The organism is Intrasporangium sp. (genome assembly GCF_035688975.1).
In the GTDB taxonomy this organism is placed as follows: Bacteria; Actinomycetota; Actinomycetes; order Actinomycetales; family Dermatophilaceae; genus CALMNV01.
The window spans coordinates 1-52815 of sequence record NZ_DASSMH010000154.1 but is presented as its reverse complement, the minus strand read 5'-3'; the positions used below and the strand labels follow the sequence as shown (position 1 = coordinate 52815).

The window sequence follows — 52815 nt, the reverse complement described above, 5'->3', positions numbered from 1 at the left end:
GTCCACCCCGAGGACACCCCGGACGCCCCGCCGGTCCAGGTCGTCGTCGCACCGGTCCGCTCCGTCCTCCAGCCCCAGGTCAAGGGGCTCGGCGACCTCGTCCCGGTCGTGCTGGAACCCGGCTCCACCGCCGAGCTCGACACTGTGGTCGAGGCGTTGTCGGCGGCGGCGTACTCCCGCGTCGACCTCGTCGAGAAGCGCGGAGAGTTCGCGGTCCGCGGAGGCATCCTCGACGTCTTCCCGCCGACCGAGGAGCACCCTGTCCGGATCGAGTTCTGGGGGGACGCGGTCGAGGAGGTGCGCTGGTTCAAGGTGGCCGACCAGCGCAGCCTCGAGGTCGCCGAGCACGGCCTGTGGGCGCCGCCCTGCCGCGAGGTGCTGCTCACGGAGTCGGTGCGCGAGCGGGCCGCCGCCCTCGCCCAGCAGCTGCCCGGCGTCGCGGACATGCTGACCAAGGTCTCCGAGGGCATCGCCGTCGAGGGCATGGAGTCGCTCGCCCCGGCCCTCGTCGACGGCATGGAGTCCGTGCTGGACGTCCTGCCGCGGTCCTCCCTCATCGTCCTCGCCGACCCGGAGCGGATCCGGACCCGCGCCCACGACCTCGTCGCGACGAGCGCGGAGTTCCTCGAGGCGAGCTGGGCGAACGCCGCGGCGGGCAACCAGGTGCCCGTGGACCTCGAGTCGATCCTCGGCACCGCGTCCTACTGGACCCTGGGTGAGGTCCGCGCGCACGCGCTCGCCTCCGGGCGGCCGTGGTGGACGCTGACGCCCTTCGCCGCCGACGCCGACCTCGTCATCGAGGAGGACGACGTCGACGAGCGGGTTGCGCTGGGTACGGTCGACCCCGAGGCCTTCCGGGGAGACACCGAGCGGGCGGTCGAGCACCTGCGGGCCCGTGCGCAGGACGGCTGGCGTGTGGCGGTCGTCACCGAGGGTGCGGGGCTGGCCAAGCGCGTCGTCGAGGTGCTGCGCGACGAGGAGGTGGCGGTCGGCATGCTGGAGGCCACCTCCCTTCCCGCTGGCCGGGTGAGCGTCACCACCGGCTCGCTTGGCCGCGGGTTCGTCTGTGACAGTGAGCGATTCGAGGTGCTCACGGAGACCGACCTGACCGGACAGCCGGGCACCGGGCCGTCGACGAAGGACATGCGCCGTATGCCGTCGCGTCGGCGGGCGCAGGTCGACCCGCTCCAGCTGCGGCCGGGCGACCACGTCGTGCACGAGCAGCACGGCGTCGGCCGCTTCGTCGAGATGATGCAGCGCACCGTGGGCGGCGCCACGCGCGAGTACCTCGTCATCGAGTACGCGCCGTCCAAGCGCGGGCACCCGGGGGACCGGCTCTACGTGCCGACCGACCAGCTCGACCAGGTCACGAAGTACGTCGGCGGCGAGGAGCCCTCCCTCAACAAGATGGGCGGCTCCGACTGGACGAAGACGAAGTCGCGGGCCAAGCGCTACGTCAGGCAGATCGCGAACGACCTCATCCGCCTCTACAGCGCTCGGCAGGCCACGAAGGGCCACGCCTTCGCGCCCGACACGCCGTGGCAGCGCGAGCTCGAGGACGCCTTCGCCTACGTCGAGACGCCCGACCAGCTGTCGAGCATCGAGGAGGTCAAGGCGGACATGGAGAAGCAGGTCCCGATGGACCGGCTCATCTGCGGCGACGTGGGCTACGGCAAGACCGAGATCGCGGTCCGGGCCGCCTTCAAGGCGATCCAGGACGGCAAGCAGGTGGCCGTGCTCGTGCCGACCACCCTGCTCGTCAGCCAGCACCAGCAGACGTTCTCGGAGCGCTACGCACAGTTCCCGGTCAAGGTGCGGGCGCTGTCCCGCTTCCAGTCCGACAAGGAGAGCAAGGAGGTGCTCGACGGGCTCGCCGACGGCACCATCGACCTCGTCATCGGCACCCACCGCCTGCTGTCCAACGAGGTCCGCTTCAAGGACCTCGGCCTCGTCGTGATCGACGAGGAGCAGCGCTTCGGCGTGGAGCACAAGGAGCTGCTCAAGACGATGCGCACGGCCGTGGACGTGCTGTCGATGTCGGCCACCCCGATCCCGCGCACGCTGGAGATGGCCGTGACCGGCATACGCGAGATGTCCACTCTGGCAACGCCGCCCGAGGAGCGGCACCCGGTGCTGACCTTCGTCGGGGCCTACGACGAGAAGCAGATCACCGCCGCCATCCGGCGCGAGCTGCTGCGCGAGGGGCAGGTCTTCTTCGTCCACAACAAGGTGTCGAGCATCGAGAAGGCCGCGAGCAGGCTGCGCGAGCTCGTCCCGGAGGCGCGCATCGCGACGGCGCACGGCCAGATGGGCGAGCACCGGCTCGAGGAGGTCGTCGGCGACTTCTGGGAGAAGCGGTACGACGTGCTCGTCTGCACGACCATCGTGGAGACCGGTCTCGACATCTCCAACGCCAACACGCTCATCGTCGAGCGCTCCGACGTCCTCGGCCTCTCCCAGCTCCACCAGCTGCGTGGCCGCGTCGGTCGCGGCCGGGAGCGGGCCTACGCCTACTTCCTCTACCCGCCGGAGAAGCCCATGACGGAGACGGCGCACGACCGGCTGCGCACCATTGCCAGCCACACCGACCTGGGCTCGGGCATGCAGGTGGCGATGAAGGACCTCGAGATCCGTGGCGCCGGCAACCTTCTCGGCGGGGAGCAGTCGGGCCACATCGCCGGCGTGGGCTTCGACCTCTACGTGCGGCTCATCGGGGAGGCGGTCGCGGACTTCCGCGGCGAGGTCAGGGACGCGCCGGTGGAGATCAAGATCGAGCTGCCCGTCGACGGGCACCTGCCGCACGACTACGTGCCGGGGGAGCGGCTGCGCCTCGAGGCCTACAAGAAGCTCGCCACCGTCGAGACGTTCGAGGCCGTGGACGAGATCGAGGCCGAGCTGCGGGACCGCTACGGCGCACCGCCGGAGCCGGTCCGCAACCTGCTCGAGGTCGCGCGGCTGCGGGTCGTGGCCCGCAAGGCGAAGATCGGCGACATCGGCGCGCAGGGCAAGTTCGTCCGGTTCGGACCCGTGCCCCAGCTCCGGGAGAGCCAGCAGCTGCGCCTGCTGCGCCTCTACCCGGGGACCATCGTCAAGGAGGCCCCGGGCACGATCCTCGTCCCGATGCCGACGACCGCCCGGGTGGGCGGCAAGCCGCTGCGCGACGTCGAGGTGCTCACGTGGGCCCGGCAGCTGCTGACCGCCGTGCTGCTCGACGACATCGCGGCGGCCTGAGCGCTCCGCCCGTTGCCGCGAGTGCGGTATGCCGTGCCGGGGCCCGGACGGGCGCGCACGGGCCCGGGGACGTCCAGCGAGGCGGCGGAGCCGGGTGCGCGGCGTGCCCGTAGGATTGCACCCGCATCCGCTCGAGGAGGACATCAGTGAACGCTTGGCTAGCCCTGCCCGGGAAGCGACTCGCCGCCACCGCCGTCGCCGGCCTGAGCGCCGTCGCGCTCCTCGGCGGATGCGGCATGGAGACGCGGCAGCAGGCCGCCGCGATCGTCAACGGCTCCATCATCCGCGAGTCGGACGTCCGCCAGACCGCCGAGCAGCTGTCCGGGGCCAACCTCAAGTTCTCCGAGAACATCGTCGTCACCGCGCTCATCGCGGCGCCCCTGCTCAAGGCCCAGGTCGACAAGTCCGGCAGCTGGAAGCCGGACGAGACGTATGCCTCGGTCGTCGCCGCGATCCCCAACGCGACCGAGACCACGAAGGAGTTCGTCTCCGCGGTGGCCCTGCTCGACTCCGCCCGGATGACGCCGGCTGACGTGGCCGGCTACCGCCAGAGCCTGCAGAAGGCGAAGATCACCGTCAACCCCAAGTACGGCGCGGTCCACCCGTCCGACGAGGGCCCGGTCTACTTCTCGCTCGGTGAGGACCAGCCCAACTGGATCAAACCCGCCGCGGCCGGCGCCGGACAGTGAGACGTCCCCGACGGTGACCGCCCCGCGGCTGACGCTGCTGCTCACCTCGCCACGGGTGGCGCCCGGGCTGCTCACCCGCGACGCCTGGCGGGCCCTCGAGGAGGCTGCCGAGATCTGGGCCGTGCGGGGCGAGCCGCAGGCCGCCGCGGTCGAGCAGGCCGGCCTGCGCGTGACCTGGCGCCCTCAGGAGGAGCCGGGAGCACTCGCCCGGGCCCTCCTGGCCGCGGTGCCGCGCCAAGCGGCGCACCCGTCTCGGTCGGCCGGGACGGCGGCCGTCTGGGTCGGCTCCTCCGACGGCGACCCCGGGCTCAACGAGGCCGTCGCCGCCGAGGTGACGCGGCTCGAGGACCCACCCGACGTCGAGGTGCTCATCGGCTCGCACGACGTGCCGGGCTCCCGGCTCCTCGACGTCGTGGCGGTCATGGACCGGCTCCGGTCGCCTGGGGGCTGCCCCTGGGACGCGCAGCAGACGCACGAGAGCCTGCTGCCCTACCTGCTCGAGGAGGCGCACGAGGCGGTCGAGGCCATCGAGTCGGAGGATCCCGTGCACGTCCAGGAGGAGCTCGGCGACCTGCTCCTGCAGGTGGCCTTCCACGCGAGGGTCGCCGAGGAGGACCCGGTCCGGCCCTTCGGCATCGACGACGTGGCCGCCGGCCTGGTCGACAAGCTCGTCCGTCGTCACCCCCACGTCTTCGCCGACGTCGAGGCCGCGACCGCGGCTGCCGTGGAGGCGAACTGGGAGACGATCAAGGCCGACGAGAAGCAGCACCGCAGGTCGCCCCTCGACGGCGTGCCGGCCTCGTTGCCGGCGCTGGCGCGGGCCGCGAAGCTCGTCAGCCGCCTCGAGCGGGCGGGTCGCGCCGACCTGCTCGACGAGGTCGCCCTCGACGGGCAGGTCCCGCCGCTCGGGCGCGAGCTGCTGGCCCTCGTCCGGCGGGCCCGGTCGGCCGGCGTCGACGCCGAGGGCGCGCTCCGGCACACGCTGCGCCGGCTGGTCGAGCTGTCGGCGCCGGCCACCACGACGGAGGACGCCCCCGGCGGGGCCCGGCCGAGCAGGCCGGGTCACACCGGGGGCGCCGCGGGGCCCTAGCGCTCAGTAGGCTCCGCGCGAGGCGAGCACCGCGTGGACGGTGCGCAGGAGGATCGCGACGTCCTGCACGATCGACCAGTTGTCCACGTAGTAGAGGTCGAGGCGGACGGTGTCCTCCCAGCTGAGGTCCGACCGGCCGGACACCTGCCACAGGCCGGTCAGGCCGGGCCGCACGTGCAGACGACGGCGCACGTCCGGGTCGTAGCGGTGCACCTCCGAGGGTAGCGCCGGGCGAGGCCCGACGAGGCTCATGTCCCCGCGCAGCACGTTGAACAGCTGCGGCAGCTCGTCGAGCGACAGGCGCCGGATGAGCTTGCCCACCCGCGTGACCCGCGGGTCGTCGGTGAGCTTGAACAGCACCCCCTCGACGCTGCGGTTGAGGTGCCGGATCTCGGCGAGCCGCGCCTCCGCGTCGACGACCATGCTGCGGAACTTGAGGCACTCGAAGAGGCGTCCGTCCCGGCCGACCCGGGTCTGCCGGAACAGGACGGGACCGCCGTCCTCGAGCCGGATCGCCACCGCCAGGGCGGCCATGATCGGCAGGGCGAGGACGAGCACCGACAGGGTGCCGACGATGTCGAAGGCTCGCTTCAGCCCCCGGGAGGCGCCGAGCGACTGGGGCTGCTCCACGAGCACGAGCGGCAGGCCGCCGACGGGGCGCATCGTCACCCGCTCGGCCGAGATGTCGCTGAGGCTGGGCACGACGACCATCTGCACGTCCCGGCCCTCGAGGTCCCACGCGACGTGCCGGAAGTCGGCGGGGGTCGCGAACGACCCCTCCGCGAAGACGACGACGTCGGCCAGGTGCCTGCCCACGGCCTCTGCCGTCTCGGCCACTCGGCCGACGACCGGGATGCCGCTTCCCGTGATCCCGGCCCGGTGGCCGTGCGGCAGCAGGGCCCCCACGATCTGGTAGCCCAGCCACGACTCGCGGCTCAGCACCTTGGCGACGTCGTCGACGTGCTGCGGGTCGCCCGAGATGAGGACCCGGGTGAGCAGGTGGCCCTTGCTGTGTGCGCTGTGGACGAGCTGCCGACCGGCATACCGCCATGCCACGAGCGCCGGCACGGCCAGCGCGAAGAGGAGGACGAAGAATCCTCGGGACAGAGGGAACTTCGTCAGGTAGCTCGTGATCCCCATCAGGCTCGCCGTGACGGCGGCCGAGGAGCAGATCCGGGCGTACTCGGTCGTGCCCACGCCCAACGCCGACCGGTCGTAGCTGCCGACGAGGACGTTCATCAGCATCCAGCCGAGGACGACGTAGCCGCCGATGGACAAGGCGATGACGTTGACCCCGGTGGTCTCGTCGAAGACCGTCAGTCGGGTGCGACCGGCGGCGGCCAGCGTCGTCGCGATCGAGACGATGGCGAGATCGCCCGCGGCGATGCTGAGCTGTAGTGCGCGCTGCCCACGCGAGCGCTGCGTAAGCGGTTGACGGACCGGTCGTGCCCGAAAGTCGACCAGCGTCAGAGCTGATGGCCGAACGGCATCACTCATGGTTGACACCCACCCCCCCGGTGGTTTTCATTCCCCTCGGCCTCCGACGACGGCGGCCCTTCCCCCAACGTCGCCATCCCGGGCGACCTCGTCCTCCCCCTGGCACCGCCACCCCTGGCGGTGCCTCTCCCGCCCACGCCACCCCTGGCGCGGGCCGTCCTGCCTCATCCCCGACCCGCCACCCCTGGCGCGTCGTGGTCCCGCTCGCCGCCAGCCGAGATCAGGGCCCTGCCGTCATCCCCCCGGATGACGATCCCGTGTGCCGTCTGGCGACGACATTCGGAAGTATGCCGTGGGCCACGACGCGCCGTGGCGAAACGCGGACATTCGCGCCAGACGGCCTGACCACGCGCTCCGTCCGCAGGCCGGGTCGCTCGCTCGGGGGAAGCGCGCCACGGGCTAGGCTCGGGGCCGTACGCCACCCGTCACGGTCGCCACCAGCAGGCGCCACCAGAGGAGAGCACTGTGGCCAGCATTGAGGAGATTGGTGCCCGCGAGATCTTGGACTCGCGCGGCAACCCCACGGTCGAGGTCGAGATCCGTCTCGACGACGGGACCTTCGCCCGGGCCGCCGTGCCGTCGGGCGCGTCCACCGGCGCCTTCGAGGCCTCCGAGCGTCGCGACGGCGACGCCGGGCGCTACTCGGGCAAGGGGGTCGAGCAGGCCGTCGACGCCGTCATCGACACCATCAACCCGCGCCTCGTCGGCTTCGAGGCGAGCGAGCAGCGGCTCATCGACGCCGAGATGATGGCCCTCGACGGGACGGACAACAAGGAGAACCTCGGGGCCAACGCCATCCTCGGCGTCTCCCTCGCGGTGGCACGCGCCGCCGCGGAGTCGGCCGCCCTGCCGCTCTTCCGCTACGTCGGGGGCCCCAACGCCCACATCCTGCCGGTGCCGATGATGAACATCCTCAACGGCGGCTCGCACGCGGACACCAACGTCGACATCCAGGAGTTCATGGTGGCGCCCATCGGCGCCCCGAGCTTCCGCGAGGCCCTGCGGTGGGGCACGGAGGTCTACCACGCGCTGAAGAAGGTGCTGCAGGAGCGCGGTCTCTCGACCGGTCTCGGCGACGAGGGCGGCTTCGCGCCCAACCTCGAGTCCAACCGGGCGGCCTTGGACATCATCGTCCAGGCGATCAAGGCGGCCGGCTACGTCCCGGGCCAGGACGTGGCGCTCGCGCTCGACGTGGCCGCGTCCGAGTTCCACGGCGATGGCGGCTACACCTTCGAGGGCTCGACCAAGACCTCTGGAGAGCTCATCGACTACTACGCCGAGCTGGTCGCCTCCTACCCCCTCGTGTCCATCGAGGACCCGCTCGACGAGAGCGACTGGGACGGCTGGAAGGCGATGACCGAACGCCTCGGTGCCCAGGTGCAGATCGTCGGCGACGACCTGTTCGTGACCAACCCCAAGCGGCTGGCCCAGGGCATCGCGACCTCCACCGCGAACGCCCTGCTCGTCAAGGTCAACCAGATCGGCACCCTGACCGAGACGCTCGACGCCGTGGCGCTCGCGCACAGCAACGGCTACCGCTGCATGATGAGCCACCGGTCCGGCGAGACGGAGGACGTCACCATCGCCGACCTCGCCGTCGCGACCAACTGCGGCCAGATCAAGACCGGCGCGCCGGCCCGGTCCGAGCGGGTCGCGAAGTACAACCAGCTGCTGCGCATCGAGGAGGAGCTCGACGACGCCGCCGTCTACGCAGGCGCCGGCGCGTTCCCCCGCTTCGACACCGAGCGCTTCGGCGCGCAGGCCTGAGCGCAGTCGTGGCGGAGCGCACGCCTCCACGCGCGGCCCGGCCGGGGCCCGGCCGCCCGCGGGCGGCAGGCGTGCGCCCCGCCCCGGTCCGGGGGGCCTCGGCCCGCCCGCGACCGCCTCGCTCCGGCGCGACGGCCTCGGGCCGGGAGCGTCCGGGCGGGGCGGCCCGCCCTCGCACCCCCCAGCCTCAGCCGCCCGCCCCGTCGACGGCGTGGGTCCGGGGCGCGGTGCTCGTGGGCATCCTCGTCGTCCTCGCCGTGATGCTCATGCCCACGGTCCGCTCGTTGGTGGCGCAGCGGGGGGACGCGGCCGCGCTCGCCGGCAAGGTCGAGCAGCAGCGCGCGACGGTGCAGCAGCTGCAGCGACAGGCGGCGCTGTGGAAGGACCCGGCATACATCGAGGTCCAGGCGCGTGAGCGCCTGAAGTTCGTCCGCGTCGGCGACCGTGCCTACTCCGTCATCGACGCCGGCGCGGGGCCGACGACGCCCAAGCCCGCGGAGCGCCCGGTGGTGGCCGCTCCGCTCGCCAACGCCTCGTCGCCGTGGTACGGCAAGCTGTGGCAGTCGGTGCAGATCGCCGACCGACCCGCGGCGGGGCTGCCGAAGTCGAGGTGACCGGCGCATGACGACCTCACCGCACCCGGTCGCCGCCTCGGACCTCGAGGCGGTCGAGCGGCAGCTCGGCCGGCGGCCGCGTGGAGTCGCCCACGTGGCGCACCGGTGCCCCTGCGGCGAGCCCGACGTGCTGCGCACGGCGCCGCGCCTGCCCGACGGCGCACCCTTCCCCACGACCTTTTACGCCACGTGCCCACGGCTCACCGGGGCCATCAGCACCCTGGAGACCCAGGGCGTCATGCGGGAGATGAGCGCGCGGCTGGAGCGGGACCCCGAGCTCGCGGCGGCCTACGCGCGGGCCCACGAGCACTACCTCGCGAGCCGCGGCGAGCTCGGGCACGTGGAGGAGATCGCGGGCGTCTCGGCCGGGGGCATGCCGACGAGGGTCAAGTGCCTGCACGTGCTCGCCGCGCACTCCCTGGCGGCCGGTCCGGGGGTCAACCCGCTCGGTGACGAGGTGCTGGCGAGCGTGGGGCAGTGGTGGTCGCCGACGTCGTGCGCCGAGGCGCGCGCCGAGACGAGAGCACCCGACGGTGGCTGACCGCACCGTGGCCGACCCGAGGGCGTCGTCGGACGGTGTGCGGGTCGGTGCGGTCGACTGCGGCACGAACTCCATCCGCCTGCTCGTCGCGGACGTCCACCCCGACACCGGCGAGCTCGCCGACGTCGTGCGCCGCATGGAGATCGTCCGCCTCGGGCAGGGGGTGGACCGCGCCGGCGTCCTCGACCCGGAGGCCATCGAGCGCACGCTGCGCGCTGCCCGGTCGTATGCCGCCCAGTGCCGGGAGCTGGGGGCGACCAGCGTCCGCTTCGTGGCCACGTCGGCCTCGCGCGACGCCCGCAACGCCGGCGACTTCACCACGGGGGTGCGCCAGACCTTCCGGGAGGCCTTCGGGGCCGAGGTGGCGCCCGAGGTCGTCTCGGGCGACGAGGAGGCGCGCCTGTCCTTCCGGGGCGCGACGGGAGGGCTGCGCGTGCGAGGCATCGACGGGCCCTACCTCGTCGTCGACCTCGGCGGCGGCTCGACCGAGTTCGTGAGGGGCACGACGACCGTCGAGGCCGCGCGCTCGGTCGACATCGGCTGCGTCCGGATGACCGAGCGCCACCATTTCAGCGACCCGCCGACGGCCGAGCAGGTGGCCGCCGCGAGCGCGGACGTCGACGCCGCCATCGACGAGGCGGTCGGCGTCGTGCCGCTCGACGGGGTCCAGGCGCTCGTCGGGCTGGCCGGCACCGTCACGACGATCACGGCGCACGCCCTGCGCCTGCCGGCATACGACCCGGACGTGATCCACCTGGCCCGGGTCCCGGTCGAGCGGATCCACCGTGCGGCGGCGGACCTGCTCGCCATGCCGAGGCGCGAACGGGCGCGGCTGCCCTACATGCACCCGGGGCGGGTGGACGTCATCGGCGCCGGCGCGCTGATCTGGTCGCGCGTCGTGGCCCGCGTCGCCGACACGGCGGGCATCGCCGAGGTGGTCACCTCCGAGCACGACATCCTCGACGGCATCGCGCTGTCCCAGGTCAGCTGACCCGCGCCACGCGGGCCAGGCACCGGCCGGGAGGCGGCCGCCACCACGGCGAGCCGCGCCGACGGGCGCCGCTGCCCGTGCAGGCGCACGGCCATCCAGGCGACGGTCGTGATGCCGAGGGCCCAGGTCCCGTTGGACAAGGTGGTGTCCACGACGCCGTAGGTGACGAGGAAGAGGGTCATCCACACCGCCAGGTCCGCGGCCTTGCCGACGAGGCGGGTGGCTCCGAGCAGGACCCCACCCCACAGCAGGTACCACGGATGGACCACGGGCCCGGTGGCGCAGAGCGTGAGCAGCGCGCCGGCCGTGGCGACGATGGGCCTCCGGGGCGCGACGCGCCACGTGAGCCAGCCGATGACCACCAGGCCGAGCACGCCGGCCACGCCGCGCACGACCGGGAGCGGCAGGTCGACCCACTGGCTCGGCATCCCCGACACCGTCATCAGCCACTCGATCGTGCTGCCCACGAGCGTGGGCGGGGACAACAGGGAGCGCAGCGAGACGGGCACCGACAGGTTGGGGATCCATCCCCACCCCAGCCCGGTCAGGGCGGTGATCGCGGCGAAGGTCGCGCCGGCCGTGAGGCCGCAGCGCAGGGCGTGCCGGACGAAGACGCCCGCGTCGCCACCGGGCGCGCCGTCGGACTCGGGCCCTGCGGACCGGGGTCGGTCGGTGGCCACCGCCATGCCGACCACGCCGACGAGGGCGAGCACGGCGGTCTGCTTGAAGGTGGCCGCCGTCGCCACGGTCATGCTGGCCAGCACCAGGTGCCCGTGACTGGCCACGAGCAGGGCCGTCACGACGAGGGCCACCATGACGGCGTCGCCGTGGGCGCCGCCGACGAAGTGCATGAGGACGAGCGGGTTGAGCACGCCCAGCCACAGGGCGTGCTCGCGGCTGACCCCGAAGCGCTCGGCCAGCCTCGGCAGGGCATAGGCGAGGAGCGCGACGGCGGCCATGGCGGGCAGCCGCATCGCGAGAGCGGAGATGTAGGCATGCCCGCCGCTCAGGCTCACGACGAGGTGCTGGACCTGCAGGGCGAGCGGTCCGTAGGGCGCCGGGGTGTAGAGCCACAGCGGGTCGACCTGGTCGGCGAAGGGGCCCGGCGTCGCGGAGGGCCCGACGACGTAGGGATCCATGCCGTCCGCCACGAGCAGCCCCTGGGCGGCGTAGCTGTAGGCGTCGCGGCTGAAGAGCGGCGGCGCGAGGAGCAGCGGCAGGCTCCACAGCAGCCAGGTCCGGGGGTGGATCACCGGGCCGTCGGGGCGGGGTCGGAGCCGGAGCCACGTGTCGACGAGCATGGCGACGCCGAGCACGACCAGGGCGGTGGCCGCGACCCGCCCGGCGCCGGTGCTCATCCACTCGAGGTCGAGCCGGTCCACGATGGCCGGCTCCGGCGGCAGAAAGGCAGGGGTGAGCGACCCGGCGCTGATCAGGGCCGTGCCGAGGGTGCCGCGACGCACGAGGGGGTCGCGCCACGCCGGCGGGTCGGCCGGGAAGGCCGCCCGCGGACGCACCGGTGCAAGGGGTGTCGGGGGGCTCGGGGGCGCGGCTGCGAGCTCGTCGAGAGCGTGCGACTCGAGCACCCGTTGGCTCCTCCCCGGTCGGACCGCGCCGGACCCGGGACGGGTCGGAGGGAGCTGTCGGGCGGCCCCCGTGACGCAGGTGTGGCAGGAGGAGTCTACGCGGGTGCCCCCGGTGGGACTCGAACCCACACTCCGGCGAGTTTAAGTCGCCTGCCTCTGCCGTTGGGCTACGGGGGCCGTGGGCAGAGTAGCGGCACGCCCGGCGACCCCGGAACCGGTGCGCCGGAGAGCCGGGGCGCGGCACGTGCGGGCGCGGCGAGGCGGCCGGCCGCCGTGCGGGAACATTGGTGTCCGCCCGGACGTCTAGGGTGATGACAGAGGTCACGCACCGTGGCCGACAGTGTCGGGGAGGCACTACTCACATGGCTGGAACCAACCCGGTCTTCGACCGGCTCAACAGGCAGATCGACCAGGAGCGCTACGCCGGCTTCGGCAGCCCCCGGCCGGGCCGCTCCGAGGGCAGCACGGGCGTCGGCGTCCAGGGCACCGTGACCGCCGAGCAGCTCAACGAGCTGTACGCCCAGCGCAGCGCCGGGCCGATCGACACCGGTCGGGTCACGCTCGACGACGTCATCATCAAGAGCCTCACCCTCTTCGCCGTGCTCGTCGCCGCGGGCCTCGGGTCCTGGGTCGCCGTGGACAACAACCGGGCGCTGCTCACCCCGCTCTGGCTGGGCGGCGCGGTCGTCGGCCTCGTGCTCGGTCTCGCCATCGCCTTCATGCGCACCGTCCCCACGCCGCTGCTGTTCGCCTACGCGGCGGTGGAGGGCGCCTTCGTCGGAGCGTTCAGCAACTACATCGACTCGGTCCCGCGCTACTCCGGCGTCGTCGTCATGGCCGTCCTCGCGACGGTGTGCACGTTCGGCGCGATGTATGCCGCCTACGCCATGGGCCTGATCAAGGTGACCAGCCGGTCCCGCCGGATGTTCATCTTCATGCTCGGCGGCTACGCGCTCTTCGCGCTCGTCCAGTTCGTCCTCGTCGCCACCGGCGTCGTAGGGGGCTGGGGCTTCGGCGGCAGCGGCCCGCTCGGGATCGGACTGTCGCTGCTCGGCACGGGTCTGGCGGCCTACTCGCTCGCCTTCGACTTCGACGCGATCGAGCACGCGGTCCGCGCCGGCGCCCCGCGCAAGTACGCGTGGCTGCTCGCGCACGGGCTGATCGTGTCGGTGGTCTGGCTCTACATCGAGTTCGTGCGGCTGTTCGCGCGGCTGCGCGACTGACCGGTGCCCCTGGGCGCGGACGAGGCGGACCCCGAGGCCGAGCTCCGGCGGCTGGTCGAGCGGTGGCGCCAGCTGCCGCTCGACGTCGCCACCGCCCGGCTCCCGCTCGTCCGTGACCACATCCAGGGGCTCGCCGACCGGTCGGCGCGGCTGGCCGGGCACCCTGCGGCGCCCGTGCCGGACCTCGGCCCGGCGGTCGCCGCCGACCAGCTGCGGGTGATGGTGCACGACGTCGTCCGGCGGGCCGGTGACGTCGACCGGGCCGACGTGGCGGCCCGGCTGCGCGGCCTACGTGCTCAGCTCTGAGCCGAGTCCGTGGATGCCGAGTCCGTGGATGCCGAGCCCGTGGACCGCGCCCCGCGACGGCACGGGAGTGATCGGTTCCCGGGTGCGCAGAACCTGCCGGTGTTACTGATATGCCGGTGTCACTGAGACTGCAGCACCCGGGGCAGGTTTCGCGTCACTCGGCACTTCTCGATGACGCCGACACGGCCCCGGTTGAGCCGAGTCGGGCCCGTCCCCCCGCGCCTCAGCTGAGGCGCTCGAAGACGATCGCCATCCCCTGACCGCCGCCGACGCACATCGTCTCGAGCCCGAACTGGCCGTCGGTGCGGCGCAGCCCGTTGATCAGGGTGCCGGTGAGCCGCGCTCCTGTGGCCCCGAAGGGGTGGCCGATGGCGATGGCGCCGCCGTGGACGTTGAGCTTGTCGTAGTCCATGCCCAGCTCGTCAGCCGAGGCGAGCACCTGGGCCGCGAAGGCCTCGTTGATCTCGTAGAGGTCCATGTCGGCGATGGTCAGGCCCGCCCGCCGGAGCGCCAGCCGGGAGGCCTCGACCGGGCCCATGCCCATGATCTCCGGGCTGAGGGCCGTGGCGGCGGTGGACACGACCCGGGCCAGCGGCTCGAGCCCCAGGTGCCGGGCCTTGGTGTCGCTCATCACCACGACGGCCGCGGCGCCGTCGTTGAGGGGGCAGCAGTTGCCGGCCGTCACCGTGCCGCCCTCGCGGAAGACCGGGCTCAGGGCCCGGACCGCCTCGATGGTGACGCCGGGCCTCGGCCCGTCGTCCTTGGCGACGACCGTCCCGTCAGGGGTCGTGACCGGCGTGATCTCCCAGTCGAAATACCCGTCGGCGATGGCCTTCTCGGCGCGGTTCTGGGAGGTGACGCCCCACTCGTCCTGGCGCTCGCGGCTGATGCCGTAGGCCGTCGCGACGTTCTCCGCCGTCTGCCCCATGGCGATGTAGATGTCGGGGACCAGCCCGTCGGCGCGAGGGTCCGTCCACGTCTCGTTGGTCTCGGCGTAGCGGGCCGTGCGGGTGGCGGCCTCGGCGAACCTCGGGTTGCGGTCGTCGGAGCCCGCACCGCCCGCACCGGCGAATCCCACGTACTGCGAGACGCACTCGACGCCGCCGGAGATGAAGGCGTCGCCCTCGCCGGCCTTGATGGCGTGGAACGCCATCCGGGTCGTCTGGGCCGACGAGGCGCAGAACCGGTTGATCGTCGCCCCCGGCAGGCCGTCGTGGCCGAGCAGCGTCGCGACGACGCGGGCCATGTTGGAGCCGTGCCGGTGCGAGGGCTCCGCGCAGCCGAGGTAGAGGTCGTCGATGTCCCCGGCCTCGAGGCCCGGCACCTTGTCGAGCGCGGCCTGCACCACCGTGGTGGCGAGGTCATCGGGCCGGACCTCCCGGAGCGACCCCTTGAAGGCCCGCCCGAACGGGGAACGGGCGACGGCGACGACGACGGCTTCGCTCACGGTGACTCCTGCTGCTGGTGGGCCCCCTCGGGGGAAGGTGAGCGCCCGCTCACCCCACCCGATGGTATGCCGCGCCCACCAGGTCGGCACCGGGGAGGGCCCCCCGTAGCATGAGCACGACCTCAGCGCCCCGCGCTGCCGAGCCCGCCCGCCGGGCGCCACCACCAAGGGACGCGGCCATGACGACCACGACACGCGCAGCCGTTGCGCTCGCCGGAGCACTCGCCCTCGCCGTGGGCGTCGGGGGCTGCTCGACGGACGAGCAGGCGGCGACGACCACCGCGGCCTCCGCATCGAGCTCGACCACCGCGGCCTCCGCCTCGAGCTCGACCACCGCGGCCTCCGCATCGAGCTCGTCCGCGGCGGCCCGGATCCTGGAGAAGGCGAGGTCCAACGCGCTCTCCGCGAGGTCCGGCGCCTTCACGGGCGAGGTGCAGCAAGGGAAGGAGAAGATGCAGATCTCCTTCAAGGGCACGAGCGACGGCAAGACGGCCGACGTGGCGATCGCCATGGGCACCAGGGGCAAGGTCCGGCTCATCGCCGTGGGCGGCGGCATCTACATGCAGGCCGACGAGACCTTCTGGAAGAACCAGAAGGCCCCCGCCTCCGTGCAGAAGGCGGGGGACAAGTTCGTCAAGGCGCCGGCCAGCGCGGCGAGCCTCACGAGCAGCCTCAACCTCACCGCCTTCCTCAAGGAGGCATTCGGCGCCGTGACGGCCAGCAAGCTGTCCGACGTCGTCACCTCGGCGAGCGTGGGCGGCGTGGACTGCTGGGTGCTCACGGACAAGCAGGGCGCGAGGAACGGCGCGCTCTACGTCTCCAAGCGCGCCTACGAGCTGGTCCGCTTCACCGGCTCCCCGTCCAGCCCGGGACAGCTCGACTTCTCCCGGTGGAACCAGGACGTCGGCGTCACCGCGCCGCCCGCCAGCCAGATCATCACGATCCGCTGACCGCCCGCCGGGGCCAGCGTCGACGATCCCTCCGGCCTGCGCCGACCGGTCAGGGGCCGCAGTCCCCCGGGGCGTCCTGACCGACGGCGTCGTCGGTGTCGGCGTCGGCGGGGACGGCGGCTGGGGCCCCGTCCCTCGGCATGGTGTCCGGGGCGGTGGGATGCCCGGCGGCCCCGACCGGTTCCGGGGTGGGCCGCTTCGGCTCCCGGCTGGGGACGGGGATGGCGGGTCGGACCCGGTGGAGCAGGAGCGCCCAGCGGCCCTGCGGACCGCGCGGCTCACCGGCGATCTCGGCCGGGCCCACCTCCGTGCCCGGCTGCGCCACGGCCGCGGTGGCGGCCACGGCGACCGGGCCGACGCCTTCTCCGCGACGCACGTTGGGCGCCGTCGGCCGGGACCGCTCACCGAAGAGGTCGAGGGCCGCGCTCACGGTCGGCAGCAGGGCAGCCGCGACGCGGGCGTAACCGGCGGGGCTCGGGTGGAACCGGTCCTGGCTGAACATCACCGTCGGTGCGCCGGCGAAGTCCTCGCCCAGCAGGTCGCCCACGGACACGGCGCGGCCGCCGGCCTCCACGACCGCGACCGTCTGGGCGGCGGCGAGGTCGCGAGACCAGCGGCGGGCCAGGAGCCGAAGCGGCTGGGCGATGGGTTCGAGGGCCCCGAGGTCGGGGCAGGTGCCGACGACGACCTCGCAGCCGGCGTCGCGCAGCCGGCGGACGGCCATCTCGAGGTGGCGCACGGCGACCGCGGTGTTGATCCGGTGCGTCACGTCGTTGGCGCCGATGAGGACCACGGCGATGTCCGGCTCCGGCACCTGCTCGAGCGCTTCGGCGACCTGCCGGCCCAGGTCGAGCGACTCGGCGCCGATGACCGCCACGTTGGTCAGGTGGACCGGCCGCCCGCTGAAGGCGGCCACGCCGTTCGCGATCGTCGCCCCGATCGTCTGGTGGGCGTGCTCGACGCCCATCCCCTTCGCGGTCGAGTCGCCGACGAGGAGCAGCTCCCACGGCTCACCGGGACCGGAGCCGTAGGTGCCGGCGTCGTCCGGTGCGCCGTCGAAGCGCTGCCCGACGATCCGGCGCGCCATCACCGCCTCCGCCTTGAGCAGGCCGTAGCCGAGCAGGCTGAGCGCCCCGAGGCCGGCCGCGCCGACACCGCCCCCGTATGCCGCCGACTGCGCGATCTTGCGCGCACGTCGTGCTCGGCCCATGAGCTCCTCCTCCGTCGCCGTCAACCGTGGCCGGGCACCGTCCTCGTGGCCGGCCTTGTCGTGGTCCATCACGGTAACGGCTGGAGTCCGTGACCGGTGCCGCGGCCGGTCGAGGCGTCGGCCGCGCGAGATAGGCCCTTCGGCCCTTTCCGTCGCGGTGGGACGGCGCAACGGTGGGTGGGTGAGCCCTCCCACCGCAGCTTCGGACGCCCTCCTTCCGTCCGTTCCGTCGCGACGGCGAGACGCCACTCGCCCGTTCCGGCCCTGGCGGGTCGTGGTGACGTTGTCGGTCATCGTCATGGTGACCGCAGGCGCCGCCGCCCTCCTAGGTCTCCTCTGGCCGGGGAGTCTTGCGTCCGAGGTCGCCACGACCGTTCGTGGTGACAGCGTTCGCCTGTCCGGCCACGGCCTGTACCGCTACGAGACAGCCTTGCGAAGCGGCGCGAATCAAGGCTCGGACCTTGTCACCCTGCTGCTGGCGATCCCGGTGCTCGCCCTCGCGAACCACCGCTATTGGCGCCGTTCCGTGGGTGCGGCGCTGCTCGTGGCAGGAGCGTTGTCGTGGTTCGTCTACGTGTCCGCGTCCATGGCGCTCGGGGCGATGTACAACGCGCTGTTTCTCGTCTACGTCGCGGTGCTGTCGACAAGCGCCTTCGCGCTCGGGGCGGTCATCCGGTCGGTTCCCGTGGAGCTGCTGGCCGCCCGCTTGGAGGGGGTCGCTCCGCGCCGAGCCACCGCGTGGCTCATGGTCTGCAGCGGTCTCGTGACTGCCGTTGTCTGGCTCGGACCGCTCGTCGGCGCCGCGGTCTCCGGGCGTCCACCCGCGCTCCTGGATCACTACACGACGATGGTGACTGACGTCCTCGACCTCGCCCTTATCACGCCGGCCACCCTGCTGGCGGCATGGTGGCTGCTCCGGCGGCGCGCCGAGGGCTACGTGCTGGCGGTGCCGCTGCTTGCTCTGCTCGTCGCGCTGCTGCCCATGATTGCGTCCCAGACCGCTTTCCAGGTTGCTGCCGGCGTCTCGTTCACGCCCGGCGAGATCGTCGGGCCGGTCGGCGGGTTCGTGGTGCTTGCGGCGTGGGCCCTCCCGCTTCTTGCACGAACGCTGCGCGCCGCCGACCGAGGGACTCCGGCCTAGCGAGCGTCGAGGCCGGCGCCCGCGGCCGGGGCGCCCGACGGGCAGTGCGAGGATGGCGCCGTGAAGTATGCCGAGCACATCGCCGACCTCGTGGGAAACACCCCACTCGTCAAGCTGCACGCCGTCGTGCAGGAGGCGGGGGTGAGTTGCACGGTCCTCGCCAAGGTCGAGTACTTCAACCCCGGCGGGTCGGTCAAGGACCGCATCGCCCTGCGCATGATCGAGGCCGCCGAGCAGGACGGGCGGCTTCGGCCGGGCGGGACCATCGTCGAGCCGACCAGCGGCAACACCGGGGTGGGCCTCGCGCTCGTGGCCCAGCGGCGCGGCTACCGGTGCGTCTTCGTGTGCCCGGACAAGGTGAGCCAGGACAAGCGCGATGTGCTGAAGGCCTACGGCGCCGAGGTCGTGGTGTGCCCGACTGCCGTGCCGCCCGACCATCCCAACTCCTACTACAGCGTCTCCGACCGGCTCGTGAAGGAGATCGACGGCGCCTGGAAGCCGGACCAGTACTCCAACCCGGAGGGCCCCCACAGCCACTACCTGACGACCGGTCCGGAGGTCTGGGCGGACACCGACCACCGGGTCACCCACTTCGTCGCGGGTGCGGGGACCGGGGGCACGATCAGTGGCACCGGCCGCTACCTCAAGGAGGTGTCGGGCGGCGCGGTCCGCATCATCGCCGCGGACCCCGAGGGCTCGGTCTACTCCGGGGGGACGGGGCGTCCCTACCTCGTCGAGGGCGTGGGCGAGGACTTCTGGCCCGGTGCCTACGACCCCTCGGTCGTCGACGAGGTCATCGCCGTCAGCGACGCCGACTCCTTCGACATGACGCGGCGGCTCGCTCGCGAGGAGGGGCTGCTCGTCGGAGGCTCGTGCGGCATGGCGGTCGTCGCCGCGCTGCGCGTGGCCAAGGGCCTGCCCGAGGATGCCGTCGTCGTGGTGCTGCTGCCGGACTCCGGCAAGGGCTACCTGTCCAAGATCTTCAACGACGACTGGATGGCCTCCTACGGGTTCCTGCACGGCCACTCCGAGGTGACGGTCGGCTCGGTGCTGCGCACGAAGTCGGGCGAGCTGCCCGCCCTCGTGCACACCCACCCCAACGAGACCATCCGCGACGCGGTGGAGATCCTGCGGGAGTACGGCGTCTCGCAGATGCCGGTCGTCAACGCGGAACCGCCGGTGATGTCGGGCGAGGTCGCCGGGTCGGTGAGCGAGCGCGCCCTGATGGAGGCGCTGTTCACGGGCCGGGGGCACCTGGCAGACCCCGTGGCCAGGCACATGGAGCCGGGGCTGCCGCTCGTCGGGGCCGGCGAGCCGGTTGCCGCGGCCCGCGAGGCGCTGCAGGCCTGCGACGCCGTGCTCGTCGTCGAGGACGGCAAGCCGGTCGGTGTCCTCACCCGGGCGGACCTGCTCGGGTTCCTCACGCACTGACTCCCTGACGACGCGGCGGCATACGGGCTGGGTATGCCGTGTGACGTATGCCGTGAGGGCCGAGTCGTGATCAGGTCGTGGGGACGGCGGGCGTGGTGCGGGTGGTGCCGTCAGCGAGCCGGAAGGTGTATGCCGGCACGAGCTGCGTGGCGGCCGACTGGATCAGCGCGAGCGACAGCGTCACGCCCGTCACCCGCAGCACGGGCGCGGGCGTGGCCGTGCTGGCAGCCGGCACGTCGCCGAGGACGAGTCCGTCGTCGAGCTGCCGCAGTCCGGAGGCCACGCCGACGAGGCGGTGTGGGCCGAGCGCCACGGTGTCCGTGGCGAAACCCCGCCCGACGAGGAGCCCCCGGGCGTCCGTGGACACGACGAAGTCACCTGCTACGACGGGTAGGCCCTGCACCTGCCGCCGCAGGACCACGGTCCACTGCGAGCCGGTCACCGTCGTCCGGGCCTGTGCGCCCCGCAGGTCGAGCCCCGCGTCCGCGAGGACGCGGCGGGCCCGCCGCTCCGCGACGCCGGGATCGGGTGGAGGCAGGGCCGTGCCACTGGTGGGCGTCGGCCCGGCGTCGCAGCCGACGGCGGGCGCGTCGGCTGCTGGCCTGTCGGTGGAGGGCAGGCAGCCGCCGACGGCGGTCTGCTCCCTCGGCGTCGGGTGCAGCGCGCTCACCGTCCACAGGGAGCCCGCAGCGGTAAGCCGGCGGCGCCCGTCGGAGACGACCCGCAGGCCGCCCTCGTCCCGGACAGCAGCCGTCATCCCGAAGGCCCGGGCGATGCGGACGAGGTCGGCGTCGCGCAGGGCCGCCACGCGCAGGACGGGCCCCTGCGTGGCCGGCTCGGGAAGGGGACCCGCCGGCTCGTAGCGCTGGCCCCCGGTGAAGGGGTTGCCACCGCCTGCGTCGCGCCCCGCTCCGGTGCCCGCGGCGGGAGGGACGGGCGCGGCCGACGGTGACGCCGAGCTGTTCACCGGGGCTTCACCGCAGGCGCCGAGCAGCGCCCCGGCGAGGCCGGCCACGACGAGCCCGACGGCGGCGCCCCGCAGCGAGCGGCCCACCACGTCTGCACGGTGCGTAGAGGTGGTCATGCAGGGTGAGACACGCGAGCGGAGCGCTTCGTTCCATGGCGTGGCCGAGGCCCGGGGGAGCGACCCCCGGGCCTCGGGACGCGAACCCGTGACGGGTGCGCTCACTTGTTGTAGAAGCGCAGGTAGCTCGCCTGGTCGCGGCCCCTGCCGAAGACGATGTTGCGGATGCTGACGGGCGTCGCGGTCCCGCAGCCGACGTTGGTGTTGGTCGTGCGGATCCAGCTGGTCACGGTCCAGCTCCCGGCGCCCGTGTCGCCGCCGCGGGCGGTGTTGTAGTCGCCCCAGCGACGCAGGCCGTCCGGGTTGAGGCAGCCGGCCCCCGAGCCGAAGACCGCGAAGCTCGTGCTGCCCGGGAAGTTCGGTGCGAAGTCGTCGACGAGGCCGAGGAGGACGCCGGGGAAGAAGGAGTTGGTTCCCGTGCCGCCGCCGAACGTGTCGACGTATCCGATGTGGCCGCGCCGGTCAGGAGCGAGCGACACGTAGAGGTGCGCGACCGTCGTACCGAAGAGGTCCTGGTTGGCCAGCAGGGCGAGGTCGGACTCGCGGAACGTCTCCATCCGGGTGTATGGGAAGGGACGCGCCGTGCCGGTCTGCCTGACGTTGAACGAGAACCGGATCTTGCCGTCGCCCCGCGCCGCGCCACTGATGCGCGAGTCGGTGCGCTGGCACCAGTTGTTCACCACGCCGTTCGCGCTGGCGCAGTTGCCGGTCCCGTTGGACATGTAGGTGAACGCCGCGATGGTCTTGTTGGTCGTCGTGACGACCGTGCTGTTCTCGGGCCAGGTGAGGATGCGCAGCGTCGTCCCCGTGCCCGCGTCGAGGTTGGTGGAGGCGGCATACGCGATGTCGGTGCTGCCGTCGGCCACCTTCAGGGTGAACAGGTCGGTGCGCACCACCTGGTTGAACCCGGCCGCCTGGCAGGCTGCGAGGTTGTCGAGGTTGAACCGGACGAACGCCGTCCCGGTGAAGGAGCCGGCGGCGCTGAAGAGGTTCGACGTGAGGTAGAGGAACCTCGTGCCGACCGCGAGGTCGTTGTAGTCGAACTGCTCACCCGCCGGCCGCCCGAGGATCGCCTGCGGCGTCAGGGTGTAGGTGCACCACGTCGCGAGGTTCGTCGTGGCCGACGACGCGAGCGTGAGGTGGTCGCCGTACTGCAGCAGCCAGAACTGCCGCGACCGGCCGGTGTCCTTGATGGTGACCTGGTCGCAGCAGAAGCCCGCACCGAAGATGGTGAACGGGTTGAGGCTCGTCCACGTCGCGCCGTTGTTGTGCGAGTACTGCGACGTCCAGTTGCTCGTCTGGAAGATGTCCTTGCCCGACTGGTCGGTGCTCGGCTCGCTGACGGTCGAGGTGTTGCCCGACGTCGGCACCGCCGTGTTGCGGAAGACCGTGAGGTCGCCCACGGCATTCGGCGCCGGTGCGGTGATGGCCGTCGAGGCGACGCCGGCCGTGGGGTCGCTCACCGTCGCGGCAGCCGGTCGTGGCCCGGCGAACGGCCGGCGGGTGCTCTCCGCGGCGGCCTTCGCCCGGTCGGTCGCGGTAGCGGCCCGGGCGCTCGTGACGCGGCCGTCGACGGTCGCGGTGACCCGGACGGTGCCTGCCGCGGCGTTCTGGCCCACGGGCACCGCCGAGGCGTTGCTGACCGAGGACGGGCTGCCCGGCGCCACGAGGGCGACGGTTGCCAGCAGGCCCATCGCGGCGAGCAGCGCGCTGCCCGCTCTGCTGGTGCGTCCGGGCTTTCGGAGTGGAGCGGATGCGTCTGGACGTGGTCTGAACTTCATGCCCATGCCTTCCCCTTGGAAAAAGCGGGCGTCCGCCGTCCCCGCACCCGACGCACGGCGATCGGGCGGGCGCGCGCATGCGTCAAGGGTCCCGCGCTCAGCAGCGCTGCGCAGGCAAATCGGCGAAGTCTACGTCGTGGTTTCCTGCTCCGTCGGGGAATCCGTGAGAGGTTCCTCACCCGAGGTATCGCTCGAGGACGATGTCCACCAGCACGTCCGGCACGGGCTCGTCGGGCACGAGCAGGGGCGGGGTGACGACGTCCGCGCCCGAGCGCGCGGCGAGGTCGGCGAAGAATCCCGGTGCCAGCAGATAGGTCGCCACGACGACCCGGTGCCCGGGGCCCTTGAGGCTCGCGACGGCCGCGTCGAGGCGAGGCTGCGCCGCCGAGAGGTATGCCGCCGACACCGGGCGCCGGAGGCGCTCCCCGAGCATCTCGGCGACCGCCGCGCAGTCGGCGACGGCCGATGGCTCGGAGGACCCTGCGGCGCCCAGGACGACGCGGTCTCCGGAGCGCAGCCCCACCGCCTCGAGACGCTCGTGGAGGAGGCCGGCGAGGCGCGGGTCGGGCCCGAGCGCGGGTGCGACGGACGCGCAGGGACTGTCTGCGGCCGCCCGCTGCAGGTCGACGAAGACGTGGTAGCCCGCCGACAGGAGCAAGGGCACGAGACGGGCCGGCCGGCCGGCCGCATCCGCGAGCACCCGCGGGGGGTCGGGCTGCTGCACGTCCACGAAGGCGGCCCGCACGTCGAGGTCGGGGCGGCGAGCGGCCAGCGCGGCGACCAGGGCCTCGACGGCGCGCTGGCCGTCGGGAGACGCGGTCCCGTGGGAGCAGGCCACGAGGAGGGGGAGCACCATCACTCCACCTTGCCATCGCACCGGGCTCCTCTGGGCTCCGCCGGGCTCCTCTGGGCTGCTCCGGGCTGCTCCGGGCTCCAGCGGTCGCCGACGTCGCACGCGGTCACCGTTACCGCCCCCACCCCTGCCCGAAACGCGGCCGAAACACGCCGTTCCTACCGTGGTCATGCGACTGGTCGACGAATGGTCGACGAGTGGTCGACGCGGAGGAGGACGCATGCTCGTTGAGACCGATCTCACCGACGTGCCGGTCGTCGTCCTCGGGGCGCCCGGCCGCACGGGCGCGGTGACGCGGCGCTACCGGCGGGCGGGAGCGCGAGTCACGGAGGTGACCTCCCCGGCCCAACTGACCGAGGCCGTGCTGCGGGAGGTGCGCCTCGGTGTGGTCGTCGACTCTCCCGGCCCGTGGCCCGAGCTGACGTCACTGCTGCGCCGCCAGTGCCTCGTCGTGACCGAGGCTGGGGACTCGGAGCCGCGCGGCAGGGTCGTCCTCGTCGGCGCCGGCCCCGGCGGCCGCGGAATGCTCACTCTCGCCGGGGCCGCGGCCCTCGCTGACGCCGACGTCGTCCTCGCCGACCGGCTGGCCACCGTCGACGTGCGCGCGCTCGCGCCGGGAGCCGAGATCCTCGACGTCGGCAAGACCCCCGGCCACCACGCCGTCCCGCAGCGACAGATCGAGGCCCTGCTCGTCGAGCGGGCGCGTCGCGGCCTGACGGTTGTGCGGCTCAAGGGCGGCGACCCGTATGTCTTCGGCCGGGGCGGCGAGGAGGTCGCGGCGGCCGTCGCTGCCGGTGTGCCGGTCACCGTGGTCCCCGGAGTCACCTCGGCCGTGAGCGTACCGGCGGCGGTGGGCATCCCGGTGACCCATCGCGGTCTCAGCCACGTCTTCACCGTCGTCTCCGGCCACGTGCCCCTCGAGCCCGAGCGGGCAAGGGCGCTCGTCGGCCTCGGCGGCACGGTCGTGCTGCTGATGGCGATGCACTCCCTGGTCCAGGTCACCGCGGCGCTGGAGCGGGCCGGCATGCCTGCGCGCACCCCCGCCGCGATCGTCGAGCGCGGCTACACCGCCGAGCAGGCCAGCCTCACGAGCACCCTCGGCGAGCTCGCGGCCGACGCGGCGCGGGCCGGCATCGGGTCACCGGCCGTGGTCGTCGTCGGTGAGGTCGTGCGACAGTCCGCGGTGTGGCAGCAACGCGTGCTGCCGCGCCTGGGGGGAGCGGCATGAGCGGCCAGGAGCGTCGGCCGTCCCATCCGCCGACGAGGTGGTCGGCGCAGCTGAGCGCGCCGGAGCCGCCCGCCCCGCCCGAGCCCGGCGGCCTTGTCCTGCAGGGCTTTCGCATCGCGGTGACGTCCGACCGGCGATCCGCCGACCTCGTCGACGCCTTCACCCGCCGGGGCGCGGAGGTGATCCACGCACCGGCGGTGCGCATCGCGCCCGTCGACGAGGACGCGGAGCTGCTGGCGGACACCCGTGCCGTCATCGAGGCCCGCCCCGACATCGTCATCGTGACGACGGCATACGGCATGCGCCGCTGGGTCGAGTGCGCGGATGCCGCCGGGCTGGGGGAGGAGCTGCACCGGACCCTCGCCGCGGCGCGGATCGTCGTGCGCGGGCCCAAGGCGAGAGGTGCCGTCCGCGCGGCCGGCCTCGACGACGACGGCATCGCCGGCGACGAGCGGACCGCCTCGGCCGTGGGGCTCGCGCTCGCGGACGGCGTGGTGGGCAAGACCGTGGCCATGCAGCTGCACGGCTTCGCCGACGCCGAGCAGCTCGGCCGGATCGCCGCCGCGGGCGCCCGGGTGCTCACCGTCGCCCCCTACCGCTGGGTGCGACCCGACGACGAGGCCCGGCTCGGCCGGCTCATCGCCGCCGTCGCCGCCCGCGAGGTCGATGTCGTCACCTTCACCTCCGCGCCCGCCGTGGACGGGCTCGTCTCCGCAGCCGCCGAGATCGGCATGGACGGGGTGCTCGTCGACGCGTTACGCGGCGAGGTCGTGGCCGCGGCGGTCGGTCCCGTCACCGCGATGCCGCTCGTCGACCTCGGCATCGAGCCGATCGTGCCCGAGCGCTACCGGATGGGGGCCCTGGTGCGCCTCGTCGTCGAGCACCTGTGCTCGCACTCCGTCGCCTCGGTGGAGACGGCCCTCGGCTCGCTGACCGTCCGTGGCCGCACGGTGACGCTCGACAACCGCACCGTCACCCTGGCGCCGGGCCCGCGCGCCCTCCTCGCCGCGCTGCTGGAGTCCCCGGGTGCGGTCCTCAGCCGGGAGCGGCTGCTCGACCACCTGCCCGAGGCGGCCACGGAGCACGCCCTGGACATGGCGATGAGCCGGCTGCGCGCGGCGCTGCCCGACCGCGACCTCGTCCAGACGGTCGTACGCCGCGGCTACCGCCTCAACGTCTAGCCGCACCCTGTCGGCACGCGCGCACCCTGTCGGCACGCGCCCACCGCGGAGGGTGCCCCCGTGCCCCGAAGGTGCGCGCGTGCGGACGGGGTGTCAGGCTGCGTATGCCGCCGACGCCGCCTGCCGCACCCCGACGAGGACCTCTCCGTGCAGCACCCGCACGGCGTGGGTGGCGAGGGCCACGGCCGGGTCGTCGATCGCCTGGCCCGTCCGCAGCGAGAAGACCTGCTTGAGCAGCGGCGACGCGACCGTCGGCTCGCCGCCGTGGTCGCCCGTGAGGCCACGGGACAGGACGGCGGCGCCGGAGTAGGGGTCGATGTTGTCGACGGCGTAGAGCATGCCCGTGGGCAGGAGGAAGACCGCCGCTTGGGCGGCCTCGGGCAGCAGCACGGCCACGCCGCGTCCGGGGACGAGGCGGGCGACGGGGCAGGCGCGGACCCAGGTCCTCGGGCCGGGGGTGGGCAGGAGCCCAGGACGGACGACGCGGCGAGGGCTGCCGATGATGGACATGTCAGGCCTTTCGGGGTCGGGACGGGTGCTGGCGGACCGGGTGGGAAGTGGGCGGGTCACCGGGGCGCGGGAACCGACGGCATACCGAGGACCACCGGCACACGCCGCGGGCCGGAGGCGTCGAACCCGACCGTGGGGTCCGGCTCCTCCGGCGCGTTGACGAAGGACACGAAGCGGGCGAGCTTGTCGGGGTCTTCGAGGACGGCCCTCCACTCGTCGCGGTAGCCCTCCACGTGCCGGGCCATCGCGCCCTCGAGGTCGGCCCCGATGCCGAGGCTGTCGTCACACACGACGGCGCGCAGGTGGTCGAGGCCGCCCTCGAGCGACTCCAGCCACGGCGCGGTGCGCTGCAGGCGGTCGGCGGTCCGCACGTAGAACATGAGGAACCGGTCGATGTAGCGGATGAGCGTCTCGTCGTCGAGGTCGGAGGCGAGCAGCACCGCGTGCTTGGGCGACTGGCCGCCGTTGCCGCACACGTAGAGGTTCCAGCCCCGCTCGGTCGCGATGACCCCGACGTCCTTGCCCCGGGCCTCGGCGCACTCGCGCGCACAGCCCGAGACGCCGAACTTGATCTTGTGCGGCGCCCGCAGTCCCCGGTAGCGCTCCTCGAGGCCCACGGCCATGCCGACCGAGTCCTGGACGCCGTAGCGGCACCAGCTCGACCCGACGCAGCTCTTCACGGTGCGCAGGGACTTGCCGTAGGCCTGACCGGACTCCATCCCGGCGTCGACGAGCCGCTGCCAGATGAGCGGCAGCTGCTCGACCCGGGCGCCGAAGAGGTCGATCCGCTGGCCACCGGTCACCTTGAGGTAGAGCTCGAAGTCCTTGGCGATCTGGCCGATCGTGATGAGCTGGTCGGCCGTCACCTCGCCGCCCGGCATCCGGGGCACGACGGAGTAGGTGCCGTTCTTCTGGATGTTGGCGAGGAAGTGGTCGTTGCTGTCCTGCAGCGCCGCCTGCTCGCCGTCGAGGATGTGGTCGCTCGACGTCGACGCGAGGATCGAGGCGACGGTCGGCTTGCAGATCTCGCAGCCGGTGCCCTTGCCGTAGCGGGCGACGAGCTCGGAGAAGGTCCGGGTGCCGGTGGCGGCCACGATCTGGAAGAGCTCGGCGCGCGACTGGGAGAAGTGCTCACAGAGGGCCTTGGAGACCTCGACGCCGGAGTCGACGAGGAGCTTCTTGACCGTGGGCAGGCAGCCGCCACACGTCGTCCCAGCGCCCGTGCAGCCCTTGAGCTCGGCGAGGTCGCACGCGCCCGCCGCGATGGCGTCGCAGATGGTTCCCTTGGTCACGTTGTTGCACGAGCAGATGACGGCGTCGTCGGGCAGCGCGGTGCCCAGCGCCGCGTCGTCGGCACCGCCGGCGGGCGAGATGAGCGCGGCGGGGTCACCGGGGTACTCCCGGCCCACCCAGGCCTTGAGCGTCGTGTATGCCGCCGCGTCGCCGACGAGGATGCCGCCGAGCAGCGTCTTCGCGTCGTCCGAGACGACGACCTTGGCGTAGGTGCCCTTGGTGGCGTCGGTGTGCACGATCTCCAGGGCGCCCGGCGTCGCGCCCATCGCGTCGCCGAAGGACGCGACGTCGACGCCGAGGAGCTTGAGCTTGGTCGACAGATCGGCTCCCGGGAAGGTCGCCTCTCCGCCGAGGAGCCGGTCGGCGACGACCTCGGCCATGGTGTAGCCGGGGGCCACGAGGCCGTAGCAGCGGCCCTCGACCGCGGCCACCTCGCCGACGGCCCAGACCGACTCGTCGGTGGTGCGGCAGGACAGGTCGGTGAGCACGCCGCCGCGATCGCCGACGCCGAGCCCGGCCTCGCGAGCCAGCGCGTCGGCGGGGCGGACACCGGCGGAGAAGACGAGCAGGTCGGTGTCGAGGACGGTGCCGTCGGAGAGCTCGACCGAGAGCCGGCCCCCGTCGAGAGGCGTGATGGCGGAGGTGCCGGCGCCGGTGTGCACGGAGACCCCCAGGTCGTGGATGAGCCGCTGGAGGACGGCGCCGCCGCCCTCGTCGACCTGCAGGGGCATGAGGCGCGGCGCGAACTCGACGACGTGCGGTGTCAGGCCGAGCAGCCGCAGCGCGTTGGCGGCCTCGAGGCCGAGCAGGCCGCCGCCGACGACGACGCCGGTGGCTGCCCGTCCGGCCTGCGCCGCGGTGGCGATGGCTGACTCGGCGCGGTCGCGGATGCCGTCGAGGTCCTCGAGGGTGCGGTAGACGAAGCAGCCGTCGGAGTCGTGGCCGGGGACCGGGGGCACGAACGGATAGGAGCCCGTGGCGAGCACGAGCGCGTCGTAGGCGACGACGTCGCCGCAGCTCGTGGTCACGGTGCGGGCGTCGCGGTCGACCGACTCGACACGGGTGCCGAGGCGGACGTCCACGAGGTCGTCGGCGGCATACGTGTTGCCGGGCAGGGCCAGGGCGCTGCGGTCCCACGCCCCGACGTAGGAGCTGAGGCCCACCCGGTCGTAGGCCGCCTCGCTCTCCTCCGCGAGGACGACGACGCGCCACGTGCCCTCCTCGTCACGGCTGCGCAGCGCCTCGACGAAGCGGTGGCCCACCATGCCGTGCCCGACCACGACGACGGTGCGGGGGTGGAGGCTCTGGATGTCGCTCATCATGCGGCTCCTTCGGTCAGTGCGGCCGGGGCGGTGCGGGGCTCGGGGCAGGTGGACGCTGCCTGGGCGGCGGCCTGGGCGGTGCGTGGCTCGGGACGTACGTCCACGTCGGTGGACCGCAGCCAGTCGCAGATGCCCTGGACTGCGGAGGAGCAGCCGCCGCAGCCGGTGGTGGCGCGGGTGCGCTCGGCGACGGCGGGCACGGTGTGCGCGCCCTCCTGCCAGGCGCCGACGATCTCGGACTTCGTCACGGTGTTGCACCGGCAGAGCACGGTGCTGCCGGGCATCTCGGCGAGGCTCGCCGTCTCGGGGGCGGCGCCCCGGGTGAGGGCGCGGCCGAGCAGCAGCGACAGCCGGTCGCGGGGAACGGGTGCGCGGGTGTCGAACAGCTGCGTCAGCGGCCCGCTCGCGTCGCCCACGCCGAGCAGGATGGCGCCGACGAGCCGGTCCTGACGCAGCACGAGCTTGGCGTAGCGGCCGCGGGACGGGTCGGTGAAGGCCAGCACCTCGTGGTCCGGGTCGTGGATCTCGGTCTCGACGTCGCCCATGCTCGCGAGGTCGATGTCGTGCGCCTTGAGTCGGGTGATCGTCGTCGTGCCGGTGTAGGCGGCGGTCGGCTGCGCCCCGCTGAGGACGTCGGCGAGGACCTGCGCCTGCTCCCAGCAGGGCTGGACGAGCCCGGCCACCTCGCCGCGGTGCTCGGCGCACTCGCCGATGGCGTGGACGTGGGGGAGCGAGGTGGCGAGGCGGTCGTCGACGACGATCCCCCGGTTGACCTCCACCCCGATGGAGGCGGCGAGGTCCACCCGCGGGCGCACGCCGGCGGCGACGACGACGAGGTCGGCCGGCAGCACCCGGTCGTCGTCGAGGACGACGCGGGGGCCGCCCGCTGCGTCTGCGGCCTGCCGGGCCACCACGAAGTGGCCGAGGACGAGGCGGGCGCCGAGCCGGCGGACCACCCGGGCGAGGACGGCGCCGCCGTCGGCGTCGAGCTGCCGGTCCATGGGGAAGTGCTGGGGGTGCACGATCGTGACGTCGACCCCGTGGCCGAGCAGCCCCCGGGCGGCTTCGAGGCCGAGGAGCCCGCCGCCGAGCACCACCGCGTGCGAGCCGGGCTCGGCGAGCTCGACGATCCTCGCGCAGTCGTCGACGGTGCGGAAGGCGACGACGCCGCCGTCGGGCCGGCCGGGTGCCGGCTCCGGGTCGATGCCCGCGACCGGGGGGACGAAGGAGGAGCTGCCCGTGGCGAGGACGAGCTCGTCCCACTCGATGGTCTCGGTCGCGGGGGCCGCGTCCGGGCCCGTCGTGCGGCACACCGCCGCCGTGCGCGCCTCGACGTCGACCGAGGCGACGCGCGTCCCGGTCCGCACGTCGATGCCGTGGGCCTCCCACCACCCGTCGGGCTTGAGGCGGGTCTCCCGGGGCGTGATCGCGCCGGCGACGACGGTGGAGAGCAAGACGCGGTTGTATGCCGCGTGCGGCTCCTCGCCGACGACGGTGACGGCGAGGGACGAGCCGGCCGGGTCGCGGCGGCGCAGCTCCTCGGCCAGTCGGGCGCCGGCCATGCCGTTGCCGACGACGAGGATCCTGCGGGGACGGGGCTGGGTCACGATGCGGCCTCCAGTCGCACGGCACACGCCTTGAACTCGGGCATGCGGCTGACGGGGTCGAGGGCGGGGTTGGTGAGCAGGTTCGCCCGGCCGTCGCCGGCCCAGTGGAACGGCAGGAAGACGGTGTCGGTGCGGATGTCCTCGTCCGTGCGGACGACCGCGCGGGTGCGTCCGCGGCGGCTGACGACGTCGGCGTGGTCGCCGTCGGCGAGGCCGGCGCTGCTCGCGGTGTCCGGGTGGACCTGGACGAACATTGCTCCGGCCGCGGCGGCGAGCGCGCCGACCCGCCGGGTCTGTGCGCCCGACTGGTAGTGCGCGAGGACCCGGCCGGTGGTGCCCGTGAGCGGGTAGTCGGGGTCGGGCTGCTCGGCCGGGCCGACGTGCTCGACCGGGACGAAGCGGGCCCGGCCGTCCGGCGTGGCGAACCGGTCGAGGAAGAGCCGCGGCGTGCCCTGCGGGCGCTCCGTCGAGCACGGCCACTGCAGGTTCTCGCCGGCGTCGAGGCGGGCGTAGGTGACGGCCGAGTAGTCGGCGGGGCCGCCGGCGGACGCCTGCCGCAGCTCCTCGAAGACCTGCTCCGGCTCGGTGGGGAATCCCGTGGTGTGGCCGAGGCGGGCGGCGAGGTCCGACCAGACGGCCAGCTCGCTGCGGGCGCCGGGCGGCGCGGGGAGCGCGCGACGTCGGCGCAGCACGCGGCCCTCGAGGTTGGTGAGGGTGCCCTCCTCCTCGGCCCACTGCAGGACCGGCAGGACGACATCGGCCAGGGCGGCGGTCTCGGACAGGACGAAGTCGCTGACGACGAGCAGGTCGAGGGCGCCGAGTCGCGTGGTGACGGCGGTGGCCGACGGCGCCGACACGACCGGGTTGGAGCCGTGCACGAGCAGGACCTTGGGTCCCGCGTCCGTCCCCAGGGCCTCCAGCAGCTCGAATGCGCTGCGACCCGGCCCCGGCAGGTCGGCCGGGTCGACGCCCCAGACCCGGGCGACGTGCTCGCGGGCGGCGGGGTCGTCGATCTTGCGGTAGCCCGGCAGCTGGTCCGCCTTCTGGCCGTGCTCGCGGCCGCCCTGTCCGTTGCCCTGGCCGGTGATCGTGCCGAAGCCGGTGCCCGGGTTGCCGGGAAGGCCGAGGGCGAGCGCGAGGGCGATGTATGCCGTCACCGTGTCGGTGCCGGAGGCATGCTGCTCGCTGCCGCGGGCCGAGAGGATGTAGGCGCCCCGCTCGGTGTCCCGGGCCCGGGCGAGGGTCCGCACGACCGCTTGGAGGGTGGCCGCGGAGACGCCGGTGACGCGCTCGGTGCGCTCGGGGTACCACTGCGCGGCCACGGCCCAGACCTGCTCGAAGCCCGTCGTGCGGCGCTCGATGTAGTCGCGGTCGGCATACCGCTCCGTCATGGCCACGTGGAGCAGGCCGAGCGCGAGAGCGGCGTCGGTGCCGGGCCGCACCGGCAGGTGCAGCCCCCCGCCGTCGACGGCCTTGGCGGCGGTGGCCGTGAGGCGGGGGTCGGCGACCATGAGGCCCCCCGCGTCGGCCGCGGTGACGAGGTGCGTGAGGAAGGGCGGCATCGTCTCGGCCGGGTTGGCGCCGAGGAGCAGGATGGCGTGCGCCGAGCCGAGGTCCGTGACGGGGAAGGGCAGGCCGCGGTCGAGGCCGAAGCACCGGATGCCCGCGGCCGCGGCCGAGGACATGCACCAGCGGCCGTTGTAGTCCACCTGCGACGTGCGCAGGGCGACCCGGGCGAACTTGCCGAGCTGGTAGGCCTTCTCGTTGGTGAGGCCGCCACCGCCGAAGACCGCGACGGCGTCGTGGCCGTGGGATTCCTGGGCCCGCCGGATCCCCGCGGCGACGATGTCGAGAGCCTCGTCCCAGCTCGTCGGCACGAGGCTGCCGTCCCGGCGCACGAGCGGGGTGGTGACCCGCTCGCTCGACCGCACGACCTCGGCGCTCGTCCAGCCCTTCTGGCACAGGCCGCCCCGGTTGGTGGGGAAGCGGCGCGGCGCCACGGTCAGCTCCGCCGGGGTGGACCCGGTGAGCGTCATCGCACACTGCAGGCCGCAGTAGGGGCAGTGCGTCGCGGTGCCGGGCGCGTCGTTGCGCTCGGCCGCACGCCGCGGTGTGGTCGTCGTCATCGGTAGCGGGCTCGGGTGATGACGGCGGAGACGAGGTAGAACAGGGTGAAGGCCACGAAGGCGGCGGTGGCCGAGGCGGCCGCGCCCGAGTAGGACGCCCGCAGGCCCAAGTTGATCAGGACGCCGCCGAGGGCCCCCACGGCCCCGGCGATGCCGATGAGCGCGCCCGACATGCTGCGCGACCATTGGGTGCGCGACAGCTCCGAGCCGGTGCGCCCGTGGGATCGGGCCTCGAAGATCGCCGGGATCATCTTGTAGACCGAGCCGTTGCCGATGCCGGAGAGGACGAAGAGCGCGACGAAGCCACCGACAAGGCCGGCGAGCTGCAGGCCGGTCGCGGCGCCCGGGGTCGTGTCGTCGGAGCGGCTGGCGAGGGTCACGACGACGCCGGCGACGGTCATCCCGACGAAGGCGAGGAAGGTGATGGTCCCGCCGCCGCGGCGATCGGCGAGGCGACCGCCCCAGACGCGGCTGATCGAGCCGAGCAAGGGGCCGATGAAGGCGATCTGGGCCGCGTGCAGGCTGGCGGAGGCCGTCTGGGCCGCGGTGGCCGCAGCCCGGTTGCCGCCCGTGAGGTCGGTGAGGAAGGTGAGGTTGAGCACCTGGCCGAACGCGAAGCCGAAGCCGATGAACGAGCCGAAGGTGCCGATGTAGAGCAGCGAGATGACCCACGAGTCGGCGTGCCGGAGCACGTCCACCATGGCGCGCGGGTCGGCGGTGCGGTGGTCGAGGTTGTCCATGAAGGCCGCGGCGCCGATCGAGGCCGCGGCGAGGAGCACGAGGTAGGCGGCGCACACGATCTCGGGCCGCCTGTTGCCGAGGGTGGCGATGGTGAGCAGGCCGACGAGCTGGACCACCGGGACCCCGATGTTGCCGCCGCCCGCGTTGAGGCCGAGCGCCCAGCCCTTCATGCGCTGCGGGTAGAACGCGTTGATGTTCGTCATCGACGAGGCGAAGTTGCCGCCGCCGAGACCGGCGAGCGCCGCGACGAGCAGGAACGTCGTGAGCGAGTGCCCGGGGTGGGTCATCAGGTACCACGTGCCGACGGTGGGCACGAGCAGCGCGACGCCGCTGACGACGGCCCAGTTGCGCCCGCCGAAGATCGCGGTCGCCATCGTGTAGGGGATACGCAACAGGGCCCCGACGAGGGTCGGGACGGCCACCAGTGCGAACTTGTCACCCGGGGTGAAGCCGTAGACCGCCTGCGGCATGAAGAGGACCATGACGGACCAGATCGACCAGATCGAGAAGCCGATGTGCTCGGTGGCGACCGACCAGATGAGGTTGCGGCGGGCGATGTGCTTGTTGCCCGCCTCCCACGCGGCGGTGTCCTCCGGGTCCCAGTCCCGGATGACGCGGCTGCGCGGCGCGACGACGCCGCGCAGGCGGTCGGGGCGGGAGAGCTTCTCGGTCGTGGTGGTGGTGGCGGTGCTCGTGGTCGACACGGGTCCTCCTGAGGGCTGGCGTGACGCTCACGCTAGGAAGGCCGTGTTGCACGCCGGCGCCGCCGGGTGACGCAGTCGTTAATTCGGACTCACGCCGCGCGACGGCCGCCGTGAGGTCGGCCCGAGCCGGCCCTGGGGTGCGGGGTCAGAGCAGTCGGCGGCCCATGGCCCACGCCGTCAGCTCGTGGCGGGAGGACAGCTGCAGCTTGCGCAGCACGGACGACACGTGCGTCTCGACGGTCTTGACGGAGATGAACAGCTCCTTGGCCACCTCCTTGTACTGGTAGCCGCGGGCGATGAGCCGCATGACCTCGCGCTCACGCGCGGAGAGGCGGTCGAGCTCCTCGTCGATCTCGGCGACCTCGCCGGCCGCTGCGCCGAAGGCGTCGAGGACGAAGCCGGCGAGGCGGGGACTGAAGACCGCGTCCCCGTCGGCCACGCGGCCGATGGCCGTGAGCAGGTCCTCCGCGCTGATGGTCTTGGTGACGTAGCCCCGTGCCCCGGCCCGGATGACCGCGATGACGTCCTCCGCGGCGTCGGAGACCGAGAGGGCGAGGAAGCGCACCGGCCGGCCCGCCTCCGTCGTGGCGCCGGTGGTCGCCCGGATCACGTCGGCACCGCCGTGGCCGTTGCCGCCGGGGAGGTGGACGTCGAGCAGCACGACGTCGGGCCGCTGGGCGAGGACCACCTCCGCCGCCGACTCCACCCGCTCGGCCTCGCCGACGATGTCGAGCCGGTAGGGAGCCGAGTCGGCGAGCGCTGTGAGCTCGGCCCGCACCCCGGACCGGAAGAGGTGGTGGTCGTCGACAAGGACGATCCGGGTCGTCCGCGGCTGCGCGTGCTGGGTCATGCCGGCTTGTCCTCCTCGTCGGTGCCCGGTCGCGCGACCGGCAGGCTGAGCTCGACCTCCGCGCCGTCCTCACGACGCCGGATCCGCGCGGTGCCCCCATGGCGCTCCATGCGCCCGATGATCGACTCGCGCAGCCCCCGCCGGTCGGCGGGCACGGCGTCGAGGTCGAAGCCCGCACCGTGGTCGCGCACGAAGCACTCGACGGCATACGGACCCACCTCGACGTATGCCGTCACCGGCGGGCTCGCGTGCCGCACCGCGTTCCACACGGCCTCCCGCACCGCCTTGACGAGCGCCTCGAGCCGGTCGTCCATGGGCCGGTCACCCGTCACGACGAGCTGGACGGGGACGCCATGGAGGTCCTCGACCTCGCCGACGGCGGCCGTGAGCGCCGCGGCGAGCGAGCCCTGCCGCGCGTCCTGGTCGTAGAGGTAGGAGCGCAGCTGACGCTCCTGGGCCCGCGCGAGGCGGGCGACCGTCGTCGCGTCGGAGGACTGCCGCTGGATGAGGGCCAGGGTCTGCAGCACCGAGTCGTGCAGGTGCGCGGCGATGTCGGCCCGCTCGGTGGCGCGGATGCGCGCGGCCTGCTCGTCGCGCAGGGTGGTCCAGAGCCGCAGGATCCACGGGGCGGCGAGGACGGCCACGCCGACGAGCGCGGCGAGCACCGCACCGGTCACCTGCCACACCTCCCCGACGTTGGTGCCCCGCACCACGAGACCGACGAGGCCCAGCGAGGTGAGGCCGAGGCCCACCGCGAGCCACACCCAGCGCACGGGTCGGCGACCGCCCAGCGGGTCTGCCTCGTCGAGCTGGGACCAGAAGAAGATCGCGCCGATGACGATCGCGACGACGGGCAGGACGACCTCGGGGTGGATGCCGACGCCCGCGCCGCGCAGCCACAGGGCGCCGGCCACCGCGAGGGCCGCCACGCCGAGGAGGGTGAGGAGCGCCGGCTCGTTGCCGCGGCGCAACCACGCCCGCACGCTCGCGAGGTCCGGTCGGCCGGCCGGTTCGTCGTCACCGGCTGGCGCCGCACGCATCGCGGCCCACAGGAAGGCGTAGACGGCGGCGCCGGCGCCGAAGGGGATGGACGTCACGATGAAGACGAGCCGGACGAGCCGGACCGGCACGCCGAGGTGCCGGGCGACCCCGCTCGCGACGCCGCCGAGGAGCCGGCCGTGGGACTGGCGCAGCAGCGGCGGACGCGGCGTGTCCCGCCACGCCGGGCGCGGCGGAGTCTCGCTCGCTCGGGACGCCTGCACCCGTCCATCCTGACTCATCCGGCAGCCGGGGACGACCGCCCCCGCGGCCTTTGGGGGGCGGGTCAGGGTCCGCTCAGGGTCGACCCTCATGGCCCGGTGCGGCCCACCCGGACACGCTGGGTGCATGACGAACGCGAATGGTGGCCCCCCGACCGGGCACGGCCTCGACGGCTTCTACGACACCCTCCGGCGGCCCGGCATCGTCCGGCCGGCACAGGGTCGCTGGTTCGCCGGCGTGGCGACCAGCATCGCCCGGTGGCTCGGTGTCGACCCCCTCATCGTGCGGGCGGGCTTCATCCTCTTCGGCATCTTCTTCGGGATGGGCGTCGCGCTCTACCTCCTGCTGTGGTTGCTGCTGCCGGACGAGCGCGGCGACCTGCGGATCGAGCGCGCGCTGCGCGACGGTGACGGCGGTTCGATCTTCCTCCTCGTCGTCACGGCCATGTCGGTCCTGGGAGGCGGCCCGTGGTGGGACGACCACACCAGCGGCATGCGCGTCGGTAGTTTCGTGCTGCTGGGCGTGCTCGTCTGGTGGTTCCTCACCCGCACCGACGCCGGTCGCCACCTGGCCGGCCCGCGCGCGGCGGGCCCGCCGGCCGGGCCCGCGGGAATGTCGACCGGCAACGCCGCCGCGCAGGCCGGTGCCGCGCAGGCCGGTGCCGCGCAGGCCGGCGCGAGCACCTGGACCGCGCCCACTGCCCCTCCGGTAGGCGCGGTCCGTCCGGCCCCGCCGCGGCCGCGGGAGCGGACGCGGGTCATCGGGCTCCCGGCCGGGATGCTCGTCCTCGGGGCGGCCCTACTGGCGGGTGCCACCATGACCTCCCTCGCCGGCTCGGGCGGCTGGCAGGGCAGCCACCTCGCCGTGGGCATCGCCACGGGCCTGGGCGTCCTCGGTCTGGGAATGGTCGCCGCCGGCCTCGCCGGACGCCGGTCGGGCGGGCTCGCCCCCCTCGCCGTGATCGGCATCGTCGCCGCCCTCTTCACGACCAGTGTCCCCGCGGGCCTCACCCGTCCGTGGCAGGTCGGGGACCGCAGCCACGTCGTCACCTCGCTGGCCGCGGTGGACGCCTACCAGCTGGGCATGGGGGAGCTCACGGTCGACCTGTCGGGCGCGGACTGGAAGTCCACGTCGGGCACCGACCGCGTCACTGCCACCGTCGGCCTGGGACAGCTCAACGTCGTCGTCCCCGACGGCGTCCGGGTCACGGTCCACGCCCGCGGCCGGGCCGGCGAGCTGCTCGCCCTCGGCAGCAACGAAGGCAGCGACCAGGTGTCGGGCTCGTCCGGCCCGCAACCCCGGTTCCGACAGGGCGGCACCGCCTGGGACGAGACCGTGACCTACGGCAGCCCGGGTGCTCGTGAGGAGATCGTCGTCGACGCCGAGATCGGTCTCGGTCAGGTCGCGGTCCGCACGGGACACGCGTCATGAGCCAGCTCCCGCGGCGGCCCCTCGCCGGCCCCGCCGCGGACCCCACCGCCGACAGCACCACCCACCCCACCACGACGCCCGCTGGACCACCCGCCGCGGGCGCCCCGACCGAGAGCAGCGAGACCATGGACACCCCGACCTCCGGCACGCCGAACCCCGACCCGACCCCGAGCAGCCCGGACCTCGAGCCGACCTCCAGCACCGGGGCCTCCGACCCGACGTCCAGCACCGGGGCCTCCGACCCGACCTCCGGGCCCGCGCTGGACCCCACCGGGGAGGACCCGCACCGGGCCGACACCGAGCACCTCGAGCCTGTCGCCCCCGCCACGCCCGCGCGGCCGGCAGGCGCGTTCCGGGTCGAGCCCGCGGCGCCGGTCCCCGACGACGTCGTGCTGCCGGACCCGTCGCACACCCCGGTGCTCTCGCACCCCGGGTCCCTCGCGCAGCCGCCGGTGGCCGCCCCGGGCACGGCTCCGCTCAGCCCGCCCCCGCCGCGCGGCGGTCTGGTCACGGTGCGCACCGGTCCGCGGCCGGGCACCATCCTCCTCGGTCTGCTCAGCCTCCTCGTGGCCGGCTACGTCCTCGTGGCCAACCTCGGCGAGCCCGGCCTGCAGCTGCGGGTCGTCGGCCCGGGCGCCTTCGGCGCGCTCGGTGGAGCGCTGCTGCTCGTGGGGCTCGTCGCGGCGCTGGCCGGGAACCGCCGTCGCTAGGCTCGATTGCGGGGTCCGACCGCCCGGGCCCCGCGCATCGAGGGGAGACGCAGTGACACGAGACGACGCGGTGACACGAGACGACGCTGTGGGCCCGGAGCCCACCCCGGGCGGGAGCTCGGGACCGGCCCCGGCAGGCGCCTCGGTCCCCGCGACGCCGAAGTCCGGCATCGACGTCGCAAACCTGGACCGATCCACCCGCCCGCAGGACGACTTCTTCCGGTTCGTCAACGGCACGTGGCTCGACACCACCGAGATCCCGGGCGACCGGGCGCGCTACGGCACGTTCGACATCCTCCGAGAGGAGTCGACGGCGCGGGTGCGCGACCTCATCGAGGACGCCGCGGCGAGCGCGGCCGCGGCCCCAAGGTCGCCGCGTCGCCAGGTCGGCGACCTCTACGCGAGCTTCCTCGACACCGAACGGATCGAGGAGCTCGGTCTTGAGCCGCTCCAGCCCCTCCTCGCCGACGTGGCGTCGGTCGACGGGATCCCGGCCCTCGGCGCCGTGCTCGGCCGACTCCACCGGTCCGGTGTCGTCGGGCTGCTGCACCCCTTCGTCAACCCGGACGAGCGGTCACCCGAGGACTATGTCGTCTACCTCGAGCAGGCGGGGTTGGGCCTGCCGGATGAGTCGTACTACCGCGAGGAGCAATACGGCGCCGTGCGCACGGCATACGTCGCCCACGTCGAGCGGATGCTCGCCCTCGCGGGCGTCCCGGAGGCGGCATCCAAGGCGGCCCGGATCATGGCGCTCGAGACGAGGCTCGCGGCGGCGCACTGGGACAAGGTGAGCAACCGCGACGCCGTCAAGACCTACAACGCCTACACGCTCGCCGAAGCGCGGCTACTCGCCCCCGAGTTTCCTTGGGACACATGGGTTTCCGGGCTGGAGGCGCCGGACGGGGCGTTCGACAAGGTCGTCGTGCGCCAGCCCAGCTTCGTCACGGCCCTGGACCAGGCGCTCCGTGACACGAGCGTGCAGGACTGGCAGGCATGGCTGACGTGGCACGTCGTCACGTCGCTCGCCGGCCTGCTGCCCGCGGCCCTCGTCGACGAGGACTTCGACTTCTACGGGCGCATCCTCTCGGGCCAGCCCGAGAACAAGGAGCGGTGGAAGCGGGGCGTCGAGATCGTCGAGCACGCCATCGGCGAGGCAGTCGGGCAGCTGTACGTCGAGCGCTGGTTCCCGCCGTCGGCGAAGGATCGGATGCAGCAGCTCGTGGCCAACCTGGTCGAGGCCTTCCGCCGCTCCTTCGCGTCGCTCGAGTGGATGGGGGACAAGACCCGCGCGCAGGCTCTCGACAAGCTCGATCGCTTCATCCCCAAGATCGGCTACCCCGACGTGTGGCGGGACTACTCCTCCATCACCATCGACCCGGGCGACCTCGTCGGAAACCATTGTCGTGCCTCGGCTTTCGAGGTCGACCGTGACCTCGCGAAGATCGGCAAGCCCATCGACCGCACGGAGTGGTTCATGCTCCCCCAGACGGTCAACGCCTACTACATGCCGTCGATGAACGAGATCGTCTTCCCGGCAGCGATCCTGCAGCCGCCCTTCTTCGACCCCGAGGCGGACGACGCCGTCAACTACGGCGGCATCGGTGCCGTGATCGGCCACGAGCTCGGGCACGGGTTCGACGACCAGGGCTCGCGATACGACGGCACCGGGGCGCTGCGCGACTGGTGGACCGACGAGGACCGGCAGCGATTCGAGGCCCTCGCGCAGCGACTGGTCGAGCAGTTCGACGCCTACACGCCGGCGGGGCTCGACGAGTCGCACACGGTCAACGGGGCGCTCACGGTCGGGGAGAACATCGGCGACCTCGGCGGGCTGCAGATCGGCTACGCGGCATACCGCATCGCCACGGAGGGTCGCGACGTGCCCGACCTCGACGGGTTCTCGGGGACACAGCGGTTCTTCCTCGGCTGGGCCCAGGTCTGGAAGGGAAAGGCGCGCCCGGAGGAGGCGATCCGGCTGCTCGCGGTGGACCCCCACTCGCCGCCGGAGCTGCGCGGCAACGCCGTTCGCAACGTCACGGAGTTCCACGAGGCGTTCGGGGTGCGGCCGGGAGACGGGATGTGGCTGCCGGAGCAGGAGCGCGTGCGGATCTTCTGAGGGACGCGGCCGGCCGGGGTCTGAGTTCTGCGCCAAGCCGGCCGGCCGACGCCGCTCGGTCGCCGCTCACTGCGGCGGGAGGACGTCCTGCTGGGCTGGCAGCTGGTCCTGGCGCAGCACGCCGACCGGGCACGTCATGCCGTTGGGCCCGTGGTTGCAGTAGCCGCCGGGGTTCTTGTGCAGGTAGCCCTGGTGGTAGTCCTCGGCGAGGTAGAAGGGGCCGGCCTCGTCCGCGGACCGGACCTCGGTCGTGATGGTGCCGTAGCCGTTGTCGGAGAGGACACGCTGGAAGGCGTCGCGGGTGGCGAGGGCGGCGCGCTCCTGCCCGGGCGTCGTCCAGAAGATGACCGAGCGGTATGCCGTGCCGACGTCGTTGCCCTGGCGAGGGCCCTGCGTCGGGTCGTGGTTCTCCCAGAAGGCCTTGAGGAGCAGCTCCGGTGACGTCGTCGCCGGGTCGTAGACCACCCGGACCGTCTCGGCGTGGCCGGTGAGACCCGTGCACGTCTCCTCGTAGGTGGGGTTCGGCGTGTAGCCGCCCATGTAGCCGACGGCCGTTGCGACGACGCCGGGAAGCCGCCAGAAGATGCGCTCCACGCCCCAGAAGCAGCCCATCCCCACGTAGAGCACCTCGGACCCCTCCGGCCACGGGCCGTCGAGCGGGGTGCCGAGGACGACGTGGGTGGGGCTCACGGCATACGGCCGCCTGTCCCGGCCGCGCAGGGCCTCGTCGGGGGCGGGCATCGTGGTCCTCTTGCCGAATCCGAACACCGACCCAGTGTCTCACCCGGCGTCCCACCGGGCACCGGTGGTCGGGGCGTAGTGCCCGCCACCTTGACCAAGGCAGAGGCCTCACAGCACATCGACCGCCTGCGGGCGGCGACCGGGCAGGGCGAGTCCGCGGGCTCGTAGCCGGCGCCGGGCACGACTCCCGTGCCCCGGGCGGACGGTACTAGCACCAAAGCCCGATGGCGGCTGCCCGTGTGGCGATCGCAGTGTGGAGCCGGCACTTCACCACACTCGACCGGCCGCTTCCTCGGCCGTCTCGCACCCCGGAAGGTCATCATGAGAGCTCGCGCGACACTCGCCACCGCCGTCCTGTCCGCCGTCGCGGCCAGCGGCCTGGCGCTCGTCCCGGCCGCATCCGCCAAGGGCCTGGAGGTCCGTGCCTCGGGCGCCTGCCCCTCGGCCACGTGGAAGCTCACGGCCAAGCAGGACAACGCCCGCATCGAGGTCAGCTTCGAGGTCGACAGCAACGTCGTCGGGCAGACGTGGCGCGTCGGGATCAGCGACAACTTCGTCACCGTCTACACAGGCCTGCAGCGGACCACGGCGCCCAGCGGGTCCTTCGAGGTCTCGCGCCTCATCGCCAACCGGTCCGGATGGGACGTCATCCGAGCTCAGGCGACCAATGTGCGCACCGGCGCGGTTTGCCGCGGACGCGTTACCTACACCGGCTGACGCCGGCATCCAGACCTGCCACACTCGCAGCCAGGGAAGGACCGGAACATGCGACGACGCCTCATCCTCGTACTCGCGGCCGCGGGCGCGGTGATCCCGGCTGCTCTTGGCCTGCTGGGCAATGCCTCGTTCGCCGAGAGCGTCCCCACCCGCGCCCCGGCCGCGGCGCAGGTCGTCCTGGGCGAGGCTGACTCGCCGGCTCCCATCCGCACCAGCGCGGCCACGCCGACGCCGTCGACCACGACGGCCGCCGACGGCCGCGGCGGGGCCCGGCCCCGGACGACGGCAGAGCCGGGCGACGACCACGGCGGGACGTCGAGGTCGGGCTCGTCCGGCCACGGCTCGGGCTCGGCTGGGTCGGCTTCGTCCGGCCACGGCTCGGGCTCGTCCGGCCACTCGGGAGGGGACGACCACTCGTCATGACGGGCGACCCGCACCGCACAGGCTCCGCGGACACCATCCCGGTGCCTGTTGCGCTGCGCTGGACCACCCTCGCAGACGGGTCCGTGCGGGACCCCGTGCGACCGCTGCCGCAGCCCCGACGCATGATCGGGCAGCTGGCTCTCGCGGCGCTGGCCGTCTTCGCGATCGTCATGGTCGGCAGCTCCGTGGCCGCCAGCCGCCTCGCCGAGCGCGAGGCCGTGAACGACGCCGCGCACACGGCCAACGTCATGGCGGTCGCGGTGGTGCAGCCCGTCCTGAGTGACGGGCTGCTCCACGGGGACCGCGCGGCCTACGAGAACCTCGACAAGGTGGTGCGCGCCAACGTCCTGCCCCACGGCATCATCCGCGTCAAGCTGTGGAAGAGCGACGGGACGATCGTGTATGCCGACGAGAAGCGCCTCGTGGGCCAGCGTTTCCCCTTGGACGCCGACCAGCTCGAAGCGATCATGGCGCGCGAGACCAAGGCGGAGGTGTCCGACCTCGCTCGCTCGGAGAACCAGTTCGAGCGCAACGGCGGGAAGCTGCTCGAGGTGTATCGCCCGGTGTGGACGCCCTCCGGCGCCGAGATGCTCTTCGAGATCTACGGCGACTACACCCCGGTGGAGAGCCGCTCGCAGGACCTGTGGCGCGGCTTCGCCGGGCTCCTCGCCACGAGCCTGCTGTTGCTCCTCGTGCTCCTGGCGCCGATCCTCTGGCGCCTGGTCGACCGGCTCGGCGCGGCGCAGCACCAGCGGGAGCAGCTCATGCGAAGCGCCGTGGACGCGTCCGAGCAGGAGCGCCGGCGGATCGCGGCGGACTTGCACGACGGCCCGGTGCAGGACCTCGTGGCCAGCTCACTCGTCGTGTCAGGAGCGATCGAGACCGTGCGCAACGAGGGCCACGAGTCCCTCGCGAGCCATCTCTCGCAGGTTGCCGCCACGGTCCGCGGCAGTGTGGCCAGCCTTCGGTCCCTGCTCGTCGACATCTACCCGGCACGGCTCGCCGACGCGGGACTGGCCGCAGCCCTGGGTGACCTGGTCCGGCCGCTCGCCGCGCGAGGCACCGTGGTCGACCTGCACACCGACGCTGCCGTGACCGAGGGGCTGACCGAGGTCCAACAGCAGGTCGTGTACCGCGTCGCGCGCGAGTGCCTCGGCAACGTCGTCAAGCACTCCGGGGCGACGCGGGTCCGGATCGCCCTCGAGGAGGACTCCACGCACCCCACCCACCCGATCCTGTTGACCATCGACGACGACGGAGCCGGCTTTCCCTCGGGATCGACGCCCGTCACGCAGGGCCACTTCGGGGTGCGGGTGCTGACCGACCTCGCCCGTGACGTGGGAGGCGTGCTGGAGGTCGCCTCAGCGCCGGGCGTCGGCGTCCACTGGCGGCTGCGGCTGCGAAGCTCGAGGACCCGGCGATGACCTCCGTCGTCATCGTCGACGACCACCACCTCGTCCGGGTCGGTCTGCGGTCCATCCTCTCGACGAGCGACGAGGTGAAGGTCGTCGGCGAGGCCGCGGATGGCCGTGAGGCGCTCGAGGTGGTGCGCCGGACGATGCCCGAGGTCGTGCTCATGGACCTGTCCATGCCCCGCGTCGACGGCATCGTCGGCATCCGGCTGCTGCGAGAGGCTGGGTTCGGCGTGCCCGTCGTCGTGCTCACGTCGTTCGCCGAGACCGACCGGGTCGGAGCGGCGCTCGAGGCGGGAGCAGTGGGATACCTGCTCAAGGACAGCGAGCCCCGCGACGTGATCTCCGCGATCCGAGTGGCCGCGGCGGGTCATGCGCCGCTCGACCCGCGGGTGGCTCGGGCTTTGCTGCCGCACTCCCCGCGCAAGGAGGCCCCGTCGGTGCTCAGCGCGCGCGAGCGCGAGGTGCTGGCGCTCGTGTCGAAGGGGCTGGCCAACAAACAGATCGCCAAGGCCCTCGGCATCAGCGAGCGCACCGTCAAGGTGCACCTCGGCAACGTCTTCCGCAACATCGGCGTCGCGGACCGCACGAGCGCGGCGTTGTGGGCCCGCGACCACGGGATCGGCTGACGCCGGGCGTGAGGACACGAGCGAGGTAGGAGCGAGGCCCGGAGCGCCCGTCGCGTCAGCCGACGAGGGCACGGCTGACGCCGGGCGGGGCCGTAGGGTGGACGGCATGTCTGACGAGCACGGGTTCTCGACGCGCGCCATCCACGCGGGCCAGGAGGCCGACCCGCTGACCGGCGCGGTCGTGACCCCGATCTACCAGGTCTCGACCTACAAGCAGGACGGCATCGGCGGCTTCCGCAGCGGCTACGAGTACAGCCGCTCCGCCAACCCCACCCGCAGCGCCCTGGAAGAGTGCCTGGCGGCCCTCGAGGGGGGCAGCCGCGGGTTCGCCTTCGCGTCGGGGCTGGCCGGCCAGGACACCGTATGCCGTGCCCTCCTCGTCCCGGGTGACCACGTCGTCGTGCCGTCCGACGCCTATGGGGGGACGTACCGCTACTTCAACAAGGTGGCGCGCCCCCAGGGCGTCGAGCACTCCATCGCGGCCATCGCCGACGTCGACGCGGTGCGGGCGGCGATCCGTCCCGGCCGGACCCGCATGGTGTGGGTGGAGACCCCGACCAACCCGCTGCTCGGCGTCGCCGACGTCGAGGCCATCGCCGAGGTGGCCCACTCCGTGGGCGCCCTGCTCGTCGTGGACAACACCTTCGCCACGGCATACCTGCAGAACCCGCTCGCCCTCGGCGCCGACATCGTCGTGCACTCGACGACGAAGTACTCCGGCGGACACAGCGACGTCGTCGGCGGCGCCGTCATCACCCGGGGGGGTGTCACCGCAGCCGGTCGCGAGGACGTGGAGGAGCGGATTGCCTTCCACCAGAACGCGATCGGTGGCGTTGCGGGCCCCTTCGACGCCTGGCTCACCCTCCGTGGGCTGAAGACGCTCGCGATCCGGATGGAGCGTCACTGCGACAACGCGGAACGGGTCGTCGACTTCCTCGCGGGCCACCCCGCGGTGTCCCAGGTGCTCTACCCCGGGCTGCCGACGCACGCCAACCACGACGTGGCCGCCCGGCAGATGAGGCGCTTCGGCGGCATGGTGTCGTTTCGGCTGCGCAAGGGCGAGGACGCCGCGGTCAAGGCGTGCGCCGCCGTCTCGCTGTGGACCCTCGGCGAGTCGCTCGGCGGCGTGGAGTCGCTCATCGAGCACCCGGCGCGGATGACGCACGCCTCGGTTGCGGGCACGGAGCTCGAGGTGCCGGGCGACCTGATCCGGCTCTCGGTCGGCATCGAGGACGTCGACGACCTCATCGCCGACCTGCGGGAGGCGCTCGACGTCCACGGGTGACGGTTCCTCGGGTCCCGACCTTGCGCGTGGTCCACTCCGCCGGGCCGGGCTCGAGGGCGACCCGGCGCGCAGTCAGCCGGTGTAGGGCTTGGCCGCGAGGATCTTGACCTCGATCGTCTTGCCGTTGGGGGCCTGGTAACTCGCGGTCTCGCCCACGGTCTTGCCGTTGATGGCCGCGCCCATGGCGGACTTCTCGGAGAAGACCTGCAGCTCGGAGCCGTCCGCGATCTCTCGGTTGCCGAGGAGGAAGGTCTCCTCGTCGCCGAACATCTCGACGGTCACGAGCATCCCCGGCTCGACGACCCCGTTGTCGGCCGGGGTCTCGCCGATGACGGCGTTGTGGAGCAGCTCGGTGAGCTGGCGGATGCGGGCCTCCATCTTGCCCTGCTCCTCGCGGGCCGCGTGGTAGCCGCCGTTCTCCTTGAGGTCGCCCTCCTCACGGGCCTCCTCGATCTTGCGGGCGATCTCGATGCGACCCTCGCCCGACAGCTGGTCCAGCTCCGCCTTGAGGCGGTCATAGGCCTCCTGAGTCAGGAAGCCTGCAGCGGTGTCGGTCACGGTGAACTCCTCGGATGTACCGACGCCCACGCGGTGGGGAGGTGGGCGCGCAAAAGAAAAGGGGCCCGACCGTGACGCTGGGGCACCGGTCGCGGCCCTTGCTGAGCCTCCATTGTAACCAATGCGCGGCCCCGAGGATTCCGGTCCGCGACCGCACCGCCTCATGAGGGGGCCGCTCGTCGGCCTCAACGCGGCACGCAGCGCACCACCTCTCCCGTGACCGCACGGGAGGTGGTGCGCACCGTGGCGCTCTGCCGGCTCGAGTCCTGGGGCGCCCGCGGGACCTGCACGTCCACGGTGCCGACGGTGCCGAAGTCGCGAGCGAGCGCACGCACCGTGCAGGTCACCGGGGCGCCGCCCGGCCGGTCGACGTCGAACGTCACCGTGACGGTCCGGTCGTCGACGACCTTGTAGCCGAAGGTCTGCCAGCTCGTCTGGCCGACGGACATGGAGAGCCCGAGCCACACAGCGACGGCGACGCCGGCGCCGATCCCGACCGTTCCGACGACCCACCACCGCAGCTCGCCGGGGCCGGGGTGGGGCAGGCGCATGGGAGAACTCCGGATGAGAGGATGACGGGTGGGTCCCAGTGTCCCTCACCGGGCATCCTGGTGACGCAGCAGGCTGGCGGTGCCACGTGGCGCCCCGCGAACCGGTCGAGCCGAGCAAGGAGTTCCGTGTCTCAGGGCATGCGGTTGATGGCGGTGCACGCGCACCCCGACGACGAGTCGAGCAAGGGGGCGGCGTCGACGGCGAAGTACGTGGCCGCGGGCGCGCGCGTCATGGTGGTCTCGTGCACCGGCGGCGAGCGCGGTGACGTGCTCAACCCGAAGCTCAAGGACGACCCGCAGCTGCAGCGCGACATCGTGGAGTTCCGGCGCCGGGAGATGAGGGCGGCCCAGGAGATTCTCGGGTGCGAGCACACGTGGCTCGGGTTCGTCGACTCCGGGCTGCCGGAGGGCGACCCGCCGCCGCCGCTGCCCGCCGGCTGCTTCGCCCTCGAGGACCTCGACGTGGTGACCGAGGCCCTCGTCCGGGTCGTGCGCGACTTCCGCCCGCACGTCATGACGACCTACGACGAGCAGGGCGGCTACCCCCACCCGGACCACATCATGACCCACCGGGTCGCGATGTCCGCCTTCGCCGCGGCCGGCGACCCAGCGGCATACCCGCACGCCGGTGCCCCGTGGCAGCCCCTCAAGATCTACTACAACGGCGGCCAGCGACTCGAGCGCCTGCGGGCCATCCACGAGGCCATGCTCGCGCGCGGGCTCGAGAGCCCGTATGCCGAGTGGCTGCAGAACTGGACGCAGCGGCGGGACGGGCGGATCACGACCCGGGTGCCCTGCGCGGAGTTCTTCGAGACGCGGGACCGCGCCCTGCTCGCCCACGCCACCCAGGTCGACCCCGACGGCTTCTTCTTCACCGTGCCGCTGGAGGTGCAGCGCGACGTGTGGGGCACCGAGGACTTCGAGGCGGCCCTGTCCTACGTGCCGATCGTCGACGGCGAGGACGACCTCTTCGCCGGGCTGGGCTCGCCCGCCGAGGCCGACGCGCTCGCGACCTCCGGGCGGCTCGAGATCGCCTACGACGGGCGGCTGACCGTGGAGGAGGTGCGCTGATGGGCGGCAGCGGCAACCTGCCCATCGGGCCGGGCGTGTGGGGGTTCATCGCCGCGTTCGTGCTGGCGCTGGCGCTGTGGCTGCTCATGCGCAACATGAACAGCCGTATGCGGCGGATGGCCTACCGCGAGCGGGACCGGGCCGCCGGGCTCGACGAGGAGTCCCCGGAGGGGGGCGACGAGCGCTCCGGCCAGGACCCGGTGCCGGGCGACCCCTCGGGCCGGCCGGGAGACGACCCGACGCGTTGAGGGCGCCACCGCCCGGGGGCGGGGGCGCGGGCCGGAAAGCGCGTGCGGCAGCGGGGGGTCAGGCCACGACGGGGTGGCCCACGACGACGAGCGAGACGGCGACGTAGTGCGCCACGAAGGCCGCGAGCGTGAAGGCGTGGAAGACCTCGTGGAACCCGAACCACCGCGGGGACGGGTTGGGGCGCTTCGCCCCGTAGATCACGCCGCCCGCGGTGTAGAGCAGGCCGCCGAGCGCGAGCAGTGCGCCGATGGCCGCCCCCCCGGCCCGCCAGAACGGCACGACGTAGAAGACGGCCGCCCAGCCCAGCGCGATGTAGAGCGCCACGTAGAGCCACCTGGGGGCGCTGACCCAGAAGATGCGGAACAGGACGCCCGCGATGGCGCCGCCCCAGATGACGGTGAGCAGCGTGCGTGCCTGGTCGCCCGGCAGGAGCGTCACCGCGAAGGGGGTGTAGGTGCCGGCGATGATGAGGTAGATGTTCGAGTGGTCGAACCGCTTGAGCAGCGCATGCATCCGCGGGCCCCACGTGCCGCGGTGGTAGATGGCCGAGACGCCGAAGAGCAGGCTCGCCGTCACCGTGAACACGATGGAGGCGGTGCGGACCGCGCCGGGATCGGACAGCAGCACGAGGACGAGCCCGCCGATCGCGGCCAGCGGGAACATGCCCAGGTGCAGCCACCCGCGCAGGCGCGGCTTGACCGCTGCGGCGACCTCGTGCATGGCCGCGCTCGGGGTCTCGAAGGGCGAGCTCATGCCTCCAAGAGTAACCTACGCACACGTAGGTTACGGAGCAGTAACCTCGGCGTCGTGGCGGTCAGGCTGCGCGGCATACGGCCACCGGTCCGGGCGCCGCGCCGGCCGGGAGGCCGCAGCGACCGACCGGCGCAGCGGTACGGTGGGACGCGCGGGCCCACGCGGTGCGCGACGGGGCCGACGAGGCGAAGGAGGGCGCGGGGTGGGCTGGCGCGATGTGGTCTACGGAGCCTACGAGCGCCGCGTGGCCCACGACCTGCCCCGCGAGGCCATGCCTCGGCACGTCGCCGTCATGCTCGACGGCAACCGCCGGTGGGCCAAGGCGCGCGGTGCGGGCACCGCCTCCGGCCACCAGGCCGGCGCCGACAAGATCTCCGACCTGCTGCAGTGGTGCGAGGAGGCGGGCGTCGAGTACGTCACCCTGTGGCTGCTCTCGACGGACAACCTGGGCCGGGCGCAGGAGGAGCTCGCGCCGCTGCTGTCCATCATCGAGAACGCCGTCGCGGACCTGGCTGACGAGGGGCGGTGGCACCTCAAGATCGTCGGAGCGCTCGACCTGCTCCCCGCCGACACGGCGCGCAGCCTGCGCGAGTCGGCGGCCCGGACGGCGGGCGTGCCCGGCATGACGGTCAACGTCGCGGTCGGCTACGGCGGGCGTCGGGAGATCGCCGACGCCGTGCGCGAGATGCTGCGCACGCGGGCCGCGCGAGGCGAGTCGATCGAGGACATCGCCGCCGACCTCACGGTCGAGGACATCGCCGAGCACCTCTACACGCGCGGCCAGCCCGACCCCGACCTCGTCATCCGGACCTCCGGGGAGCAGCGGCTCGGCGGATTCCTGCTGTGGCAGAGCGCGAAGTCGGAGTTCTACTTCTGCGAGGCCTACTGGCCCGACTTCCGGCACGTCGACTTCCTCCGCGCGCTGCGCTCGTATGCCGGGCGGCACCGGCGGTTCGGCACCTGACCCCGCCGCTGGGCGCCGCTGGGCGCCGCTGCCGGCCGTCGCCGGCCGCTGCCGGCCGTCGCCAGTAGGGGCGCCGCGCGACACGAACCCGTCAAATCCGAGTCGCGAGGCCGCGCCGGACGTAGCCTCGGCCCATCGGCGGACATCCCGTCCGTCGGAGCCTGGAAGGCCCACCATGGAGCGAGAGCTCGGGACGGGGGGCCGGCACCGGCCCCACCGCACGGTGGGCAGGTCCCGGCACCACGGGAACGAGTAGGCGCATGCCGAGCGCGTGCGCCGCCAAGGAGTGGGAATTGGCTATCCAGAGTCACCCGACCTCGTCCGAGAGCGCCACGAGCACCGGCAGGACTTCCGCTCGCACGACCGCAGCTCGCAAGACCTACGTCCTCGACACGTCGGTCCTGCTGTCCGACCCCCGCGCCATGGCGCGCTTCCAGGAGCACGAGGTGGTCCTCCCGGTCGTCGTCGTCACCGAGCTCGAGGCCAAGCGCAACCACCCGGAGCTCGGCTACTTCGCGCGCCAGGCGCTGCGCCTGCTCGACGACCTGCGTGTGTCCGAGGGCCGACTCGACCGCCCGGTCCCGGTCGGCACCGACGGCGGGACGCTTCGCGTCGAGCTCAACCACACCGACCCGACCGCCCTGCCGGCCGGGTTCCGGCTGGGCGACAACGACTCGCGGATCCTCGCCGTGGCCAAGAACCTGTCCAACGAGGGCGCCGACGTCACGGTCGTCTCCAAGGACCTGCCGATGCGGGTGAAGGCGTCGGCCGTCGGCCTCGACGCGCAGGAGTACCGCGCGGAGCTCGCCGTCGACTCCGGATGGACCGGTCTCGCCGAGCTCGACGTGACCACCGAGGCCCTCGACCAGCTCTACGAGCGGGGCCGCGTCGAGCACGCGGAGGCCGCGGAGCTGCCGTGCAACACCGGGCTCGTCCTGCTCTCGCCACGGGGAAGCGGCCTGGGGCGGGTCGGCGCCGACAAGCAGATCCGGCTCGTCCGGGGCGATCGGGACGCCTTCGGGCTGCACGGCCGCAGCGCGGAGCAGCGGATCGCGCTCGACCTGCTCCTCGACCCGGACGTGGGCATCGTGAGCCTCGGGGGCCGTGCCGGCACCGGCAAGTCCGCCCTCGCGCTCTGCGCCGGGCTCGAGTCGGTCATGGAGCGACGCGTCCAGCGACGGGTCATCGTCTTCCGGCCGCTCTTCGCCGTCGGTGGCCAGGAGCTCGGCTACCTGCCGGGCTCGGAGCAGGAGAAGATGAACCCGTGGGGCCAGGCCGTCTTCGACACCCTCGGGGCGCTGGTGTCGACGGAGGTCGTCGAGGAGGTGCTCGACCGCGGCCTGCTCGAGGTGCTGCCGCTCACGCACATCCGCGGCAGGTCGCTGCACGACGCCTTCGTCATCGTCGACGAGGCGCAGTCACTCGAGCGCAACGTCCTGCTCACGGTGCTCTCCCGCATCGGCCAGAACTCCAAGGTGGTGCTGACCCATGACGTCGCCCAGCGCGACAACCTGCGCGTCGGGCGCCACGACGGCGTGGCGGCCGTCATCGAGAAGCTGAAGGGCCATCCGCTCTTCGCCCACGTCACGCTGACCCGCAGCGAGCGCAGCCCGATCGCGGCGCTGGTCACCGACGTCCTCGAGGGGCTGGAGGCGTAGCCGACCGGGGGCGGCGATGCGCGCCGTTCCCCGGCGCCGGCCCCGCTGAGCCGACCTGCACCGACCTGCACCGTGTGCGCTATGTCACTGCTCCCGCTCTGGCAGCAGTGACATAGCGCACACGGCCCGTTTCCGTCCGGCAGCGGATTTGCCAAGGGCGGCTCCGGGATGTCACCGTTGAGTCCGTTGGTCTCGGAATGATAACGAGGCGCCGGGTCATCGACGACGGGCGCCCGCCGAGCGCCTGTGGTCGACCCTCGACTCGGACTCCCCGTTCGTGCTGCGTGAGAGGTGCGGCCTCCTGCCCCTCTTGCGAAAGGCACCGCTTCTCCATGTCCGCGTACTCAGGACGTCACCGCCCCGCCGCCCGCCGTCCCCGCGGGCGCTGGCGCTCCGTCAGCCGCCCCATCCTCGCCGGCGGGCTGACGCTCGGCCTCGGCGTCACCGCGCTCGGGTATGCCGCCGCCACCGACCTGCCGAGGGCCAACGCGAGCTATGCCGCGTCGCCGGCGGCCGCACCCGCAGACGGCGTGATGCTCGCCGGTGCGGCTCGTGCGCTCCTCGCCACACAGGTGTCCCGGGCTGACGCCCGCACCCCCCTCACAGCCGAGCAGGCGCGCGCCGCCGCGGACGCCAAGGCCAAGGCCGACGCCGCCGCCGCCGCGGCGAAGGCCGACGCGGCCGCCAAGGCGAAGGCCGACGCGGCGCGCAAGGCGCAGGAGGCTGCTGCGGCCAAGGCCAAGGCGGACGCCGAGCGCGCCCGCCAGCAGGCCGTGGCCAGTGCGCGGGCCAACCCGCAGGCCGCCGCCCGCGCGCTCATGGCCGAGCACGGCTGGACGAGCGAGGCGCAGCACGCGTGCCTGGTCACGCTGTGGAACGGCGAGAGCGACTGGCGGTACACCGCGGAGAACTCCTCGTCGGGCGCGTACGGCATCCCCCAGTCCCTGCCGGCGAGCAAGATGGCGCGCTTCGGGGCGGACTACCGGACCAACCCGCTCACGCAGATCAAGTGGGGGCTGTGGTACATCGAGCAGTCCTACGGCTCACCCTGCAGCGCGCTGGCCTTCTGGCAGGGCAACAGCCCGCACTGGTACTGAACAGCCCGCACCGGCACCGCCCCGCGTGCAGAAGTGGCCACTCGACCTTCCCCCGGTCGAGTGGCCACTTCCGTACGGGGCGGACGTTGCCGGGTCGAGTGGCCACTTCCGTACGGGGGGCCGTCAGATCTTGCGCAGGCGCACCCGGCGCACGGCGTGGTTCTCCCCCTTGGAGAGCACGAGCGTCGCCCGGGAG

At 73.3% G+C, this 52815-nt stretch carries 44 protein-coding genes, 1 tRNA gene and 1 pseudogene; 27 read left to right on the top strand and 19 right to left on the bottom strand.

Annotation, left to right across the window (positions count from 1 at the left end; all coding sequences use genetic code 11):
* The 3 genes from mfd to VFJ94_RS16265 form a co-directional block, all read left to right on the top strand.
* The coding region (mfd, locus tag VFJ94_RS16275; protein WP_325005273.1) for a transcription-repair coupling factor at positions 1-3231 on the top strand (3231 nt) is incomplete at its 5' end.
* 146 nt (positions 3232-3377) lie between these two features.
* Entirely contained in the window at positions 3378-3920 is a 543-nt protein-coding gene (locus tag VFJ94_RS16270; protein WP_325005272.1) for a hypothetical protein, read from the top strand.
* 13 nt (positions 3921-3933) lie between these two features.
* Entirely contained in the window at positions 3934-5010 is a 1077-nt protein-coding gene (locus VFJ94_RS16265; RefSeq protein WP_325005271.1) for a MazG family protein, read from the top strand.
* A 3-nt stretch (positions 5011-5013) separates the two neighbouring features.
* On the opposite strand, the gene VFJ94_RS16260 is transcribed toward VFJ94_RS16265, so the two are convergent.
* Positions 5014-6507 carry a sugar transferase gene (locus VFJ94_RS16260; protein ID WP_325005270.1) on the bottom strand — a complete coding sequence of 498 codons (1494 nt, stop codon included), beginning with the start codon at positions 6505-6507 and terminating at the stop codon, positions 5014-5016.
* A 465-nt stretch (positions 6508-6972) separates the two neighbouring features.
* Between VFJ94_RS16260 and eno the strand changes: the two genes are divergently transcribed.
* The 4 genes from eno (at position 6973) to VFJ94_RS16240 (ending at position 10420) form a co-directional block, all read left to right on the top strand.
* A complete protein-coding gene (eno, locus tag VFJ94_RS16255; protein WP_325005269.1) occupies positions 6973-8274 on the top strand; it encodes a phosphopyruvate hydratase in 1302 nt (433 codons plus the stop codon).
* 233 nt (positions 8275-8507) lie between these two features.
* Positions 8508-8888: a septum formation initiator family protein gene (locus tag VFJ94_RS16250; protein WP_325005268.1), complete on the top strand. Its 381-nt coding sequence runs from the start codon at positions 8508-8510 to the stop codon at positions 8886-8888.
* A 7-nt stretch (positions 8889-8895) separates the two neighbouring features.
* Entirely contained in the window at positions 8896-9429 is a 534-nt protein-coding gene (locus tag VFJ94_RS16245) for a DUF501 domain-containing protein (RefSeq protein WP_325005267.1), read from the top strand.
* Positions 9422-10420: an exopolyphosphatase gene (locus tag VFJ94_RS16240; RefSeq protein WP_325005266.1), complete on the top strand. Its 999-nt coding sequence runs from the start codon at positions 9422-9424 to the stop codon at positions 10418-10420. Before VFJ94_RS16245 ends, VFJ94_RS16240 begins: the two co-directional genes overlap by 8 nt.
* Before the next feature lie 233 nt (positions 10421-10653).
* Here VFJ94_RS16240 and mptB read toward each other — a convergent pair.
* Both mptB and VFJ94_RS16230 read right to left on the bottom strand, forming a co-directional pair.
* Positions 10654-11883: pseudogene (gene mptB, locus VFJ94_RS16235) on the bottom strand (polyprenol phosphomannose-dependent alpha 1,6 mannosyltransferase MptB); the annotation flags it as partial.
* Between the two features lie 227 nt (positions 11884-12110).
* Positions 12111-12183: transfer RNA gene (locus VFJ94_RS16230), tRNA-Leu, on the bottom strand.
* Positions 12184-12368: 185 nt separating this feature from the next.
* Between VFJ94_RS16230 and VFJ94_RS16225 the strand changes: the two genes are divergently transcribed.
* Together VFJ94_RS16225 and VFJ94_RS16220 are read left to right on the top strand one after the other, a co-directional pair.
* Positions 12369-13229, top strand: a complete 861-nt coding sequence (locus VFJ94_RS16225) for a Bax inhibitor-1/YccA family protein (RefSeq protein WP_325005265.1) — start codon at positions 12369-12371, stop codon at positions 13227-13229.
* A 3-nt stretch (positions 13230-13232) separates the two neighbouring features.
* Positions 13233-13535: a hypothetical protein gene (locus VFJ94_RS16220; RefSeq protein WP_325005264.1), complete on the top strand. Its 303-nt coding sequence runs from the start codon at positions 13233-13235 to the stop codon at positions 13533-13535.
* Between the two features lie 223 nt (positions 13536-13758).
* Here the strand turns inward: VFJ94_RS16220 and VFJ94_RS16215 are convergent, their stop codons facing one another.
* Positions 13759-14982, bottom strand: coding sequence for an acetyl-CoA C-acetyltransferase (locus tag VFJ94_RS16215; RefSeq protein ID WP_325005263.1), 1224 nt, complete (start codon positions 14980-14982; stop codon positions 13759-13761).
* A 179-nt stretch (positions 14983-15161) separates the two neighbouring features.
* Between VFJ94_RS16215 and VFJ94_RS16210 the strand changes: the two genes are divergently transcribed.
* Positions 15162-15932 (top strand): hypothetical protein, encoded by a 771-nt coding sequence (locus VFJ94_RS16210; RefSeq protein WP_325005262.1) that lies wholly within the window; start codon positions 15162-15164, stop codon positions 15930-15932.
* Between the two features lie 49 nt (positions 15933-15981).
* Here the strand turns inward: VFJ94_RS16210 and VFJ94_RS16205 are convergent, their stop codons facing one another.
* Positions 15982-17211, bottom strand: coding sequence for an SGNH/GDSL hydrolase family protein (locus VFJ94_RS16205; RefSeq protein ID WP_325005275.1), 1230 nt, complete (start codon positions 17209-17211; stop codon positions 15982-15984).
* 214 nt (positions 17212-17425) lie between these two features.
* On the opposite strand from VFJ94_RS16205, the gene VFJ94_RS16200 reads away from it, so the two are divergent.
* Both VFJ94_RS16200 and VFJ94_RS16195 read left to right on the top strand, forming a co-directional pair.
* The gene (locus VFJ94_RS16200; RefSeq protein ID WP_325005261.1) at positions 17426-18283 is read left to right on the top strand and encodes a hypothetical protein; all 858 of its coding nucleotides are present in this window, start codon (positions 17426-17428) and stop codon (positions 18281-18283) included.
* Between the two features lie 60 nt (positions 18284-18343).
* Complete coding sequence (locus VFJ94_RS16195) at positions 18344-19714, top strand: cystathionine beta-synthase (protein ID WP_325005260.1); 1371 nt, start codon at positions 18344-18346, stop codon at positions 19712-19714.
* Between the two features lie 70 nt (positions 19715-19784).
* Here VFJ94_RS16195 and VFJ94_RS16190 read toward each other — a convergent pair whose 3' ends face one another.
* From VFJ94_RS16190 to VFJ94_RS16180, 3 genes are all read right to left on the bottom strand, one after another.
* Entirely contained in the window at positions 19785-20771 is a 987-nt protein-coding gene (locus VFJ94_RS16190; RefSeq protein WP_325005259.1) for a hypothetical protein, read from the bottom strand.
* A gap of 128 nt (positions 20772-20899) precedes the next feature.
* A complete protein-coding gene (locus VFJ94_RS16185; protein WP_325005258.1) occupies positions 20900-22492 on the bottom strand; it encodes a hypothetical protein in 1593 nt (530 codons plus the stop codon).
* Between the two features lie 262 nt (positions 22493-22754).
* Positions 22755-23435, bottom strand: coding sequence for a sirohydrochlorin chelatase (locus VFJ94_RS16180; RefSeq protein ID WP_325005257.1), 681 nt, complete (start codon positions 23433-23435; stop codon positions 22755-22757).
* Positions 23436-23652: 217 nt separating this feature from the next.
* Between VFJ94_RS16180 and cobA the strand changes: the two genes are divergently transcribed.
* Both cobA and VFJ94_RS16170 read left to right on the top strand, forming a co-directional pair.
* On the top strand, positions 23653-24660 hold the full coding sequence (cobA, locus tag VFJ94_RS16175) for a uroporphyrinogen-III C-methyltransferase (RefSeq protein WP_325005256.1): 1008 nt from the start codon (positions 23653-23655) through the stop codon (positions 24658-24660).
* Complete coding sequence (locus VFJ94_RS16170) at positions 24657-25841, top strand: uroporphyrinogen-III synthase (protein WP_325005255.1); 1185 nt, start codon at positions 24657-24659, stop codon at positions 25839-25841. Before cobA ends, VFJ94_RS16170 begins: the two co-directional genes overlap by 4 nt.
* A gap of 93 nt (positions 25842-25934) precedes the next feature.
* On the opposite strand, the gene nirD is transcribed toward VFJ94_RS16170, so the two are convergent.
* The 7 genes from nirD to VFJ94_RS16135 all read right to left on the bottom strand — a co-directional run bounded on the left by nirD (position 25935) and on the right by VFJ94_RS16135 (position 36256).
* The gene (nirD, locus tag VFJ94_RS16165) at positions 25935-26351 is read right to left on the bottom strand and encodes a nitrite reductase small subunit NirD (RefSeq protein ID WP_325005254.1); all 417 of its coding nucleotides are present in this window, start codon (positions 26349-26351) and stop codon (positions 25935-25937) included.
* A gap of 56 nt (positions 26352-26407) precedes the next feature.
* Positions 26408-28963, bottom strand: a complete 2556-nt coding sequence (nirB, locus tag VFJ94_RS16160; protein WP_325005253.1) for a nitrite reductase large subunit NirB — start codon at positions 28961-28963, stop codon at positions 26408-26410.
* Positions 28963-30573: an FAD-dependent oxidoreductase gene (locus VFJ94_RS16155; RefSeq protein ID WP_325005252.1), complete on the bottom strand. Its 1611-nt coding sequence runs from the start codon at positions 30571-30573 to the stop codon at positions 28963-28965. Before VFJ94_RS16155 ends, nirB begins: the two co-directional genes overlap by 1 nt.
* Positions 30570-32699: a molybdopterin oxidoreductase family protein gene (locus VFJ94_RS16150; protein ID WP_325005251.1), complete on the bottom strand. Its 2130-nt coding sequence runs from the start codon at positions 32697-32699 to the stop codon at positions 30570-30572. Before VFJ94_RS16150 ends, VFJ94_RS16155 begins: the two co-directional genes overlap by 4 nt.
* Positions 32696-34144 carry a nitrate/nitrite transporter gene (locus VFJ94_RS16145; protein WP_325005250.1) on the bottom strand — a complete coding sequence of 483 codons (1449 nt, stop codon included), beginning with the start codon at positions 34142-34144 and terminating at the stop codon, positions 32696-32698. The genes VFJ94_RS16150 and VFJ94_RS16145 overlap by 4 nt, the downstream gene beginning before the upstream one ends.
* A 145-nt stretch (positions 34145-34289) precedes the next feature.
* Positions 34290-34994 carry a response regulator transcription factor gene (locus tag VFJ94_RS16140; protein WP_325005249.1) on the bottom strand — a complete coding sequence of 235 codons (705 nt, stop codon included), beginning with the start codon at positions 34992-34994 and terminating at the stop codon, positions 34290-34292.
* Entirely contained in the window at positions 34991-36256 is a 1266-nt protein-coding gene (locus VFJ94_RS16135; RefSeq protein WP_325005248.1) for a PspC domain-containing protein, read from the bottom strand. The genes VFJ94_RS16140 and VFJ94_RS16135 overlap by 4 nt, the downstream gene beginning before the upstream one ends.
* Positions 36257-36380: 124 nt before the next feature.
* On the opposite strand from VFJ94_RS16135, the gene VFJ94_RS16130 reads away from it, so the two are divergent.
* The 3 genes from VFJ94_RS16130 (at position 36381) to VFJ94_RS16120 (ending at position 40511) form a co-directional block, all read left to right on the top strand.
* A complete protein-coding gene (locus VFJ94_RS16130) occupies positions 36381-37685 on the top strand; it encodes a PspC domain-containing protein (RefSeq protein WP_325005247.1) in 1305 nt (434 codons plus the stop codon).
* Complete coding sequence (locus tag VFJ94_RS16125) at positions 37682-38395, top strand: hypothetical protein (protein ID WP_325005246.1); 714 nt, start codon at positions 37682-37684, stop codon at positions 38393-38395. Before VFJ94_RS16130 ends, VFJ94_RS16125 begins: the two co-directional genes overlap by 4 nt.
* A 169-nt stretch (positions 38396-38564) precedes the next feature.
* Positions 38565-40511: a M13 family metallopeptidase gene (locus VFJ94_RS16120; RefSeq protein ID WP_325005274.1), complete on the top strand. Its 1947-nt coding sequence runs from the start codon at positions 38565-38567 to the stop codon at positions 40509-40511.
* A 66-nt stretch (positions 40512-40577) separates the two neighbouring features.
* Here the strand turns inward: VFJ94_RS16120 and msrA are convergent, their stop codons facing one another.
* A complete protein-coding gene (gene msrA / locus VFJ94_RS16115; protein WP_325005245.1) occupies positions 40578-41252 on the bottom strand; it encodes a peptide-methionine (S)-S-oxide reductase MsrA in 675 nt (224 codons plus the stop codon).
* Positions 41253-41573: 321 nt separating this feature from the next.
* Here msrA and VFJ94_RS16110 point away from each other — a divergent pair, with 321 nt between their 5' ends.
* The 5 genes from VFJ94_RS16110 (at position 41574) to VFJ94_RS16090 (ending at position 45718) form a co-directional block, all read left to right on the top strand.
* Entirely contained in the window at positions 41574-41969 is a 396-nt protein-coding gene (locus VFJ94_RS16110) for a hypothetical protein (RefSeq protein WP_325005244.1), read from the top strand.
* Positions 41970-42017: 48 nt separating this feature from the next.
* Positions 42018-42392 carry a hypothetical protein gene (locus VFJ94_RS16105; protein ID WP_325005243.1) on the top strand — a complete coding sequence of 125 codons (375 nt, stop codon included), beginning with the start codon at positions 42018-42020 and terminating at the stop codon, positions 42390-42392.
* A 41-nt stretch (positions 42393-42433) separates the two neighbouring features.
* Positions 42434-43816, top strand: coding sequence for a sensor histidine kinase (locus VFJ94_RS16100; RefSeq protein WP_325005242.1), 1383 nt, complete (start codon positions 42434-42436; stop codon positions 43814-43816).
* Positions 43813-44433, top strand: a complete 621-nt coding sequence (locus VFJ94_RS16095; RefSeq protein WP_325005241.1) for a response regulator transcription factor — start codon at positions 43813-43815, stop codon at positions 44431-44433. The genes VFJ94_RS16100 and VFJ94_RS16095 overlap by 4 nt, the downstream gene beginning before the upstream one ends.
* A 106-nt stretch (positions 44434-44539) precedes the next feature.
* Positions 44540-45718: a cystathionine gamma-synthase gene (locus VFJ94_RS16090; RefSeq protein WP_325005240.1), complete on the top strand. Its 1179-nt coding sequence runs from the start codon at positions 44540-44542 to the stop codon at positions 45716-45718.
* A 72-nt stretch (positions 45719-45790) separates the two neighbouring features.
* Here VFJ94_RS16090 and greA read toward each other — a convergent pair whose 3' ends face one another.
* Both greA and VFJ94_RS16080 read right to left on the bottom strand, forming a co-directional pair.
* Complete coding sequence (gene greA / locus VFJ94_RS16085; RefSeq protein WP_325005239.1) at positions 45791-46276, bottom strand: transcription elongation factor GreA; 486 nt, start codon at positions 46274-46276, stop codon at positions 45791-45793.
* 185 nt (positions 46277-46461) lie between these two features.
* A complete protein-coding gene (locus tag VFJ94_RS16080) occupies positions 46462-46827 on the bottom strand; it encodes a DUF4307 domain-containing protein (protein ID WP_325005238.1) in 366 nt (121 codons plus the stop codon).
* A gap of 126 nt (positions 46828-46953) precedes the next feature.
* On the opposite strand from VFJ94_RS16080, the gene mca reads away from it, so the two are divergent.
* Both mca and VFJ94_RS16070 read left to right on the top strand, forming a co-directional pair.
* Positions 46954-47898, top strand: coding sequence for a mycothiol conjugate amidase Mca (mca, locus tag VFJ94_RS16075; RefSeq protein ID WP_325005237.1), 945 nt, complete (start codon positions 46954-46956; stop codon positions 47896-47898).
* Entirely contained in the window at positions 47898-48146 is a 249-nt protein-coding gene (locus tag VFJ94_RS16070) for a hypothetical protein (protein ID WP_325005236.1), read from the top strand. The genes mca and VFJ94_RS16070 overlap by 1 nt, the downstream gene beginning before the upstream one ends.
* A 58-nt stretch (positions 48147-48204) precedes the next feature.
* Here VFJ94_RS16070 and trhA read toward each other — a convergent pair whose 3' ends face one another.
* Positions 48205-48900 carry a PAQR family membrane homeostasis protein TrhA gene (gene trhA / locus VFJ94_RS16065; RefSeq protein WP_325005235.1) on the bottom strand — a complete coding sequence of 232 codons (696 nt, stop codon included), beginning with the start codon at positions 48898-48900 and terminating at the stop codon, positions 48205-48207.
* 202 nt (positions 48901-49102) lie between these two features.
* Here trhA and VFJ94_RS16060 point away from each other — a divergent pair, with 202 nt between their 5' ends.
* From VFJ94_RS16060 to VFJ94_RS16050, 3 genes are all read left to right on the top strand, one after another.
* The gene (locus VFJ94_RS16060; protein ID WP_325005234.1) at positions 49103-49864 is read left to right on the top strand and encodes an isoprenyl transferase; all 762 of its coding nucleotides are present in this window, start codon (positions 49103-49105) and stop codon (positions 49862-49864) included.
* Positions 49865-50163: 299 nt separating this feature from the next.
* Positions 50164-51522, top strand: coding sequence for a PhoH family protein (locus tag VFJ94_RS16055; protein ID WP_414654630.1), 1359 nt, complete (start codon positions 50164-50166; stop codon positions 51520-51522).
* A 332-nt stretch (positions 51523-51854) separates the two neighbouring features.
* Positions 51855-52619, top strand: coding sequence for a hypothetical protein (locus VFJ94_RS16050; protein WP_325005232.1), 765 nt, complete (start codon positions 51855-51857; stop codon positions 52617-52619).
* Positions 52620-52815: the final 196 nt, after the last annotated feature.

Excerpts from the sequence above, each read along its gene's own strand:
- VFJ94_RS16260 (WP_325005270.1), bottom strand. The coding sequence starts at position 6,507 with ATGAGTGATGCCGTTCGGCCATCAGCTCTGACGCTGGTCGACTTTCGG.
- VFJ94_RS16245 (WP_325005267.1), top strand. The coding sequence starts at position 8,896 with ATGACGACCTCACCGCACCCGGTCGCCGCCTCGGACCTCGAGGCGGTC.
- VFJ94_RS16225 (WP_325005265.1), top strand. The coding sequence starts at position 12,369 with ATGGCTGGAACCAACCCGGTCTTCGACCGGCTCAACAGGCAGATCGAC.
- VFJ94_RS16210 (WP_325005262.1), top strand. The coding sequence starts at position 15,162 with ATGACGACCACGACACGCGCAGCCGTTGCGCTCGCCGGAGCACTCGCC.
- VFJ94_RS16205 (WP_325005275.1), bottom strand. The coding sequence starts at position 17,211 with ATGGACCACGACAAGGCCGGCCACGAGGACGGTGCCCGGCCACGGTTG.
- VFJ94_RS16185 (WP_325005258.1), bottom strand. The coding sequence starts at position 22,492 with ATGGGCCTGCTGGCAACCGTCGCCCTCGTGGCGCCGGGCAGCCCGTCC.
- VFJ94_RS16180 (WP_325005257.1), bottom strand. The coding sequence starts at position 23,435 with ATGGTGCTCCCCCTCCTCGTGGCCTGCTCCCACGGGACCGCGTCTCCC.
- cobA (WP_325005256.1), top strand. The coding sequence starts at position 23,653 with ATGCTCGTTGAGACCGATCTCACCGACGTGCCGGTCGTCGTCCTCGGG.
- VFJ94_RS16170 (WP_325005255.1), top strand. The coding sequence starts at position 24,657 with ATGAGCGGCCAGGAGCGTCGGCCGTCCCATCCGCCGACGAGGTGGTCG.
- nirD (WP_325005254.1), bottom strand. The coding sequence starts at position 26,351 with ATGTCCATCATCGGCAGCCCTCGCCGCGTCGTCCGTCCTGGGCTCCTG.
- nirB (WP_325005253.1), bottom strand. The coding sequence starts at position 28,963 with ATGAGCGACATCCAGAGCCTCCACCCCCGCACCGTCGTCGTGGTCGGG.
- VFJ94_RS16150 (WP_325005251.1), bottom strand. The coding sequence starts at position 32,699 with ATGACGACGACCACACCGCGGCGTGCGGCCGAGCGCAACGACGCGCCC.
- VFJ94_RS16140 (WP_325005249.1), bottom strand. The coding sequence starts at position 34,994 with ATGACCCAGCACGCGCAGCCGCGGACGACCCGGATCGTCCTTGTCGAC.
- VFJ94_RS16130 (WP_325005247.1), top strand. The coding sequence starts at position 36,381 with ATGACGAACGCGAATGGTGGCCCCCCGACCGGGCACGGCCTCGACGGC.
- VFJ94_RS16125 (WP_325005246.1), top strand. The coding sequence starts at position 37,682 with ATGAGCCAGCTCCCGCGGCGGCCCCTCGCCGGCCCCGCCGCGGACCCC.
- msrA (WP_325005245.1), bottom strand. The coding sequence starts at position 41,252 with ATGCCCGCCCCCGACGAGGCCCTGCGCGGCCGGGACAGGCGGCCGTAT.
- VFJ94_RS16110 (WP_325005244.1), top strand. The coding sequence starts at position 41,574 with ATGAGAGCTCGCGCGACACTCGCCACCGCCGTCCTGTCCGCCGTCGCG.
- VFJ94_RS16105 (WP_325005243.1), top strand. The coding sequence starts at position 42,018 with ATGCGACGACGCCTCATCCTCGTACTCGCGGCCGCGGGCGCGGTGATC.
- VFJ94_RS16095 (WP_325005241.1), top strand. The coding sequence starts at position 43,813 with ATGACCTCCGTCGTCATCGTCGACGACCACCACCTCGTCCGGGTCGGT.
- VFJ94_RS16090 (WP_325005240.1), top strand. The coding sequence starts at position 44,540 with ATGTCTGACGAGCACGGGTTCTCGACGCGCGCCATCCACGCGGGCCAG.
- VFJ94_RS16080 (WP_325005238.1), bottom strand. The coding sequence starts at position 46,827 with ATGCGCCTGCCCCACCCCGGCCCCGGCGAGCTGCGGTGGTGGGTCGTC.
- VFJ94_RS16070 (WP_325005236.1), top strand. The coding sequence starts at position 47,898 with ATGGGCGGCAGCGGCAACCTGCCCATCGGGCCGGGCGTGTGGGGGTTC.
- trhA (WP_325005235.1), bottom strand. The coding sequence starts at position 48,900 with ATGAGCTCGCCCTTCGAGACCCCGAGCGCGGCCATGCACGAGGTCGCC.
- VFJ94_RS16050 (WP_325005232.1), top strand. The coding sequence starts at position 51,855 with ATGTCCGCGTACTCAGGACGTCACCGCCCCGCCGCCCGCCGTCCCCGC.